General features: G+C 33.9%; 27 protein-coding genes and 3 pseudogenes. 12 read left to right on the top strand and 18 right to left on the bottom strand.

Features of this window, described 5'->3' with window-relative positions:
- Positions 1–480: 480 nt before the first annotated feature.
- Complete coding sequence (gene fghA, locus ACP6PK_RS06660; RefSeq protein ID WP_426558833.1) at positions 481–1,329, bottom strand: S-formylglutathione hydrolase; 849 nt, start codon at positions 1,327–1,329, stop codon at positions 481–483.
- 546 nt (positions 1,330–1,875) lie between these two features.
- Here fghA and ACP6PK_RS06655 point away from each other — a divergent pair.
- A complete protein-coding gene (locus ACP6PK_RS06655; protein ID WP_426558831.1) occupies positions 1,876–2,475 on the top strand; it encodes a ribonuclease III domain-containing protein in 600 nt (199 codons plus the stop codon).
- Positions 2,476–2,783: 308 nt separating this feature from the next.
- On the opposite strand, the gene ACP6PK_RS06650 is transcribed toward ACP6PK_RS06655, so the two are convergent.
- The 3 genes from ACP6PK_RS06650 to ACP6PK_RS06640 all read right to left on the bottom strand — a co-directional run bounded on the left by ACP6PK_RS06650 (position 2,784) and on the right by ACP6PK_RS06640 (position 4,994).
- Positions 2,784–3,185: a hypothetical protein gene (locus tag ACP6PK_RS06650; RefSeq protein WP_426558829.1), complete on the bottom strand. Its 402-nt coding sequence runs from the start codon at positions 3,183–3,185 to the stop codon at positions 2,784–2,786.
- A 540-nt stretch (positions 3,186–3,725) separates the two neighbouring features.
- Complete coding sequence (locus ACP6PK_RS06645; protein ID WP_426558827.1) at positions 3,726–4,091, bottom strand: hypothetical protein; 366 nt, start codon at positions 4,089–4,091, stop codon at positions 3,726–3,728.
- Positions 4,092–4,094: 3 nt separating this feature from the next.
- Positions 4,095–4,994 carry an ATP-binding protein gene (locus ACP6PK_RS06640; RefSeq protein WP_426558825.1) on the bottom strand — a complete coding sequence of 300 codons (900 nt, stop codon included), beginning with the start codon at positions 4,992–4,994 and terminating at the stop codon, positions 4,095–4,097.
- A 300-nt stretch (positions 4,995–5,294) separates the two neighbouring features.
- Here ACP6PK_RS06640 and ACP6PK_RS06635 point away from each other — a divergent pair, with 300 nt between their 5' ends.
- Positions 5,295–6,506: a helix-turn-helix domain-containing protein gene (locus ACP6PK_RS06635; protein ID WP_426558823.1), complete on the top strand. Its 1,212-nt coding sequence runs from the start codon at positions 5,295–5,297 to the stop codon at positions 6,504–6,506.
- 765 nt (positions 6,507–7,271) lie between these two features.
- On the opposite strand, the pseudogene ACP6PK_RS06630 reads toward ACP6PK_RS06635, so the two are convergent.
- Positions 7,272–8,381, bottom strand: a pseudogene (locus ACP6PK_RS06630) (S-(hydroxymethyl)glutathione dehydrogenase/class III alcohol dehydrogenase).
- Positions 8,382–9,475: 1,094 nt separating this feature from the next.
- Between ACP6PK_RS06630 and ACP6PK_RS06625 the strand changes: the two are divergent.
- Both ACP6PK_RS06625 and ACP6PK_RS06620 read left to right on the top strand, forming a co-directional pair.
- Positions 9,476–9,667: a hypothetical protein gene (locus ACP6PK_RS06625; RefSeq protein ID WP_426558821.1), complete on the top strand. Its 192-nt coding sequence runs from the start codon at positions 9,476–9,478 to the stop codon at positions 9,665–9,667.
- Positions 9,668–10,732: 1,065 nt separating this feature from the next.
- Positions 10,733–12,496 (top strand): NAD+ synthase, encoded by a 1,764-nt coding sequence (locus ACP6PK_RS06620; protein WP_426558819.1) that lies wholly within the window; start codon positions 10,733–10,735, stop codon positions 12,494–12,496.
- A 47-nt stretch (positions 12,497–12,543) separates the two neighbouring features.
- Here the strand turns inward: ACP6PK_RS06620 and ACP6PK_RS06615 are convergent, their stop codons facing one another.
- From ACP6PK_RS06615 to ACP6PK_RS06605, 3 genes are all read right to left on the bottom strand, one after another.
- On the bottom strand, positions 12,544–12,831 hold the full coding sequence (locus ACP6PK_RS06615; RefSeq protein ID WP_426558817.1) for a hypothetical protein: 288 nt from the start codon (positions 12,829–12,831) through the stop codon (positions 12,544–12,546).
- Between the two features lie 342 nt (positions 12,832–13,173).
- Positions 13,174–14,628, bottom strand: a complete 1,455-nt coding sequence (locus ACP6PK_RS06610) for a WD40 repeat domain-containing protein (RefSeq protein ID WP_426558815.1) — start codon at positions 14,626–14,628, stop codon at positions 13,174–13,176.
- 370 nt (positions 14,629–14,998) lie between these two features.
- Positions 14,999–15,535, bottom strand: a complete 537-nt coding sequence (locus ACP6PK_RS06605; RefSeq protein WP_426558813.1) for a ferric reductase-like transmembrane domain-containing protein — start codon at positions 15,533–15,535, stop codon at positions 14,999–15,001.
- Positions 15,536–17,764: 2,229 nt separating this feature from the next.
- On the opposite strand from ACP6PK_RS06605, the gene grrP reads away from it, so the two are divergent.
- From grrP to ACP6PK_RS06570, 7 genes and pseudogenes are all read left to right on the top strand, one after another.
- Positions 17,765–18,679 (top strand): extracellular substrate binding-like orphan protein GrrP, encoded by a 915-nt coding sequence (grrP, locus tag ACP6PK_RS06600; RefSeq protein ID WP_426558811.1) that lies wholly within the window; start codon positions 17,765–17,767, stop codon positions 18,677–18,679.
- A gap of 407 nt (positions 18,680–19,086) precedes the next feature.
- Positions 19,087–19,548, top strand: coding sequence for a GrrA/OscA1 family cyclophane-containing rSAM-modified RiPP (grrA, locus tag ACP6PK_RS06595; protein WP_094675815.1), 462 nt, complete (start codon positions 19,087–19,089; stop codon positions 19,546–19,548).
- A 33-nt stretch (positions 19,549–19,581) separates the two neighbouring features.
- Positions 19,582–19,974: a GrrA/OscA1 family cyclophane-containing rSAM-modified RiPP gene (gene grrA / locus ACP6PK_RS06590; RefSeq protein ID WP_426558809.1), complete on the top strand. Its 393-nt coding sequence runs from the start codon at positions 19,582–19,584 to the stop codon at positions 19,972–19,974.
- Between the two features lie 56 nt (positions 19,975–20,030).
- Positions 20,031–20,432 (top strand): GrrA/OscA1 family cyclophane-containing rSAM-modified RiPP, encoded by a 402-nt coding sequence (grrA, locus tag ACP6PK_RS06585; RefSeq protein ID WP_426558807.1) that lies wholly within the window; start codon positions 20,031–20,033, stop codon positions 20,430–20,432.
- Between the two features lie 777 nt (positions 20,433–21,209).
- Positions 21,210–22,406, top strand: coding sequence for a cyclophane-forming radical SAM/SPASM peptide maturase GrrM/OscB (gene grrM / locus ACP6PK_RS06580; protein WP_426558805.1), 1,197 nt, complete (start codon positions 21,210–21,212; stop codon positions 22,404–22,406).
- A 136-nt stretch (positions 22,407–22,542) separates the two neighbouring features.
- A pseudogene (locus tag ACP6PK_RS06575) lies at positions 22,543–22,695 on the top strand (IS630 family transposase); the annotation flags it as partial.
- A 426-nt stretch (positions 22,696–23,121) separates the two neighbouring features.
- The gene (locus tag ACP6PK_RS06570) at positions 23,122–24,048 is read left to right on the top strand and encodes a PrsW family intramembrane metalloprotease (RefSeq protein ID WP_426558803.1); all 927 of its coding nucleotides are present in this window, start codon (positions 23,122–23,124) and stop codon (positions 24,046–24,048) included.
- A gap of 208 nt (positions 24,049–24,256) precedes the next feature.
- On the opposite strand, the gene ACP6PK_RS06565 is transcribed toward ACP6PK_RS06570, so the two are convergent.
- The 10 genes and pseudogenes from ACP6PK_RS06565 to ACP6PK_RS06520 form a co-directional block, all read right to left on the bottom strand.
- Entirely contained in the window at positions 24,257–24,871 is a 615-nt protein-coding gene (locus tag ACP6PK_RS06565) for a hypothetical protein (RefSeq protein ID WP_094675823.1), read from the bottom strand.
- Positions 24,872–25,446: 575 nt separating this feature from the next.
- Entirely contained in the window at positions 25,447–26,298 is an 852-nt protein-coding gene (locus tag ACP6PK_RS06560) for an alpha/beta fold hydrolase (RefSeq protein WP_426558800.1), read from the bottom strand.
- A gap of 665 nt (positions 26,299–26,963) precedes the next feature.
- Positions 26,964–28,136, bottom strand: coding sequence for a hormogonium polysaccharide biosynthesis glycosyltransferase HpsO (gene hpsO / locus ACP6PK_RS06555; protein WP_426558798.1), 1,173 nt, complete (start codon positions 28,134–28,136; stop codon positions 26,964–26,966).
- 641 nt (positions 28,137–28,777) lie between these two features.
- The gene (hpsN, locus tag ACP6PK_RS06550) at positions 28,778–29,782 is read right to left on the bottom strand and encodes a hormogonium polysaccharide biosynthesis glycosyltransferase HpsN (RefSeq protein WP_426558796.1); all 1,005 of its coding nucleotides are present in this window, start codon (positions 29,780–29,782) and stop codon (positions 28,778–28,780) included.
- A gap of 11 nt (positions 29,783–29,793) precedes the next feature.
- Complete coding sequence (gene hpsL / locus ACP6PK_RS06545) at positions 29,794–31,455, bottom strand: hormogonium polysaccharide biosynthesis protein HpsL (RefSeq protein ID WP_426558794.1); 1,662 nt, start codon at positions 31,453–31,455, stop codon at positions 29,794–29,796.
- Between the two features lie 135 nt (positions 31,456–31,590).
- Positions 31,591–33,048, bottom strand: coding sequence for a phosphoglucosamine mutase (gene glmM, locus ACP6PK_RS06540; RefSeq protein WP_426558792.1), 1,458 nt, complete (start codon positions 33,046–33,048; stop codon positions 31,591–31,593).
- A 716-nt stretch (positions 33,049–33,764) separates the two neighbouring features.
- Positions 33,765–34,856 carry a glycosyltransferase family 4 protein gene (locus tag ACP6PK_RS06535; protein WP_426558790.1) on the bottom strand — a complete coding sequence of 364 codons (1,092 nt, stop codon included), beginning with the start codon at positions 34,854–34,856 and terminating at the stop codon, positions 33,765–33,767.
- Positions 34,857–35,230: 374 nt separating this feature from the next.
- On the bottom strand, positions 35,231–35,608 hold the full coding sequence (locus ACP6PK_RS06530) for a glycosyltransferase family 2 protein (protein WP_426558788.1): 378 nt from the start codon (positions 35,606–35,608) through the stop codon (positions 35,231–35,233).
- Positions 35,609–35,641: 33 nt separating this feature from the next.
- Positions 35,642–36,043: pseudogene (locus ACP6PK_RS06525) on the bottom strand (glycosyltransferase); the annotation flags it as partial.
- 425 nt (positions 36,044–36,468) lie between these two features.
- Positions 36,469–37,563, bottom strand: a complete 1,095-nt coding sequence (locus tag ACP6PK_RS06520) for a glucose-1-phosphate thymidylyltransferase (RefSeq protein ID WP_426558786.1) — start codon at positions 37,561–37,563, stop codon at positions 36,469–36,471.
- Positions 37,564–38,810: 1,247 nt separating this feature from the next.
- Between ACP6PK_RS06520 and ACP6PK_RS06515 the strand changes: the two genes are divergently transcribed.
- Positions 38,811–40,892: a glycosyltransferase family protein gene (locus ACP6PK_RS06515; RefSeq protein ID WP_426558784.1), complete on the top strand. Its 2,082-nt coding sequence runs from the start codon at positions 38,811–38,813 to the stop codon at positions 40,890–40,892.
- Positions 40,893–41,227: the final 335 nt, after the last annotated feature.

Genomic DNA, 41,227 nt, shown 5'->3' with positions numbered 1-41,227 from the left:
GATTGGGTATAGAGCAATAGTCAGAAAATTTGATTATCTATCTACATCTGGCGTGTGCTTCAGAAAATGAATTTGATGATTGGGTATAGAGCAATAGTCAGAAAATTTGATTATCTATCTACATCTGGCGTGAGCTTCAGAAAATGAATTTGATTATTGGGTATATAGGAATAGTCAGAAAATTTGATTATCTATCTACATCTGGCGTGTGCTTCAGAAAATGAATTTGATGATTGGGTATAGAGCAATAGTCAGAAAATTTGATTATCTATCTACATCTGGCGTGAGCTTCAGAAAATGAATTTGATTATTGGGTATAGAGCAATAGTCAGAAAATTTCATTTGCTATAGCAAGGTTTGAGAATTTTTTTCTAAATCAACCATTTAAAGTGTATTGGTCTACTGCTGGAATAACTGGGTTTGGAGACCAAACCCCTACAACAAAATATCAAACCTATTTAGGATTGCTATAGTCTTAATTCAGTTTAAAGCTTCAGCATGATAACGAATATGATCCTCGATAAAAGATGCAATGAAATAATAGCTATGATCGTAATTTTCTTGCATTCTTAAAGTCAGGGGTAAGCCAACTTTTTCACAGGAATTTTCAAACACTTCTGGGAGTAATTGTTTTTGAGCAAAAAAAGGATCGGCAGTTCCTACATCAATTAAAATCGGACGATTATAACCAGAAATTAAAACTAATTCACTAGCATCATAATCACGCCAATTTTCTTGATTTATACCTAAATAATTGGTAAAAGCTTTTTCACCCCAAGGACAACGCATAGGTGCTGCAATTGGAGCAAAAGCAGAAACAGATTGATATTTTTCAGGATTTTTCAAAGCACAAATTAATGCTCCATGACCTCCCATAGAGTGACCGAAAATACTTTGTTTATCTGGTTGTACTAGAAAATTTTTGGCAATAATTTCTGGTAATTCTTCAACTACATAACTATACATTTGATAATGTTTTTTCCAAGGTTCTGAAGTAGCATTAATATAGAATCCTGCACCTGTACCAAAATCCCAATTATCATCCTCTCCAACAATACCAGTATTACGTGGACTTGTATCTGGTACAACTAAAATTAATCCATATTTATTAGCAAATTGTTGCGCTCCTGCTTTAGCCATAAAATTATCTTCAGTACAAGTTAAACCAGAGAGAAAATACAGAATTGGCAGAGGTTTTAATTTCCCTTGCAGTGGTTGATAAATTGAGAAACGCATCTCAATATTACAGGTGTAAGATAAGTGGAAATAATAGCTAACTGTGCCACCAAAAGATTGATGTTGTTTAACCAGTTTAATTTCTGTAGACATAAGTCATTTCAGTTATCAGTTATCAGTATCTTAAATCTGAATTAGGAAGCAAGAAAATAGGGAATTTATTTTTTATATTCTTGACTAGGGAGACTTGAAATCTTATTTCTTGGTCATAAAACTGCTATAAAATGCTAACTATAGCAATCCTAAATAGGTCTTGACAAATCAAAAAATAGATAAAAAAGTTGAAACTTCCACCAGTTAAGTGTTCCCAGTTGAGTTTTCCCTAAAAAGCACTAAGATTTTTGCCACGAATATGCGGAGGATTGCTATATATTTCAATCCTGTTTTATAGTGGAAATTTTATAGTGGGAAATACTTTTGTATTATTTTTTGTTCCCTGTTCTCAGTGAAGTTGTTCTCTATCCCCCTTTTTTAGATTTACTTTAAAAACAATCTCTCATACTTTTTTGATACAAATCTTATTAAATTATTAACTATTCTGTAATTATCTGCTAAGAGATTGTAGTAATTATTAATTAAATCTCATTTTATGGAGTTAGTGATAATATTATGGGCTTAAATATTGAGGCTGTAAAAAAAGTGAGTATCTCTATCCCCGAATGTGAACATCCTGAACTATTGGAAATTGCTCTGACTCATCCAAATCACATTTATGATGGGACTAATATTATTAAGCCAGAACAAAAACAACGGGTTTTAGAGCATCAAGGTTTGGCCAACTTGGGCTATATAGTTTTTTGTCGAATTGTTAGTAACTATTTATCAGACAATTTTTCTAGTTTAGGTAAAGCAACTCTGACTATTATAGAAAGCGATCTGGTCAGTAGAAAGATGCTTTCTGAATTTGCTAGAGATTTAAAGTTGAGGCAGTTTTCTCTATTGGGAAAAAGTTATAAATGGAAGTATAAAAGTGAGCAAAATAAAATTTTAGCTCAAATTTTTGAAGCTCTAATAGGTGCAATTTATTTGGAGTTTGACCGAGATTTAGAACGGACTAATGATTGGTTAGTTGAACATTGTATTGCCAAAGCAGTTAATCAGATTTTGACTACTGCATTTCAAGATGATTCAGATTTAGAAACGGATTTTCAATTGATAGATTGGATTGAGGTTTTAAAATTACCTTTATTAAATCCCAAGAGTTTATATAGAAAAAATAATCCCTTGCTTGAATGTTAATTAAATTAAATAGGGAGTATGTTCAACAATTAATAATTAATAATTAATAATTACCTCTTCTTATAAATAAGAGGATTAGCTAAAAGGATTTTTTTTCTTTTTTCTCCATTCATGGAGAGGCTTTATCCCTTTATTTGTCAGTCAAAAGAGTATAAGATAAGGAAGTTAGCAAAACTACTTCAGTTATCAAAAAAATATATTTTTAAATGCACTTTGTGGAAGGAAGCAATCTCTATTACTTTGAGATTGCTTCCCTAATTTTGTAATGACAATTGTTTAACCGAATTTCCTATTAAATAAAAGTCAAATCAATCATCAAATTTCAAACTTATTTCAACGCGACCTTTAATCTTAATTTCCTCTAGAATATCCGCAGGAATATTTGTGACTTGTTTGACTTTAGCGCTTACAGTATTCACAAAACTTTTTTCTCCTTTTTGACTGTAAGTTTTAATTTCTATCAAGTCTTTTTCGTTATCAAGAATAAGACTGCTTCCTAAAACAGAATATTCATCTTGCTCAATTCTTGTCTGGATTTTTTCAATATCTTTCTCCAGCAAATCAAAGTTTAAAACTTCCTCTTCAATACTATTAAAGGTATCAGTATCAAGAACATTTTCTTGTACTGCTTGTGATATTTTTTCCTCTGCATTTTTGAGAGTATTCAATAATTTATAAAACTTTTCTGCCAGGTTGTCTTCTTCTGTCATTTTAATCTTATCCATAATTGTCAAGTAAGAATCTTTGATTTGTTTGAGGATAACTTCTAGTTCTTTTTGAACAATCTCCTTGTCTGAAATTTGTTTGAGTTTTAGTTCTCATTTTAAGGAAGTAGCTACCCGAAGTATTAATACTTTTCTTGTCGTTCAAGTTTCTCTCTTATCTCTTCAGGAATATCATAGGAAGAAACTTATTCTTGTTCAGCTAGTATTTTTGTCTTATTTCTCACATAAATTTCAACTCTCTTGTAATAACGTTTGCTTTCCCTAATTAAATAAACAAAAAGATTTTCTGCTTCTGTCATTTTTACCTTATTTATAATTGTAAAGTAATAATTTTTGATTGGTTTTAGGATTACTTATCGTTATTTTTGAGAAGTATCCTTGTCTGAAATTTGCTTTAGTGTCGGTATAAATAAAGCAGAGAAATCGGGTTTATATAAAATGCCCTACTATACTTATATCTGTCTCCCATAAACCAGATTTCTTATAACACTTAGAAGCAAACCGATTTGATATTCAGTTATGATTTTAAGAAGTAGTTCCCCGAAGGATTTGTATCTTTGCTTGTTCGTAAAGTGGCTCTTTCATATCTTCAGGAACATCAAACTCAGGAATTTCTTCTTGTTCATAGAGTATTCCTCTATTTTTGCCTGTACTTTTGTTAATTTTATTTCTCACATAAATTTCAACTCTCTTGTAAAAACGTTTGTTTTCTCTAACTAAATAAACCATAGCTTCAGAAAGTACATCAATAGTCTTATCAATCGAATCTAGTAGATTTTTTGTGACACGGGTTAACCAAGCTTTAATATCATCCCAAAAGTGACCAACAGCAGCACCAAGTAAAAAAGTACCACCTATAATAACTACCCAAGTTATAGGTTCTATCGGCATAATTTATTCCTCCTTTAAATCTGAATTGTTTCCGTTTTCTACCACAACTGCTTCTGCTAAATTAATTTTTTTGTGACGCAGTTTGATAGTTTTATATTTGTCAATTTCTTCATTGATAATTTCTTCATCAATAGCTTTTGCTTTACCAACTAGCAATTTTAATCCGAGTTTAATTGTGATGTTTCTAATATCTCCACCACATAATCCTTCACTAATTTCAGCCGCTCTTTTATAAGTGATATTTCTAGGAACTTTTTCAGATATATGAAATTGCCAAAGTTGAGTTCTCATTTCTATATCTGGTACGGGAAACTCAACGTTAAAAATGATTCTCCTTAAAAAAGCCTCATCATAATTTTCAAATAAGTTTGTGGCAAATATGATTACGCCATTAAACTTATCCATTAATGTTAATAAAGTGCTTTTGGCAGAGTTCACACCATAATCTGCTGCTTGAGATAAGTTGGAAATTCTCTTACTTAATACTGCATCAGCTTCATCAAAAAATAATACACTCTGATTTTCTTCAGCTACTTGGAAAACTTTTGATAAATTCTTAGATGTACCACCTACTAATTCAGATTCTAATTCTCCATAATTAACTTTGATAATCTTAGTTCCTAATTTTTGGGCAATGGCTTCAGCAGTAATACTTTTTCCCGTTCCTGGTAATCCAAAAAAGTTTATGCTTAAACCATTACCTGTTTTGAGAAAACGATTAAATTCCCATTCAAGTAACAATTTTTCCCTATTTTTTACATAAGCAATCATTTCTTGAATTTGCTCAATTGTAGTTTTTGACAAGGCTATTTCATCTAACGTCCATTTGGGTGTTTCGAGTAAACTACTTACTTCATCTTTGGCATTAGAATTTTTTTTCTCCTTGACTATTTCAAATTTCATAGTTTGATGTTCCGTTGGCTTTGTTTTGCCATTGCTGGAAATTTTTTTATGCCAGCAAATAATTCTATCCTAAGAAAAAATTACCTTTAGTTACAGTATGAAAAGTATGAACTTTACACATTCTATATAAAGTAGGAAAATTACGAAAAGCATGGTACTTTTAAAACAAATGTAGTTTTGAGGCAAGAAAAGTTCGTTCTGCTCAAACTATATCCCTAAAATTTAAAATCTTTTATCTGAAAGGGATTTAGCAATTTAGGTAAATGGTTCATTAGAACCGGATTTAATATTAATTGATTTATGAATAGTACGAAAGTCTTAGAATTAGTAGATGATTTAATCTTTGCTAAAACAGAAAAACACTTAGATGATTTACAAAAAAATGTATTAAAAGGTACTTTAGAAGGTAAAACCTATCCAGACATTGCTAAAGATAGTGGTTTTAGTGAAAGTCATGTCAAAAATGTCGGACAAGAATTATGGAATCTTCTCTCATTAGTCTTAGGTGAAAAAGTTAAGAAGGCTAATTTTAAAGGTGTATTTGAAAAGATAAAAAGCCATAATTTTTCACAGCTTGACTCAAGAGGTTGTAAAAATAATCCGACAATTAATAATGTTACTATTTTTCCAGATAGAGAGCGATATTGCTCCGCAACGCTGAGGCGATCGCCTACTTCTTCAGAAAATTATCAAGATACTAAAAATCAAGCACAACTATATTTAGCTGAAGCACCCAAAGATTTCAACTGCTACGATCGCTCTTCCGAACTAACAACTTTGTCAAACTGGATATTAAAAGATTCATCTCGCCTCATAGCACTTTTAGGAATTAGTGGAATAGGCAAAACAAGCCTAACACTCCAATTAATTAAACAAATCCAAACTAATTTTAATTACATCATTTATCGGAGTCTGCGCTTTTCTCCATCACTCAATACAACTCTTGCCAAATTGTTAGAAATATTTCCCGAAAAAACAGATATATCCCAAAATATTGAAACTCAAATTTCCCAATTGCTCGACTACCTACGTCAATATCGGTGTTTGATTATTCTTGATGACCTGCAAATGCTTTTTTGTAGTGGAAAAATTGCAGGTAAATATCAAACTGAATCTGAAAATTACCAAATATTTTTTCAGCTTATTGCCGAAATGAACCATCAAAGTTGCTTGATATTAAATAGTAGAGAAAAACCTATAGAAATAGCTCAACTAGAAACCAAAAATAATTGTGTACGAACCCTGATTTTAGGTAACTTAGGATTAGCAGGAAAACAAATTCTGGAAAACTATAAATTATCAGACGAAGAAACTTGGGAAAATTTAATTAACATCTATCAAGGCAACCCTCGCTGGATAGAATTTACTGCTACTATGATTCAAGAATTTTTTCACAGTAGTGTTGCCGAATTTTTGCAATGGGAAAAAGTAATTTTAAGTGAATCTCTAGTCGCAGAATTAGATAAAAATTTTCAACGAACAACTCAGAATGAGCAAACAATAATAATTTAACTTGCTCAAGAAAACCAACCAGTTACTTTGCATCAAATAGACAAAATTTTGGAGTTATCAACATCAGACTTATGGAATGCCATACAATCACTAAAAAGACGATTATTATTAGATATCAGACAAGAAGATCGGACTACTTATTTTAGTTTAAATCCAGTCTGGAAACAGTATCTTCTTATTAATGGATAATGGATAATGGATAATGAATAATGGATAATTACCTCTTTAACAATTGATAATGAAAAATGGATAATGGGGTGCATCTCAATTAAGCGATAAGTAATTAAGCTCAAGAAGTTTCAATAATGGATAATTGATAATGGATAATTGATAATTACCTTTCCCTAAAAAGAAGAGGATTGAATAAAAGGAAAATTTTTTCTTGTTTCTCCTTAAAAGGAGAGGCTTTATACCTTTATTTTTCGGCAAATACTCAAATCTAGCAATCCTAAATAATACCAATCACCAAAAGTAATGCTATACCTCAGCCAGACTTCAACAGTCAATAGCTATTAAGATTAAAAGTTTTTTTTGACAATTATTAGTCGGTTAATATAGATTTTTCTGCTTTTCCTATCCCTGCACCTCCCACACTTCCAACACTTACCCACCCAATCAAAGATAGCATTCTTTTTGAGAAATGGTATAAGTTGTAAAATTTTATGGTAGGGGTTTGGTCTCCAAATTGAGCCTGAAAATCGGATTAATATGACCAAACCCTTAAACTTTTTCCTTCTTCCTTCTTCCTTCTTCCTTCTTCCTTCCTTAAAAAGTTACAACACTACGAATAGACTTACCTTCGTGCATTAAATCAAAAGCTTCATTAATTCTTTCCAATGGCATAACATTAGTAATCAAATCGTCAATATTAATCTTCCCTTCCATGTACCAATCAACAATTTTCGGAACATCTGTACGACCTTTTGCTCCTCCAAAAGCTGTACCTTTCCATACTCTTCCTGTTACTAACTGAAACGGACGAGTGCTAATTTATTGCCCTGCACCTGCCACACCAATAATAACACTAACACCCCAACCTTTATGACAACATTCCAAAGCTTGACGCATGACATTAACATTACCAATACATTCAAAAGTATAGTCAGCACCTCCCTTTGTTAAATCTACTAAATAAGGAACTAAATCTCCTTCTACTTCCTTGGGATTAACAAAATATGTCATGCCAAATTTTTTCGCTAATTCTTGTTTTGCCGGATTAATATCAACTCCAACAATCATATCAGCACCTACCATTTTTGCACCTTGAATTACATTTAAACCAATACCTCCTAAACCAAATACAATTACTTTTGCTCCTACCTCTACTTTTGCCGTATTAATAACAGCTCCAATGCCAGTTGTAACGCCACAACCTATATAACAAACCTTGTCAAAAGGAGCATCTTCGCGAATTTTTGCTAAAGAAATTTCAGGCAATACAGTATAGTTAGCAAAGGTAGAAGTTCCCATATAATGATGTATCATTTCACCATTTAATGAGAATCTACTTGTACCATTTGGCATTAAACCACGACCTTGAGTAGTTCTAATTGCTTGACATAAGTTGGTTTTCATGCTGAGACAATACTCGCATTGACGGCATTCTGGAACGTAGAGAGGGATAACGTGGTCTCCTGGTTTGAGACTGGTGACACCAGGTCCAACTTCCACAACAACCCCTGCTCCTTCATGGCCTAAAATGCTAGGAAATAAGCCTTCAGGGTCAGCACCAGAAAGAGTATAAGCATCGGTATGGCAAATTCCGGTTGCTTGAATTTATACTATTACTTCTCCAGCTTTGGGACCTTCTAAATTAACAGTTTCTATAGTTAATGGTTTTCCTGCTTCAAAAGCTACTGCTGCTTTAATTTCCATTTTGGGATGCTCCTATAATTGACATTATTAAAAGAATTAGTGGTAATAGTTTATGTCAATAATGAATAATAAATAATTAACAATTAATAATTACCGAATAATTAAGGTTTAAAGCCTTGTATTTCAAGAGAAACAATGAATTTATTTTCCTTTTCTTCAATCCAATCCGTTTTAGGGAGAGGTAATTATCAATTATCAATTATTGAACTCTTTTTGTAAATAAAAAGATGGGTTGCTTTTTCCAACTTATCTAAAATTATATATAATGATAGGTTTCCCAGTTAGCAATTAATATTATTTGTAAGGTAGATGTTATATATTTTATAATATAATCAGGATTTACGCAGACAAACTCAGAAACCAGGTTGATTTCTTCCTGTTAGCCAATCCTCTTCTTTAATCAGAAGAGGTAATTATTAATTGTTAATTATCAATTATTAAACTCTTTTTGTAAATAAAAAGAGCGATCGCTTTTTCCAACTTATCTAAAATTATATATAATAATAAGTTTGCCAGTTAGTAATTAATATTATTTGTAAGGTAGATGTTATATATTTTATAATACGATCAGGAGTTACGCAGACAAACTCAGAAACCAGGTTGATTTCTTCCTGTTAGCCAATCCTCTTCTTTAATCAGAAGAGGTAGTTATTAATTATTAATTGTTAATTATTAATTATTGAAAAATGCCTTACAGTAAATTTAAATTAGATGAACTACTAACAAATTTTAATCTAAATTTAGTCGAATTCCAGGGTTAATTCAACAATTTTCCTGAAGTTTTACCTAGTAAAATATTACAATAACTTTTCCAAGACTATGTACCTTTAGCAGTTGCTATTGGTTCATAAAAAGCACGTTCTGAGTTAATTGTTGCACCAATTTTAGTAGAGGTAAAGAAACAACTAAATAATCAAATTAGCATTTTTTCAGGAATAGAATTTAACGTTAATCCTGACCAAGGTTTAAATGGTTTTTGTGATTTTATTATTAGTTATTCTACGAGAAAAGTTGTTATTGAAGCACCAGTTATTGCCTTAGTAGAGGCAAAAAACGATAATCTGAAATCTGGTTTTTCTCAATGTATTGCAGAGATGCTAGCTGCTCAAATTTTTAATCAAAGAAAAGGCAACAATATTAATAAAAATTATGGTGTTGTGACAACAGGAACAGTTTGGCAATTTTTAGAGCTAGAGTCTCAAACTATAACTGTAGATTTGGAGGAATATTCTATCAATAATTTATCGAAAATTTTCGGTATTTTAATTAGTTTACTTAAAGTATAGTAGTGTAACGCACCGAAATATTTACAGCCATTTTCAGGTTAATAAACCACATAAAAAAATGATAATCCTGTAGGGACGTTCCATGGAACGTCCCTACATTGTGGTCTACTTAAGTGAAAAGCGCTGTAAGATAGTAATATTTGTAATAGACAATGTTTTATACCATTTTCATAAAATATTCCTACAGTGACAGAACAAGTAAAAGGAGATAAGAAACGCCGGAACTAGGAAAGATAAATAGATAAAAAATGGAGGAAAAAACTTTAATTTTGACAATTAATGCAAGCCATAAAGTATTAAACTGTAGAAATAAATCACAAATTGGAATGTAACAGCCTTTTTTGAATTTAGTCTTACATTTCATTAACAACTCTACTAGACTTGATAACTAGGACTTGCTGATTAAATATAAAAGGATTGACAGATAAAATTTTTAGCCTTTTTAAGTCTGCAAAAAGTACCTGGTTTTCATTTCTTCATGGTCAAAAATTTAGCATTTCTGGTAATAATTGGGCAAAAAAATTACTTCCCTACTCCTCTACTCCCCCGCTCCCCTACTCCTTAAAAAAGACGTAAGCATTCAGCCTTCAGCTATGAGCTATAAGTTATACCAATTCCCATGCATTATTACTATACTTGGGCGATACTTCAGTTATTAACTAATCAGCAAAATCATAATCATTTTTTTGCTGATTTGAGCTAGTTTAATGTTAATTATTCTTATGTTTGCTTCTCCCCCACTCCCCTCCTCCCCTACTCCCTCACTCAACAAAATGTAGAAAATTTTTGAGAAATGGTATTATTAACTCATTATCTTGGAAGCAGAAATTAGTCCTCAAGGAGAACTAAAAGTTACTACTAAAGTATACTCATTTAACCCGAGAAGGAATTATTCATTATTTGCTGAGTGCTGACTGCTAATAGCTGTTTGCGCAGCATTCCGCAGGAAATGCTTACAAAAAGACTTTTTCAGCATACCCTAACTATGAGGCGTAGATCACCTCTAAACAGGTTTTTCTGTTACAGTTAGGATTAGTATATTTATTGTAGAAATAATCGAATATTATGAAAATAGCAATTGCTCAACTTAATCCTATTATTGGTGATATTTATGGCAATGCCAAATTAATTTTAGAAGCAGCACAAAAAGCACAAAGTTTAGATGCTAAATTGATAATAACTCCAGAATTATCATTAATAGGTTATCCGCCACGAGATTTATTAATTTATCCTAGTTTAATAGAAGCTGCTGCTGTAGAATTAGAAAGTTTAGCTAAAGTTTTACCATCAGAAATAGCTGTTTTAGTGGGAACTGTAACTTTTAATTCTCAAGCTGCTGAAAAAGGAGAAAAATCTTTATTTAATAGTGCAGCTTTATTAAGCAATGGAAAAGTCAAACAAATATTTCATAAACGACTTTTACCTACTTATGATGTCTTTGATGAAGACCGATATTTTGAACCGGGCAAAAGTAGCGATTTTTTCACATTAGAAATTTCTCCTGAAATATCAGAAACTTCGGCTAAAGTTGGTGTGACTATTTGCGAAGATTTGTGGAATGATGCAGAATTTTGGGGAAAGCGAAATTATACTTGTGACCCGATGAAAGAATTAGCCGAACAACAGGTTGATTTTGTGATTAATATGTCAGCTTCTCCTTACCGAGTTGGGAAACAAAAATTGCGAGAGGCTATGTTAGAACATAGTACGAATCGTTATCAAATACCAATTATTTATGTTAATCAAGTTGGTGGGAATGATGATTTGATTTTTGATGGTTGTAGTGTAGTTTTTAATAGTGCTGGAAAAGTGATTTATCGCGCTAAACCTTTTGAGACAAGTTTAGCAGTTGTAGAATTTAATTCGGCAAAAAAAGATTTAACTTCAGAAAATTTTGAAAGTAAAAATTTGCTAGAAAGCAAGGATGAAGAAATTTGGTCTGCTTTGGTGTTAGGGGTAAAAGATTATTTGCGGAAGTGTGGTTTTTCTAAAGTTGTTCTAGGTTTAAGTGGGGGAATAGATTCTGCTTTAGTCGCAGCGATCGCTACTGCTGCATTAGGAAAAGAAAATGTTTTTACTATTTTGATGCCTTCTCCCTACAGTTCAGAACATTCTGTGAAAGATGCTTTGGAATTAGCAGAAAATTTGGGTATTGCTAAACAAGTTATATCTATTGGGGATTTAATGAAAGGTTATGACAATAGTTTAGGAGGTTTATTTACAGGTACAAATTTTGGCATTGCTGAAGAGAATATTCAATCTCGGATTCGGGGAAATTTATTAATGGCTATTTCTAATAAGTTTGGTCATTTACTTTTATCTACTGGCAATAAGTCAGAAATGGCGGTTGGTTATTGTACTCTTTATGGTGATATGAATGGTGGATTAGCTGTAATTTCTGATGTTCCTAAAACTCGCGTTTATTCCTTGTGTCGGTGGTTGAATCAACAGGCATTTAATGGTAATCAAAAATTCTATGGAGCTGAAAATTTACTAATTCCTGAAAAGCAAAATATTATTCCCGAAAATATTCTGACTAAAGCTCCAAGTGCTGAGTTAAAAGAAGACCAAAAAGACCAAGATTCTTTACCTGATTATGAAATATTAGATGATATTTTATTCCGCTTAGTAGAAAACTGCGAATCCTTAGCAGAAATTATTGCAGCAGGACATGATTCAGAGGTAGTAAATAAGGTAGTGAAATTAGTTATGCGGGCAGAATTTAAACGTAGACAAGCACCTCCTGGTTTGAAAATTAGCGAGCGAGCTTTTGGTACAGGTTGGCGGATGCCTATTGCTAAAAAATTAGTGATGAATAATAAATCATAGCAAATTGATAAATGTTTGCTAAAAATAGTTAGGCTACTTCTGGGAAGTCAGGACTCAGAATAAAAGAAGAAAGTAGGGGCGGGTTTTATCAACAACATTGATATTAACTGATAGGTAAAATAAATCCGCCCCCAACAACCAGAGGGAAACTTGTAGGGGCGGGTTCTACCAACAACATTGATATTAACCGATAAGTTAAATAACCGCCCCCAAAACCATTGCGCAGTAGGGGCGGGTTCTACCAACAACATTGATATTAACCGATAAGTTAAATAAACCCGCCCCAACCCACCCCGAAATTGGTGCGAATGATAATGGGGCGGTTTAGTTGACATAATTACTCCTCTCAAAGCTTTCGATGAAACCCGCCCCTACAATATTTCTGACTCCTTGAATTAAACCCGCTCCTACTGTTATTCTTGCTGTGGGGGGGCGGGTTTAGTTGACATAATTACTCCTCTCAAAGCTTTCGATGAAACCCGCCGCTACAAACTTAATTCTGTGGGGGGCGGGTTTAGTTGACATAATTGCTACTTTCAAAGCTTTCGATGAAACCCGCCCCTACAAACTTAATTCTGTGGGGGGCGGGTTTAGTTGACATAATTGCTACTTTCAAAGCTTTCGATGAAACCCGCCCCTACAATATTTCTGACTCCTGACTCCTCTTACTTACAAATCTACTCCAACCAACCACCCCAAGGACTAACTTCAAGTACACCTGTTGGTGTCATTATTACCCGGAATACTCCAAAAGACTTTTTCTGACTCGTAACTTCAGAATTAGCGCTACTTAACAATTTCGGTAAAGGTGTTTGTTGAACATAATCTCTAGCTGGTTGGTTCATAGGTTCTAAACTGACAATGACACCATCAACATCAACTCTCATCTGAAAAACTAAATCCTCATACCAAGTAGGAGTTTGTTGCCAACTTTGGTCAATTTTGTCATATAACTTTTGGTTTAACTCCTCTAACCTAGCTGTATCACTAATTTCTGAGATTGCAACTATATCAGCTTCTTTCTTAACAACAGAAGTGGGAACTATCTCAGTAACCTCTGCTTCTTTCTTGACAACCGATGGAAGAGCAACATTCTCTGAAATGTGTTTCCTATTCAAACTAGATACAGGCCACAATTTAATAGTACCATCAGCACTACCACTAGCAAGACTTTGACCATTGGGGTTAAACTTTAAAGACCAAACAGCTTTAGAATGATCTGTCAATGTTTCCAGTAACTCTTCTGTCTCTACCTCCCACAGATGAATTTTTCTGTCGTAACTACTACTAGCAAGAGTTCTGCTATCAGGACTAAAAGCAACAGATAAAACTGCTTTGTCATGTCCTTCTAAAGTCGATAAAAGTTGACCTTTTTCTATTTGCCATAACCTAACTTTTTGGTCTTGACTACCACTAGCAAGCATTTTACCATCAGGACTAAAAGCGATCGCCCAAATTGTGTTTTTATGTGCTGCAAAGGAGTGGAGTTTTTTACCTGTATTCAATTGCCAGGTTTTGATTTGACCTTTTTTACAGGCGCTAGCAAGCATTTTGCCATCAGGACTAAAAGCTAGAGCAGTTATAGGTTCTGGATGTTGAATGCTCATCTTAACAGAGCCAGTTTTGAGATTCCATAGCTTAATCATGCCATTATAACTACCACTTGCCAAAGTCTGACTATCAGCACTCATTGCTATAGCTTTCACATCATCGGTATGACCTTCAAGAGTCTGGATGAGGGTTCCATTTGTAAGATCCCAAAGTTTAATGCGGTTATCCCAACTACCACTAGCAAGAATTTTGCCATCCTGACTCATAACAAGAGATTCGATCGCATCTGCATGAGCATTTATAGTACGAAGTAATTTACCGTTAGTTAAATTCCAAACTTTAATTTTACCATCATAGCTACTGCTTGCTAGAGTTTTGCCGTCAGCACTGATGGCAACTGCATATACCCATGCTTGATGTCCGGAAAGAGTCAGGGAAGGTAAAGTTTTTTGTTCTGATGTCCGAATATAGTTATTAGTTGATGTTGATAGCGATCGCCACGACCATATTCCGCTAATAGTTGCTAAAGTCGCTGCTGCTATAACTGTAGAATATTTCCAATGTTTAGGTTGAGCGAGCATAAATTTTAATCCTGTTATTAATTATTAGTTATTAGAAAAATTTCTGATGACTTTTTACTCTTAATTTAATTTGCACCCTTTAGTTTTTACTAATCAAAAAAATCAGATTACTGTTTACCAAAAAATTAAGGGATAAAGCCTCTCCATTCATGGATAGGACTTACGCAGTACAATGTATTTTCGTCATTGCGTTTAGCGACAGCTTTGCGATAGCAACCCATAGGGTTTGTGGAGCAGTCCGGAACGGATAGCAATCTCAAATCCTAGTTTTTCATACCTTATGTGTAAGTCCTGATGAAGAAAAAAGAAAATAAATTCCTTGAGTGCTAATCCTTGTATTACAGAAGAGGTAATTATTAATTATTAATTGTTAATTATTAATTATTGATGTACCCTTAATTTTTGCCAATTTCTTTCTGCGTTCTATCAATCTTCTGGCAATAAATAAAACTGTTATACCTGTGATTCCTAACATTGCTAATGGAGTAAGATAGCTCCAATGACCCCACATTTTATCTATAACGTGCCAGACTAAGAGAAACATTGCTAAATAAGTCAGTTCATGTAATTTCTTCCAATTTTTCTTCATTTTTTTGATACTCCAATCATTAGAAGTGATTGTTAGTAGTGTAAAAATAATGAAAGTTACGACTCCTTGTACATATATCCAATATGTTTGGATATCAAAAAAATCAAAGTTTCTCTTGAGAACTAGCAAAACTCCATGAAGAAGGGCAAAAACAAAGGCAATAATACCTACTTGACGACGATATTTCAGTAATAATTTAGGAAGTTCGGTCTTTTTTGTGCTGGGAAAAACAATCCTTAAAGTTGTGGGTAGTAGGGTAATTACATAGCATACTAATGCGAGTAAACCTAAGTAGTTTGCAAGTGGTGCTGTATCCAAAATTTTTTCTCCTTTAGTTACTAAATTTTATTTAACCAATGATTTTTTATCAGTCATATAACTACTTGCAGTAGTTATTTTTATCTAATGAATCTATGCTCAAGTTAACATTATTTTTTATGACTTAAATCAGTGGAATTACTATGCTCAATTATTACGTCTAATCTAGAAGATATTACTGGAAATTTTTGGGGGAGAAATCGCGATTTTTGATGCTAGTAATTGATGACTAAATTCAATCATCAAAAGCAACTACTAGCAGTGTAAATATTCTGAAACTTATTACCTTTTGTATATATATCCCAAATATGGAAGCTTTATTCCGGATAATTACTTAGAAGAAAATTAGAGAGATAAATAATCTCTAAGTTTAATTCAGGATACTTAGACATTCTGTTTATTTTGTTATTAGCTGAAGTAACACGGTTGTGTAAGTTGTAATTTCAGAGTAATTACATAGAAGTAGGGATATTTATCAGTAAATACTTTTTATTGTCTGGAAATAAACTGAAAAATTACTACTTGTTTACTACTATCAAATTGGTTTGAGGTGTACCTATAAATTTGCGCCATTAGCCTAACTCCTGATAATTTTCAGCTAAGAGTTTGTTTTGTTGTCTAAGCTGATATATTTCTGAGTTTTCAGAGGTTATGCAATTTGTCAAACTTCCAGCAAATAATTTTAATATTGGCTATGGTTACCAATGGATAATTGATAATTGCGGAAAGCGTTCCTCAAAGCTTTCCTGACGGAATGCTACGCAAACATTTCGCGTAGCGTTTTCCTTCGGAATACTCCGCTTTCCATGTCGGCGACAGCCGAAAACCAAAATGATTATCCATTATCAATTGTTAAAGAGGTAATTATCCATTATTCATTATTCATTATCAATTAATGAAACAGCAGTGTTGGTTAATTGTAGAGTTTGTTTTGTTGTCTAAACTAATATATTTCTGAGTTTTCAGAGGTTATGCAATTTGTCAAACTCGCAGCCAATAATTTTAATCAAGGCTATACTGACACAGATTAGAGTTGGTTCATCATTTTAGAGTTTATTTCGTTATCTAAACTGATATATTTCTGAGTTTTCAAAGGTTATGCAGATTTTAAAATTTGCAGCCAATAATTTTAATCAAGGCTAAGTAAGTACCTGTGCAAAATTAATTTAATATTTCACTAAGTTGGGAGTAGGGAGTAGGTATTAGAGAATAGGGAAAAAATTTACTTGTATATTTGAGCAGTAGGTCTAAAAATGATTTATCCTACCTACTTAAACTAGCTATCAAATATACTATTAATTTTGCTTGACTAATTATATTTACATAGCAGTTTTGGTTTATCTGGAAAAATAATCTAGGTTCTTTTATCTCCATAAATACCAAGCAACTATTTGACATCTTCACAGGTTAAAATACCCTGAATTCTATAGTTTATCTACCACAAATGGGATATTCTGTAAGCCTATCAACACACTCCTACACTCCTTGAGCAGATATTAATTTAGCTGGTGTAGCTCTTACCATTTTTTTAGGGTTTTCCGAGTCATTTTACTCTGTCGGTATTCGAGCAATAAATCACTGCTTTGTTTTTAACTGTCTGCTTGCTTTTCCAGCGGAATGCTACCCAAATAGCTGTCGAGCAAAAATCTCATTCCTGTTTCCTGTCTATCAGAATTTCACTGCACCAGCCGTTATGTTGTGGCGACAAACCTTATTTTTACTCCTTATTTATAGCAACAATTATAGCATACTTTTACTGCGGGTTACAACCTGCGAGTCATGATTCAACCAGGGAATTAACCCATCTTTTTTTATGGGTAGTGGTGTACAAGTAGTGATTTTTGAAAAAAACAACTAGACCAGGAAAGACTTTCTTTAAAAGGAGGAATTTTGCAGTATTTTCTGTTCCCTGTTCCCTGTTAAGTGTTCCCTGTTTCCTACTATATGTTCCCTACTCCCACAATAAATCACTACATCTACAGAACTACTTTTTTATATTTATTTATGTGGCGATCGCCCAGCTTTGATTTTATTACATAATATTTAGTTATATCACAAAATATTAAATGAGTAAAAAATGGTAGAATTGAGGATAAATTTGATAAATATTTGTTACAAATGAGTGTCTAAAAGCCTCCATTAGAAATATTTGGCCTTTGCTTTAATTTTACTAAATGGTATAATATATTTTTATTAATTATTATAGAATTATTTGAGAAAGAAAAAAATATGTTCAGGAAACAATTAATTGGAATTATCAGTCTAATACTAACAACATTTTTTACAGTTCCTGCTAGGGCTGAAACAGTTATGGAAAAAGTAGCCAGAACAGGAGTTTTGACTATCAGTACCAGAAGTGATTTAATTCCCTATTCCTACATTAACGAAGCAGGAGAATTAGTCGGATATTCAATAGATTTACTGAATCTTGTTCAAGAAGAACTAGAACAACGACTTGGTAAAGATATTATTATTCAAGTTGTAATAGAAGAAAAAATTTCAGAACGAATTCCTAAACTTAGAAGTGGAGAATTTGATATTGCCTGTGATACAGCATTTACTTGGGAAAGAGATAGATTTGTAGATTTTTCTACTAGCTATGCTGTTTCAGGTATCCGTTTATTAGTAAATTCTGAAAGTAATTTGGCATCTCCAGAATCTTTAGCTAACAAACGCATTGGTACAGCTCCAAATAATCCTGGAGCAGTAACAATAAAAACAATTCAACCCCAAGCTAATTTAGTAAGTGTTAACAGTGTTGAAGAAGGATTAAATGCTTTAGAAGAAGGGAAAGTTGATGCTCTAGCAGGAGATACTGTTATTCTTTATGCAATTAGAGAAGAACTCGGTAAAGATTCTTATAAACTTGTACCAGAACAACCTTATGCAAGATACGGAATGGGTTGTATGGTTGCTGAAAATAATTCTACTTTCCTGAATCTAGTTAATTATTCAATCATCAAAATGATGCAAGGCTACCTAGTAGGAGAAAATCGTTTTGAAGAAATGGTTAATCAGTGGTTTGGTCCGGAAGGAATCATCAATATAGACCCTACAATTATCCGTAACTTTTTCCAAAATGTTCTGATTACTAAAGAACAAGTTCCTCTTGATCAAACTGATTCTCAAGCTATTATTAAATAATTAATAATTAATAATTAACAATTAATAATTAATAATTCCCTCTTCTTATAAATGAATAGGATTGGCTCAAAAGAATTTTTTTTCTTTTTTCTACATGAATGGAGAGGCTTTATACCTTGGTTTTTCGGTAAATAATTCCGTAAGCATTTCCTGCGGAATGCTGCGCAAACAGCTATTAGCTAACAGCTAGCCTCCTAGGTCCGAACTTCGTTAACAGCTTTTTAATCAATAAAGCAAACATTTGCTGAATTTCTACTATACTACTATATTTTTCACTACTAGAATTGAAGCACAATAGCAACTAGCTTTAGTTATCAATTCTAATTGTCATGAAGCTATTAGCTGATTGCTGACCGCTGACTGCTGAATGCTTACATAATTCCATTTTAATTTCAGGAGAAAACTTAGTGCAACTTTATACAAAAAGTAGTTGGGTAGGATTTTTATTAGCTTTATCAACCCTGAATATTCCTACAGCTAATGCCACAGAAAATATTCCACTTCAGCCAACAGTTGAAAATCGCATAAATAGAATTACCACAACTCTTAAACAAAAAGAAGAACAACTGCAAAATTCATCAGATGTAGAACTAGACTCTATAGCATTAGGTTGGGGAGATAGTAGAAATCGAAATTGGGTTAATACTCCTAGAGGTCGAGGTTGGGGTGATGCTAAAAATCGAAATTGGGTTAATGGTAATCGTGTTAATTGGAAAGATGGTCACGGCGGTAGTTTTACTAATGTAAATCCTTGGCGCAATAGTTGGAGCGATCTGGGTGGTTTTTACAATTATCCTGGTGGCTTTAATAACTCTCGTCCCGGTGGAACTTGGAGTAATCGCAACAATTTTTCCAATTTTCGTAGATGACAATTAAATTTAGTTTTTACAGGAAAAAATGTAATGAAAATTTCTACAAAAAGTAGTTGGGTAGGGTTTTTACTTGCTTTATCAACACTAAATATTCCCATAGCTAATGCCACAGAAAATATCCCACTTCAACCAACAGTTGAAAATCGGCTCAATAGAATTACAGCAGCTATTAAACAAAAAGAAGAACAACTTCAAAATTCGTCCGATGTCGAACCAGATAGAATAGCAGTTGGTTGGAGCGATCGTAAAGGTGGAAGTTGGGTTAATGCTAGGGGTCGTAGAGGTTGGGGTGATGGTAAAAATAGAGGTTGGGTTAATGGTAATCGTGGTGGTTGGAAAGATGGTAAAGGAGGTAGTTTTGCTAATGTAAATCCCTGGCGTAATGGTTGGGGTGATGGAGGTGGTTTTGTTAACCGTCGATAATAATTTAGATGTAGTTTTTAGGCAAAATATTAGGCAAAATTTACAGAAAAATAAATATGATAAAATTTTCTACAAAAACTAGTTGGGTAGGTTTTTTATTAGCTTTATCAACACTTAACGTTCCTATAGTTAATGCCACAGAAAATTACCAACTTCAACCAACAGTTGAAAATCGTTTAAATAGAATTACACAAACAATTAGACAAAAAGAAGAACAACTTCAAGAAACATCAAATATTGAACCATATCGCCTTGCCATAGGTTGGCGTGATGGTAAAAAAGGTAGAGGTTGGGTTAATGTTAGAGGTCGTCGAGGTTGGGGAAATGGTCGTCGTGGTGGGTGGCTTAATGGTCGTCGTGGTGGTTGGGGTGATGGTAAAGGAGGTAGTTTTGTCAATGTAAACCCCTGGCGCAATGGTTGGGGTGATGGTGGTGGCTTTTATAATCGTCGTCGATGATTATATAGCAATTTAGCACTCAGCTATAAGCTGTCAGCTTTTTTGATTTTTATCCTAATATTTTAAGGTTATAGAATCAATGTTTTAGCCAAAAGATGACAGGAGGTAGCAGTTCAATAATGGATAATTAATAATGGATAATTGATAATTAATAATTACCTCTCCCTAAAAGGAAGAGGATTGAATAAAAGGAAAATAAATTCATTGTTTCTACTTGCTTATGAGAGGCTTTAAACCTTAATTATTAGTTCAATAATTGATAATTAATTCTCCCTAAAAGGAAAATAAATTCATTGTTTCTCCTTTAAAGTTTAAACCTTGATTTTTCGGCAAAACAAAAGTTTATCCAAAGTTTTTGCTAGAAGAAAAAATAACAATTTAGTTAATGTAGTGAATTAAATATAGAAAACCTGTAAGCATTCAGCAGTCAGCTATTTATTTTAGTTTTAGATCAAAGCTTTAGCTTTACTAATTGAAGTAAATTAAATCTTACTATAAAAGCCAACTTTAAAGGCTATATTCATCTAGAGCAAGTTCTTAAGATTTGGATATTATTGTTGATAGCTGACGGCTAATATAGCAATCCTAAATAGGTTGTAAGATTTTATCGTAGGGGTTTGGTCTCCAAACCCTAGCATAAATGGGATTTGGAAACCAAACCCCTACAGCTTTCTCTCACAAATCACTTAGGATTACTATAGCTGAATGCTTACGAAAACCTGATAATTATTTCTCCTAATTTCAATAATTCTGATTTTAATTTAGTTAGTAAAAAATATGAACACCATTCAATGTAATCCTACTAATACAGAACTTACTCCCGATATTGACTACTGCAAATTTGGTCCGATTTCTTTAGTTGTAATTCAACCTACCTCTTTCTGCAATCTTGACTGTGATTATTGTTATCTTCCCCATCGTCAACTCAAAAATAGATTACCCCTAGATTTAATCGAACCAATTTTTCAAAGAATTTACACCAGTAATTTTTTAGGTTGTGATTTTACAGTTTGTTGGCACGCTGGAGAACCTCTAGCTGTACCAATTTCCTTTTATGAATCTGCCTTTGAAATTATCAATCAAGCAGACAAAAAATATAATACTCAACCTTGCCAAACATGGCATTCTTTTCAAACTAATGCTACATTAATTAATCAGACTTGGTGTGATTTTTTTAAACAACATCCTGTTCATGTTGGAGTTAGTATAGACGGACCAGATTTCATCCATAATATTCATCGTAAAACTCGTACAGGTTTAGGTAGTCATGCCAGCACAATGCGCGGTATTTCTTATTTACAAAAAAATGAGATTGATTTGAGTGTAATTGCCGTTATTACAGAAAATTCATTAGATTATCCTGATGAAATATTTAACTTTTTTTGGGAAAATGGCATTACTGATGTTGGATTTAATATGGAAGAAACAGAAGGAGTTCATCAGTCTTCATCTTTAGATAAATTAGGCATAGAAAAACGCTACCGAGATTTTATTAAAAGATTTTGGGATTTGACAGCTAAAACAGAAGGTGAATTTAAAGTTCGTGAATTTGAGTCAATTTGTAATTTAATTTATGATGATGAGCGGCTAGAAAATACTGACATGAATAAACCTTTTGTAATTGTCAGTATTGATAATCAAGGAAATTTTTCTACCTTCGACCCAGAATTATTATCTGTAAAAACAGAACGTTATGGAGACTTTATTTTAGGTAACGTTTTGCAAGATACATTTGAGTCAGTTATCCACACAGAAAAATTTCAGAAAATTTATCAAGACATGACTGCTGGAGTAGAAAATTGTCAGAAAAATTGTCAATATTTCGGTGTTTGTGGTGGAGGAGCAGGCAGTAATAAATATTGGGAAAATGGTACATTTAATTCCACAGAAACCACCGCTTGTAAATATCGGATTAAAGTAATTACTGACCTAGTATTAGATGAGTTAGAAAATTCCTTGGGTATTGCCGGATAATACTTAAAAATACTATAGCCATAAGAAATCATTCGTGAAACAAAACTCTAGGGTTTTGCTCTCCAAATCTCTTGGATCTTGGGTTTGGAGACCAAACCCCTACGATAAAATCTTACAACTTATTTAGGATTGCTATATTTGGTTACAAACCAAAAAAATAACCAGAAAATTTTATCATCTTTGCAGTTATTTTAAAATAGTTAAGTGGCTATTTAACTTTTTTGCTTATGGTCAAATATTCGACTTTCCAGAACTTTTTCATTATGGAATTTTGCCACAACCAATTTAGGATTGCTATATGATATCGAATGTTAGTTCAATAATTAATAATTAACAATTACCTCTTCTTTTCAAGAAGAGGATTGTTTGAAAGGGAAATTCTTTTCTTTTTTCTCATTTAAAGGAGAGGCTTTAAACCTTGATTTTTTGGTAAATATTTATAGCAGTTTTCATGTTTTTAGAGTACAGAGATTTTGGTTGAAAAGAAGAAGGCTCATATTATCTAGGAGAGAAGGAAGAAGTTTTGTAGTCTACCTTTGTCAAAACCGCTATAATATCAAATCTGTTTGATTGGAGATAAAAAAATTATCCAATCGTCATAACTACTAAATCTTGATGATTCTCTCTCCTCCTGACTCCTGACTCCTGACTACTGAAGAGTTAACCAATCTATAACTGTTTAACTGGATTTGATATAACTACTAAAAAGTAATCTATGAAAAATATAATCCCTAATTCCAAACCAGGCAAAGCCGAACTTATTCCTATCACTTCAATGCAAAAATATTTAGTGAAAGAAGGTTACTTAATACCAGGCATAGTCACAGTAATTTTTGTCGTTTTGATGTTCGTTTCCGTGGGAATACCAAAATTATATGAATGGTTAATAGCAAGTTATATTTCTGGTGCAGCTTTCTATTTTGTCTACCGTTTGTGCGATAAACCTAAACCTTGGTGGGTATTATTTGGCTCCGGTTTTGCTACCTGTGTAATTTTAGCCAGCCCGATTTTACTTCTATTTATTATTGTATTTCGTGGTATTCTGCCTGGTAATGTTTCAGATAATTTGGAGCAATTAACTTTTCCTGCTTTATTCATTAAAATGTTTTTTGGGGCAGGATTAATGGAAGAATTGCTCAAAGCATTACCCGTATTTGGTTGTATGTGGCTAGGACATAGGTTGCGCAGTCCCCGCAGAGAACAAGTGGGAGTCTCGGGACCTTTAGACGGCATTTTAATTGGTACTGCTTCCGGCGTTGGCTTTACAATGTTTGAAACCTTGGGTCAATATGTACCTGGAATGGTAGAAAATGTCACAGAATTATTAGGGGAAGGGCTTTTAGGATTAGGAGTAGGCTATTTAGCAGGATTACAACTACTCATCCCTCGAATTCTAGGTTCCATCGCTGGTCACATGGCCTACAGTGGCTACTTTGGCTATTTTATTGGTTTAAGCGTAATTTATCCCCAGGAGCGATGGAAAATTTTAGGAGTAGGTTATCTAACTTCCTCTTTGTTACACGCTTTGTGGAATTCTACTGGAGATAGTTTGATAATTTTAGCCACAGTAGGTGCAGTTTCTTATGCGTTTTTTGTCTCAGCAATTTTAAAGGCAAAAGAAATATCAAAACTTCTGATATAGCGCTACGCATTAAGGTTAGGAGATTTTAAATCCTGTTTGCGCAGCATTCCGTAGGAAAACCCTTTTACTGTCTACTGTTCCCTGTTCCCTGTTCCCTGTTCCCTGTTCCCTAGCGCGTAGCGCTATAAAACTTTAGATAAGAAACAGAAAAACGATCGCCCTACTCAACGAAGTTAGAGCGATCGCTTTTCAAACTTAATATTAACTTTTAGCTTTTAGGAGTTATCTTAATCTTGAGGTCATCAAAACTCATATTTAAGAACTCACCTTTCACAGGCACATCTATTAAAAAGCCAATCTTAGACCCCAAGTTAGGATCGTTATCTGCAAAAGTATAGTTAAAAGACCATTCTTTTATTTCTGTCCATTCAGGGCGAGGCTTTGAACTAGATGTTTCGACAGCAGTGGTAAGTAATGTACCAGGATTTTCTTTATCTCCTCCCACAGTCAAACCAATATAATCAGCATGAGCAAGTTTCGCTGGTACTCCATTCTCATCTATTGGGTGATTGAAGTTACAGACATTAATAGTTACAGCGTAATCCCCAGCAACTAAGGGAAAATCGAAATTAACAAAGGCTTTTCCTCCGTATTTAGGAAAACTATTGGCCATCCCTAGAGTGTATGCACCAGCAGTAGAGCTGCAACCACTCATTCCATCAGGTTTGAAATGATCATCTGAGCCGACAGTCCAATCACCATCATCTTCTATATCATTTTCGATGACGATAACTTGTTCTTGAGCAGCAGCTATAGTTGGATTAATACCGAAGCAAGTCAATGCTAGTAGCACTGAAATTACCCATGCCAGTATTGATTTCATCTTGGAGTCTCCAGTTTTTGTGGTTTAAATGCTTAGGTAGTGTTTTCATTCTATGTTGATAGAGTTGAATAACCCAATCCTTAACCCATCTGGGGTTGCACTTAATTACTAAGTAACTTTTCCTGATACATAATTATAAAAATTTAATATTTTCTTTATAAATATAAATTACCCTAAATTTTTTAACTTCCCTTCGGGGAAGTCAAAGCTCTCCCGCAGGGGAGCGTCGTATGGGAAAGCCAGGACCAGGATTCGGATACCTTTATAAGCTAAACGTTCATAAGCCGTTGACAAGCTAGAAGGATTTTGTTATTGTAAAGCTCAACACAGGGGGAGGACATCACCTCTGTCTAAACAGCGGTCAGGGTTTCCCAGACTGAAGAATCTCGCTTTTTCCCGTAAGGGCAACGTCGGGAGTATGTCAATTATATCAGGGCTTATGCAGCCAAACAAGAAACCAGGTTTATTGCCCTGATGATTATTTTTTGCTCTCAGGAAATTTTCTCGACCGACCCAGTTGCTGCGTAAGTCCTGTCTATTAAACTCCCTACTGGTTTAGCATTACCAAAAATTTCTTAATTCAGCCAGTCGGCGATCGCCTCTATTTGGTCTGTTGATAATAAAGGTGGGTTATGACCACAAGGAAAATGCTTCACAGTTATTTGAGGATAAATAGATTGCATTTTCTCAATAGTTTCTGGCAACAACAGATAAGATTCTTCACCATGTAACAGCAATACAGGAGAACTTACTGATGACCAAATTTGCCAAAAATCAACTGGTTTTAGTTCACCTGTACTAACTCTAAACATATCTATAATAGACAAATCGTAGTGTAATTGATATTTGCCTTCGGAAGTCTTTTTAACAGTATATTTAGCTATATGTTCCCATTCTGAATCAGTCAATGCACCATAATCAGAATAAAATTCTCTAACATATTCTGTTACTTGAGTCAAATTCTCAAAATCAGGATTTCCTTGACTTAAATATTTTCCAGCCCAACGTTTTAAACTTTCAGGAACAATCTCTGGACCAATATCATTCATAACTAATCTGTTAATTAGAGAATTTTTTTGAGAGGCAATAAACATTCCAATTAAACCCCCCATTGATGTTCCTACCCAATCAATATTACTGAGATTTAATTGATTAATTAAAGTCAAAATATCTGAGATATAAAGAGGTAGACCATAATCAGATGAATTGGATAACCAATCACTTTTTCCTCTACCTACTATATCTGGGCAAATAATTCGATATTTTTCTTGCAAAGCAGTTGCTAAATAGTCAAAATCTCTCCCTGTACGACTAAAACCATGAACACAAATTAACACCCTTTCATTATGAGGATTACCCCATTGAGTATAAGCTATCCTATGCTGACCTTTCGGGTTTTTACATTCTATATATTCGTAATTTACCATTATCTTTTTCTATCCTAGTTATCTGTAAATCCTCGTTAAAATTATTGTTTTCTCTTCTTATCCTGCAAATTTGAAACTCAACCATTAAGCATTCAGATATTAGCAGTCAGCAATCAGCTTTTTTTGTGAAGGTATTAAAACAATTTACTTGAAGATTTATGGAATTAAAATGTGCTTTCAACTCTACCATAAAATCATATTTTAGTGCTTCACAAATGCCATCTGAGTGCCTGTATTTGTGAATCTAATTACCGATAAAAGAGTTACGAATTAGGAGGCTCACTGATGGTTATTGGCGTAGCATTACGCAGGAAATGCTTACCGAATAATTAATAGTTAATCATTAATAGTTGATAGTCAATTAATTATTCATTCAACAATTCAGGTTCAAAGCCTCCCATTTTAAGGGGATAAATCAAAAATTTTCCTTTGAGTTAATCCCCTTCTTTTAAGAAGTGGTAATTATTAGTTATTAATTGTTAATTGTTAATGACTGAACAATGGATAATTCATCGTTAGATAATTGATAATTAATCAATTAGGCTTAATTGCCTTTCCTAATAATTTATAATAAACAATTGATAATGAAATAGTTTTTTAAATATCTAATTTTCTCTCCCTATTTCTATCTAACTTGTTCACCTCCCCTAATTATCAATTATCCATTATTCATTATCCAACTCCTGATAAAAACTAAATAACTGCCTAGCTAAAGCTGTATTTGTATACTGACTCATTGCCTTATCATAACCTTTTTGCCCCAAACTTTCAGTTAATTCTTTTTGTTCCATTAACTGCATTAAACGGTCTTTTAATTCTTCAACATTTCCCTCTGGAAAAACCAAACCAGCATCCCCAATTACATGAGGAATTTCTCCAGAATCAGAACCTATTACAGGAACTCTACAAGCCATTGCCTCAATTAAGACATGACCAAATTGTTCTTTCCAACCAACAGAAGTTAAAGTTTTAAATTTATAAGTAGTTTCTGATGGCAAAACCAAAGTATTCATCAGATTAATATATTTTTGTACATGGTCGTGAGGCACACTTTCTACGAAAATTAGCCTATCTTTAATGCCTAATGCTGTTGCTGTTTCCACCAAAGTTGTTTGTAATTCACCCCTACCCAATAACAACAATTTCCAATTTTTTTCCTGTAAACCTGCTAGAGATTTAGTTAAAGTTAATAATCCTTTTTCCTCAACAAAACGACCCACAAAACCAACCACAAAATCATCAGCTTGAATCCCTAAACTCTCTCTTAATTCTGTTTGAGGTTCTGGTTTAAATAAAGTTTCATCTACTCCTAATTGAGGCATAACTTTTATCGGACCTTTGTAACCTCTATCTCTTAAAATATCTTCCCCATCCTTATTACCTGCAACAATTCCATCAGTATTTCTGAGGTTATAACCTTCTAACAAAGAAATAGGAAATTTCAGTTCATAAGGTAAATTCCACCAAGTGAAAAATAAATTTTTAGCCTTGAGTCCTAAAAGCTTATTAAAAGTAATAAACTGAGCATAAGTCAAAGCCTTAGAACCCTGTTCTACTTGAATAATATCTGGCTTAAATTTTCGGAGCAAACTAATTAAGTCAGGACCGAAAGTTAGTAAAGCTTGATTATTTTCACTGTAATTAGAAATAGGTACTACTTGAAAAGAACCCTCATCAATAAATTGGGTTTCAACTATTTGACTTTGTACCCCTTTTGGATTCCAACGTTGAGGTACAACAACCGTAACTTCAATACCAGGTTCAAGTTTAGCTAAAGCGCGTAACTTTTCCCGATTAAGGTCAACAATATAGGTATGGCTAGCTATTAATATTCTCATGGTTTTTATTGTATAAAATTGTATAATTTAGTATTTATCAAACAGTATATAAGTACCTGGTCATAATTGAAATAATGTGAATTGGAGGAGTCAAGAGTCGTAGGGGCGATTTCGTTTCCTGCGGAATGCTGCGCAAACCGAATGCTGTCGCTTTCCGCGTAATTAGGAGCATTCCCTAGGAAATCGCCGATACAGGATTCAGAATGGTTTTAGTAAATTTACTTGTTGTAATTATTTTAAGTTTAATTTTTCCTACCTACTAAGTAGGTAGGAAAAATTTTAAGTTAGGATTTTTAATTCAGTTTTTTCCTTTCTAAAATATCTATTTTTCCAATAAAAAAATCTTTCCTAATTCTGACTTACTTTATGTTATTTTTCATCCCTGGTTATGTCTAACCAAGCTACTAAATCAGATATATTTTTGAAATTCAACATTGCTTGAATTAATTGTTCTAATTCCCTTTTAATATCTCCAAGACTCAAAAACTGTTGTAACTCCGAAATTATTGCTATAGAATGGAATAGGTAACAGTAAGAAAAACATTTCCCCTGATTTGATTTATCATCACTTTATATCCTAAATAACCCTTTCTTTGGATTAAATTATCCATTATCCATTATCCATTATCCATTATCCATTATTAATTACTTTGTCGAGTATAAATTTGACCGTCATCCCAGATAGATTTAATCCTTGTTTGAACCGCACTCAAAAAACCAAGACTATAAAAACTGCCACGAGTAATTATTTTGATAGGAGAACCACCTTTATAACAAGGTGGGTTGCCCAAAACATGACAATCAAATAATTTGGCAAAGAAACGCAAACATTGATTAGGAGTGAGATTTTTTAACCCCATAAAAAAGTGATTGTGATAGAAAGTAACTTGATACTTTAGTGACCTTGTAGAAATATCATGGCAACCTCCACTTTCTTCACCCAAGTGAACTAAAGAAGCTTCTGGGTCAAACCAAATCTGATAACCAGTTTGTCGCAACCTCAAACAAAAATCCGACTCTTCCCGTACTGCACTACCACGAAACCGCTCATCGAAACTCAGGCCATACTTAGTAAAAATCTCTCGGCGATAGGACATATTGCAGCCTCTTGCTGAGATGACTCGTTGAGCTTTAACCGTATGTACCAGATCGATATGATACCAAGCAATACCGGGGTCTGATGCTTCTGGAGGTAAATCCTCTATTTCCAACTCTCCACCAGAATCTCCTAATTTCATCCGGTCAAATACTCGTCCTGCAACTGCCCCTATCTCTGGGCGATCGACATAGTTACGAGCATGGGCAGCCAAAAAATCTGGTTCCATACGGACATCATCATCAATAAAAAGGATTATTTCCCCACTACAATGTCTAACCGCATAATTTCTTGCCCCTGGTAAACTTGCCCAAGTCAGATGGAACAATTTAATTTTTCCAGCATTAGCTTGTTCTTCTAAATAAGCTTGAGTTTCTGGTTTATGAGTCGCAGTTTGGTCAACTACTAAAATTTCAAAATTAGGGTAGTCTTGCTTAATAAGATCTGCTATGGTATCTACTAGAGGTTCTTCCCGATTATAGGTAGGAATAACAACGGAAATGGGAATAGTTAATTGTTGATTTTCTAGGGTTAGAGATTGTGCGTTCATTTTTCTCCTTCTTATTTACTATTTTCCATTTCTTCTTCAGCTTTGATTCTTGCCTGTTCCTGTTTATCAATTTCTGGTAGCCTCATAACGACTCCAGCAAAATACCAATAATAAACCGCAACTGGGTCTACATCAAGAGGGTAATAATAAGTGTTATAACTAATAATCATAACAAAAACCCAATAGCTTGCACCCAAACTGCGTAGATTTTTATCTTTAACTGACCGATAAGCTTTAAAACCAGCAACAGTAACACTTGTTAATAGGACTAACATTGCAATTGCGCCTATAGGTCCTATTTCATACATTAACTTAGGATAATAAGTCTCAATTAACCTAGTTTTAGCAAAAACTCTAGTTGAGTTAGTAGCTCGCCCTACTCCATTACCAAAAACTCCATCTTGTCCATGACTAGATTCCTCAAATTGTTGGGCAATAAAAGCAGTGGGTGGTGAAGCTTGCCACCTACTCACAAAACTATCTATCCGCTCTTGAACAACTGCGGGATTTGATACTATTACCCCTCCCAGTACAACACCTAGTCCAATACCAATAGGAAGAAACCGTTTGAGGTTAGCTACCTGACCTGTTAAGACTAATAGTATTATTGTTACTGTGGGAACTAAAGCTAGAGCAATTCTTTGACCGCTAATAGCTGCATTAACAAAAACTACTGCCATTCCAAATAAACCTGCTATTCGCCAGACGGGAGAGGGATCGCAAAAAGCAACTGCAAAGGTAAAGGCAGCATTGGAAATCAAAAACCATCCCCACTGCCAAGGTGCAACAAAGGTACCAGGCAAACGAATTACACCCTGACTGGGGCTAAATAGTAGAGCACCTCCTATTAAACATTTAGCTTCTAGGGTTGCCTTAAATAATTGGTCTCCAGTAAAACCACGAGTACCGTTACACTTTCCAGATGCAAGGAATTGGTACTGTACCATACCAAGTAAACAGCAGATAATAGCCAGAATTACTGTAAGACGGGCAGCAAATAATAACTCTCTTTTACTTTTAAGTTTATAATAAGCCCCTGTAATTAGAGGTACATAGCCAAGCATTACTTTAAGTCCCAATATTCCCTGTGCAATGAATTGATCGGGTTTCTTGGATTGGTTAAGTACAACACCTGGTCTGGGTGGAGGTGGATTAAACTGTCTAGCACCATTAACAAATATTAGGGTGATTAGACACAACCCCAATAAAAAGTACAGGGGATTTTTCATTGCCTTGGGAATAATAAATGGATTTCCTGTCTTTTTGCACCACAGGCCAACGGCAATTATTGCAGGAATATAAAACCCATCTTTTGCTAACTGAAATATTGGACTTCCGCCACCAATCCAGTAAGTTACGGTACCAGCAAAGGGCATATAGATCATAAATCCCCAAAGCCCCAACATTGGATACTTGAAGGAAAGAGCTAAAACTGCTACACCACCACCACCAGCAAGAGCTATTTTTGGGTCTGCTACAAAAAATAATGTTATCCCAATAACAGCACCCAAGCCACCATAAGTAACCAGAGCGCCGATGACTTCCTGAATTTGTTTAGCCCTTTGACGCTTTCTGGCAGCTAGCTCTTTTTTGCTAATCTGGGGAGCAGCAGCTTTGCCTTTCTTTTTTGATTTGCTTTTTAATTTTTTTTTAGACTTTTGTTTTGTTGGCATTGTTGAGTCAGTTTTAACTAGCTATCAGCTTTTAGCATTCAGATATCAGCTTTGTAAGCTTGGGGTTAAAATCCCCTTCTAAACTTGAAAAAAATAATCTTGCTGAGTGCTGAGTGCTGAGTGCTGACCGCTTTTTCAAGCCAGATGTTGCTGGACTGCTAAAACTAAGTTCTCAGTCCAAGAGTTTGCTAGTTCAGCATTAATTGCTTCTACCATAACTCGAATTACTGGCTCTGTGCCAGAGGCTCGGACTAATACCCGCCCAAAATCTGCTAGAGCTGTTTCTGCTTCTTCAATAGCTCTGACTAATGGTTCGCAGTTTTTCCAGTTCGCTCGGCGATCGCGGTCTTCAACCCGGACATTTCGGAGCAATTGGGGATAGGTCTGAAAGCTTTGGTCTACTAATTCTGCTAGAGAAACTCCAGAATTTTTAACTAGAGTGGCCAAATGCAAGGCCGTCATTAGACCATCTCCTGTAATGGCATAGTGGGGACAGAGAATATGTCCTGATTGTTCTCCACCTAACATTGAACCTGTGCGCTCCATTTCTGCATGAACATATTGGTCTCCCACTTTAGTCCGTAACATTTGTCCACCCTGTTTCTGCCAAGCACGTTCAAAGCCTAAATTTGCCATGACAGTAGTAACAATTAAATTGTTTGGTAGTAAGCCTGCTTTACTTAAGCTTTGGCCCCAAAAATAGAGAATATAATCTCCATCAATAGAACGACCTTGAGAATCTACTGCTAATACTCGGTCAGCATCTCCATCAAAGGCAAATCCCATATCAGCTTGATTTTCTATTACTGCTTGTTGGAGAGTATGAAGATGGGTCGAACCACAGTTAACATTGATCAGATCGCCGTTTGGTTGGTCATGTAAACAAATAATTTCTGCCCCCATTCCCTGAAAAACTTCTGGGGCAGTATGAACTGCTGCCCCCCAAGCTAAGTCTAGAACTATTTTCATTCCCTGCAAATATCGTGGTGTTAAAGGAGAATGTAGAGATGCTTGGTAGTCTTTGACTAATTCTGGTCTATGGTAATGCTGTCCCCAGTTACTATGGATGGTGGGAAAATCCGCCGTTCCTCTAATTCCAGATTCTATCTGTTTCTGTAATTCTGGAGGGAGTTTTGTACCGTCGGAGCCAAAAAATTTAATTCCATTATCTTCGGGTGGATTATGACTAGCAGAAATCATTACCCCGCCTATTGCTTCTGAAACGCTAGTAAGATGGGCAACACAAGGAGTAGGGCATAAACCTAAATTCCAAACTTCTAAGCCTGCTGCTGTTAAACCTGCTGATAGAGCCATGGCTAACATATTGCCAGAGTTTCTGGTATCTTGACCCATAATTATCGGGCCGGGGTTTGGAGAATATTGGCTCAATACTTGTCCAGCCCAAAAACCTATTTGCAGGGCTAAGGGGGCGGTGAGTAGTTCTCCTGCTTTGCCTCGGATGCCATCTGTACCGAATAAGGGGGTTGTGGGCAGTGAGGTGTTGTTCCAAGGCAATGTTGTTGTTATTGCTTTGGGTGATAAGTTAAAGGTGTTTTGTCCGTAAGTTGGTTTGAATGATGGTGTTGCTACCATAATTTTCACTCCTCGTCAATATTTAGTTATTCTCACTCTCAACAAAGAGAATAGCACCTCCGGACTTAATACTAAATAATGAGGTGGGGTGGTGGGGTGATGGGGTGATGGGGTGATTGAATATAGTTATAAACATACACTGTATAACTGGATTCTATCTCAATCTTTATGGTTATTGATTAAATTTTGGTGATTTTCACTCATATATTCTTCTCACTAAAGAAGTCTTTTGTAGGTTGGTTTTCTTGATCTACAACATTCCTTATTCCTTTTGAGCTGGGAAACAATACTTTTTAGTTTAATTAGTTGAATAAAAAATCATGTATATAGGCGAAATACTCCTATTAGATTATATGGTATCACAATTTTTTTGAGGATGCAACTGAAAGTCTTTTGACGCGCGACTTTTTTAGGGAGCTTGGCAGAATGAAAATGTTTTTGGCTCTGCACTTAAGAGGGAGGGCTGGAAAGATTTGATGAGGAAAAAACAAGCATCTGTAGTCAAGTAAGTTCTACAAGATGAAAATATTTCTGGTACTGCTTCTTGGAAAAATTCCTGAATATTTTAATTGAATAAAAAGTCATGTGTATATACGAAATAGCCCAGTCAAACTTTAGGATATCACAATTTTTGTGAGGATGCAACCGAAAATCCTTTCTTTGACAGGCGATTTTTTTCAGATACCTCTTAGAATGAAAAAGATACCAAATAGCTTCTATTCTCCCACCATCCCATCACCCCATTTCTGAATTATCTCCCTAGTAGCTAAACCAGTTTTTTCCCAACTAAACTCTTTAGCTCTAGCCAAACTTAAGGTTGAGAGCCTCGATCGCTCCCCCCCATCTTTAGCAATAATATTCATCCCATCAGTTATTTCTCCCACATTTTTTGGGTTAACCAAAATAGCAGCATTTCCAGCAACTTCTGGCAGAGATGAAATATTAGAAGTAATAACAGGAGTACCACAAGCCATTGCTTCTAATACTGGAAAACCAAACCCTTCCCACAAACTAGGAAAAACCAGAGCGATCGCCTGATTAATTATTTTGGGTAATTTTGAATAAGGAACATAGTCAAGAAATTTGACTAATTTTGTTAAACCTAATTCTTTAATTTGAGTTTTTAATGTTGGCGTATAGACATTATCTGTAGGTCCGGCAAGCCATAATTCATACTCAGAAAAATTAGGCAAATTAGCAAAAGCTTCTATCAACCGATGCAGATTTTTATAATGGTCGTGGCGACCTAAATAAAGAAAATAATTTTGCTTAGGTAAGTCTAAAAATTGGAATCTTTGAGAATCATAACCTAAAGGAATAGGAGTAATTTTTTCAGGTGGTATTTGGAAAAAATCAGTAATATCTTTTGCCGTAGCTTGAGAATTACAAATAATATGTTCTGCCTGACTTAATACTTGGGGAATATAATATTTGAAATAAGCAGTTAAGCGAGAACCAGGTTTAGGAAAACGTAAAGGAATTAAATCGTGAGCCATCACAATATAACGACACTGAGAAAATAATGGCGCTTCTGGAAGAGGAGAAAAAAGTATATTTCCTTGTAATTTTTTATAGATATTTGATAATTGAAATTGAGTCCATAATAATCGTCGTAAATGACCTTTAGTTCCTTGAGCGGGAGTCATATTATTAGGGATTATATGGCAGTTAAAATTAGGAATATTATTAGGAACTAATAAAGTAGGATTAAGTTGTTGAAGTTGTGGCAGGATGTTATTAGCATAGATCGATATTCCTGTTGGTTCTGGGATTAATACTGATAAATTAATAAGAAGTTCATTAGACATTTATAATTAGAGCCAAAAAATTTAAATTGTGTAGGTTGGGTTGAAGAACGAAACCCAACATTATATTTTACTATTTGATAATTTATTGGTAGTTAAACTAAGGCTAATATAGTTGGTTTGAGGAATGTTAGCTCCGCTTATCCACAGGATAAAACCAACATTTCAGTTAAGGATTTTTTGGGCAAAGTTGTAATATCTAAAAGCCCATCTTTAGGTTGCCAATTAGAGGAATTTTTGTCTCATCTGAACCCTATTGAGATTTTGTTGGGTTTCACTTTGTTCCAGCAAACCTACGATTATCTACAGGTAAAATAATAGCTTTGATCGATATTTAACAATCTGTCGTAACCAACCATTTTAGATTATCTTGGTTTTCACTTCGTTCTACCCAGCCTACGATTATATCTGATAAATTTCCCAATGGCTTTGAGTTTAGCACCAGCTATTTTATAATTTATTGGTAGGTAAAATAAAGCTCCTATAGTAATTCTGAGTAATCTATATATTAAAACTAATTTATTTGTATGTTTTTCTAAACTCAATAGATAGCTATAGATGCTATACTCAAGTTTTAATTCTGGTTTTTTATTGGTAATAGAAGATGGTTGATGAATTACAGATATTGTTTTAGTGATGGCTATTTTATGACCTTGTTTTATATAACGTCTACAAAAGTCAAAATCTTCATAGTATAAGAAATAATCTTCATCAAACTGAGGGCATTTTTCAAAGTTTTTGAGGTTAATTAACATACTGCATCCTGTCACCCAATCTGTGATTGATGTTTCTGTGTTTGAAAGAGATTCATTTGCAATTATTTTGCCAGTTTCAGGAATAAATTTTCCGCCACCAAACCAAACTTCACCTGTGGGTTCGTAGACAGTTGTTCCTAATATAGAAATTTCTGGATGAGTTACTAAGAAATGATCTGCTTTTTCCAGAGAATCAGGTAATAAATAAGCGTCAGGATTAATTAACCAAACTATTGCTTGGGAATTTTGGGTATAAATCCAATTTAATCCTAAATTACAGGCTTTACCATATCCTAAATTATTTTCTGAGTTGATAATAATTATAGTATTTTCTTGGAGTTGATAAATAGACTTATCATCGGTCGAGTTATTAATAATTATAATTTTTTGAAATAGGTAGGAAGTTAATTGAATTGAATTGATTAATTTTTTAATTAACTCAGTTGAATAGTAGTTAACTGTGAGAAAGTAGATAGTCTTTATATTAGTTTCTCCTTCGGGGAGGGTTGAAAGTTTAGGATAAACCGGGTTTTTTCACAAACAAACATTGTCTAATTAGAAATTATCCTAATAAAAACCCGGTTTCTTAGGGGTGAAATTAGGCGTGGGAAAATTTAATTTCAGTTATTAGTTAGCTATACTAATCCTAAATGATTCGTGAAAAAAAAATGTAGGGGTTTGGTTTCAAACCCAAGGGAAAAACGGATTTGGAGAACAAACCCCTTTCGATAAAAGGAGAAGTTTGAAATGAATATAGCCTTTAAAAGTTGGCTTTTATAGTCAAATTCAATTTACCTGATTAATAAAGGTTTTCTTTCAAACTAAAATAAATAGCTGACTGCTGAATGCTTACTGCCTAATCATGTTAATTCTATTTGACTATCATCTCCGATCAGAAACCGTAATGCTTTAGGACGTTGTGGAGCATTAATTAGTTGGGCACGACGACCGAGTAAACTATCAACAATACGTTGATGAATTTCAATAATTTTTGCTCCTTGTAATATGACACTGTGTTCTAGGTCAACATCAATTAAAGTGACATTATCGGCAATACTACTATAAGGACCGATGAAACAATTTTCTAGGTGACAGTTATCACCTATAATTACAGGACCTCTAACGCTACAATTAATTAGTTTTGTATTTTCACCAATTTTTACCCGTCCAATAATTTGACTTTGGGAATCTATTTCTCCATTTACTGAATTAGTTATACGAGTATCTAAAATAATTTGATTGGCACTAAGTAAATCATCTTTTTTACCTGTGTCTAACCACCAACCTTCTAAAGTTCGTGCTTCAACAGAAATTTCTTTATCTTTTCCATAAGTTTGTTGGTCAATTAAATATTGAATAGCATCAGTAATCTCTAATTCTCCTCTAGCTGAAGGTTTGATATTAGCAATGGCATTATGTATTTTATTAGAAAAGAAATATATACCTACAAGTGCTAAATCTGATGGTGGAACTTTAGGCTTTTCCACCAATCCTAAAACTCTTCCTTTTTCATCTACTTTTGCTACACCAAAAGCTGTGGGATTGGGAACTTTTCGTAACAGAATTAAAGCATCTAACTCTTCCTGTTTAAAAGTATATAAAAATTGATCGAGCTGACTTTCAATGATATTATCTCCAAGATACATTATGAAAGGAGAATCTCCCAAAAATGGTTGAGCAATTTTAACAGCGTGAGCTAAACCCGCAGGTTGTTCTTGGAGAATATAAGTAATTTTAGCTCCGAATTTTTCGCCGTTTCCTGTTAATTCTTGTACCTCTTTTCCAGTTTCTGGACTAATAATAATTCCAATGTCAGTAATACCTGCTGCAACAATACCTTCAATCCCATACCACAAAATAGGCTTATTAGCAACTGGTACTAATTGCTTTGCTCCTGTATAGGTAAGAGGACGTAGCCTTGTTCCTTTTCCACCAGAGAGAATTAATGCTTTCATGTTAATTTACTATTAGGGGTTTTTGCGGTAGTTTGCGTTTTTGGGGCTAATTTTTTTCCAGTCTAACATAAGGTTGATTGGCAATCAATTGTCATTTTAATAAGCAAGAAGGAAGAAGGAAGAAGGAGTAAATATTGAAAAAAAAGGAAAAATGATAGATATAGCAATCCTAAATTGGTTTTGACAATTTTTATGATAGTTAGTTTGAGCTTAAAATCTTTAAAATTATGACTCCTGTACGGGCGAATTCCTGCGGAATGCGGAGCAAACGCTCCCCCCTACAACCAAAATATTACAGCTATGCAGAGGATTGCTATATAGCTATCTAATATAAATTGGAGCAGCTATTTTTAAGTATCTATTTCTAGATGTAACTTTTTGTAGCGTTGTTTTTTTTGAAGTGGTATTAAAGACCTGATAATTGTATTTCATGTTAATGAAAATAACTATAACTTATTGCTAATGGTAGAAAAGAATTTTATCTAAGCATTCAGCCATCAATTATTAGCAGTCATTTCTAAAAGTGGAAGACAAATTTTCCTATTCACCTCATACTATTACTCCTAAAAAAAGATATAGCTTGCCCATTATATATCTCCAGAAAAGAGGGAACAGGGAACAGGGAACAGGGAACAGGGAAAAGTAAATAAAGAATAGATAATTTATGGATGATAATTGATTTGATTTTTAATTTTTGGAGATGTCTATTAGATATCTCATATTTTGATAGACTATAAACATTAAGCCGTCAGCTATTAGCCATTAGCTTCAGATATGTAGGAAGTTAGATGAGAATATTGAAACACTTAAATTCTTGCTTAAATAAGGTTTAAAGCAGATATGAAAACCTTAAATATCCATAGTAAATCTGTTTAATGCTTTAACAAAAAAGCTGATTGTTGACTGCTAATAGCTGTTTGCGCAGCATTCCGCAGGAAATGCTTACGATACACTTTTGAATACTTACATTTTTTTTGCTATCTTTATGCTATCTCAATTCCGATAGCATCAGTATTGTCAAGAATAAGGAATAATAAAAAATGCTTTAAACCCCGAAAAAACTTAAATTTATTATACATATTAAGCCTTGGCTTTATACAAAATAAACCAGCGGAAATGAGCTGAACATAGTTTCCTATAACATTTTTTCAGTAATCATCATAAACATGAAAAAATCCTCTTTCTTAAAATTATTAAATACTGAATTTAATTCACAGTATAGCTTTCTAATTAATAGCATAATTTTTTTGACTGTAGTTTTGATAATTCTCTCCATAACATCAATATATGTATCTAACGAACATACAATTTATTGGTGGGATTTTGTCGGATATCAGAATGCTGCGAATAATTTAACAAATTTATTTCGAGTATCCACTCAAAGAGCTATTGATGATATTTTAGGTTCCTTATCCCAACAAAAAAATTATCTAATTACACTACCATTAATTCCATTTTTATATATTTTTGGCAACCACAGAATTATTTATATCCTCAGTCTTAATCTTATCTATTTATTACCATTTAGTTTATTGATAGGAGCAATAGCTACAAAATTAATTCCGACTAATTCTCAATGGGTATTTTGGTCAACAGTAGCGATCGCCTTACTAATACCTATGAGTTGGAGTCCGACTTTAAGAGGATATCCCGATATAGGAGCGACTTTACCCATTTTATTGGCAATTTTGTTTTACATAAAAAATATTAGATTAACCGCTTGGTGGCAAATTCCTATTATTGGATTTTGTTTAGGCATATCTATAGTTTTAAGACGACATTTTGCCTATAGCGCCATAGCTTTTCTAGCTGCTATTAGTTGTCAAACTATGATTAACTTTTTGATAACTTTCAAATCTAGCAAAACTTCCAAGAAAAGACTTTTAGAAAGCGCCATAAAAATTAGTCTGATTTCCCTAACATCATTCCTAACAATATCAATATTTGCCTGGGGTTTTATCCAAAGTTCTCTAACAGAAAATTATCGAACTCTTTATGCAGCTTGGAGCTTATCAATACCCGACATATTCTGGCGTTATAGCTGTTTCTATGGATTAATAACCTTACTATTAATTGCCATAGGATTTTCTGTAGGAGTTCTGAGAAAATTTTTAATTCCATCTACTACTATTTTTCTCTTATTATTCGGAATATTTTCCGTAGCTGAATGGTTAATTTGGCTGCGCTATGGCAACATTCATTACACCCTACATTTAACCCCAATAATAGTTTTAGGAATCACCTCATTTATCTGGATAACCATTCATACTTTTCCAGGCAAAACCAAATTAATAATTCTCAGCATTACCGGAATATATTTAATTATTAATCTCACCCTTGGTTTAACACCACTCGGCAAATTCAATAACCCCCTACGACCATTATTTGCCAGTAACTTTTCCCCATTAACTCGTTCCGACTACAACGAAGTTTTGCGTTTGACCGACTATCTAAATAAATTAGCACCAAATCGAGAATTAGTATATGTAGCTGCTTCCTCAAATCAATTTAATGCCAATATTATTAGAAACTCGAACCGGATAATTAATCCTCAAAATTGGTCGAACTTAAGAGCAATAAGTAAACCACATATTGACACCCGTGATACTTACCCATTGCCAGAATTATTAGCAGCACAATATATAGTTATTGCTCATCCATTTCAGAAAGTATTATTAACTGATGAACAAGTATTAAAACCAGGACAACAAGATTTAGTCAAATTGGTCTATGATGCTTTTACTCAAAATTTACCCATTAGTCAAGACTTCCAAAAATTGCCAGAAGAATTTGTTCTAGACGGAGGAGTAACTATTAGTTTTTATCAAAGAATTCGTCCGACTTCTATAGCAACTGCCGTACAAACTTTATCAGCAATGCAACAACAAGTTCCTCAACGTCCGGGTAGACAATTAGACTGGATGAGTTTAAGTCAATCTCCTTATATTACTTATAATTATTCGGCAGTTACTCAAGTTTCTGATGATAGTTATAATTTAATGACAGACCCTTCCGATGTTACTAAACAAACATCTAAATATTTTCTCTATTTAGGAGAGTTATCTTCTCCCGTCAAAATTACTGGTAAGCTAAATTTTCTTAATCAAGAATGTAATGGTTTATCTCTTAGCTTTTCTCTATTAGATGAGCAAGGAAATTTGCTTGATACAACTGCTAAGAATTATTTTCCAGGAGTTACCTCAGATTTGATTTTTTCTCTTGCGGGTAAAAATCCTGTTTATCTACTTCTGGAAAATTTGAGTATTGAAAGTAATAAGTTAACTGATAAATGTGGATGGATAATTAATAATCTAGTTGTTGATGAGTAAAGAATGTTTTCTGGAGATAAAGACTGATAATTATTTTCCCGAAGTTACTTCTGATTTGATTTTTTCTGCTGCGGGTAAAAATGCTGTTATCTACTTCTGGAAAATTTGAGTATTTACAGGGATAAATGTGGATGGATAATTCATCTCTGGTGGCGGGGTGCTTTAACAAATGTTATTAACTGTTGCCTATAGAGCAATAGTCAGAAAATTTCAGCATCCATCTCTGGTGGCGGGGTGCTTTAACAAATGTTATTAACTGTTGCCTATAGAGTAATAGTCAGAAAATTTCAGCATTCATCTCTGGTGGCGGGGTGCTTTAACAAATGTTATTAACT

Origin of the sequence: Dapis hubbardiae BLCC-M172, from assembly GCF_050016015.1 — a bacterium.
Classification (GTDB): Bacteria; Cyanobacteriota; Cyanobacteriia; order Cyanobacteriales; family Microcoleaceae; genus Trichodesmium.
The sequence above is the reverse complement of the archived record's forward strand: the minus strand, read 5'-3'. Positions and strand labels throughout refer to the sequence as shown.

Coding starts and splice junctions, on each gene's coding strand:
- ACP6PK_RS06650 (WP_426558829.1), bottom strand. CDS start 3,185: ATGACAGAAGAAGACAACCTGGCAGAAAAGTTTTATAAATTATTGAAT.
- ACP6PK_RS06615 (WP_426558817.1), bottom strand. CDS start 12,831: ATGTCAACTAAACCGCCCCATTATCATTCGCACCAATTTCGGGGTGGG.
- ACP6PK_RS06560 (WP_426558800.1), bottom strand. CDS start 26,298: ATGGTAAATTACGAATATATAGAATGTAAAAACCCGAAAGGTCAGCAT.
- ACP6PK_RS06640 (WP_426558825.1), bottom strand. CDS start 4,994: ATGAAATTTGAAATAGTCAAGGAGAAAAAAAATTCTAATGCCAAAGAT.
- ACP6PK_RS06645 (WP_426558827.1), bottom strand. CDS start 4,091: ATGCCGATAGAACCTATAACTTGGGTAGTTATTATAGGTGGTACTTTT.
- ACP6PK_RS06530 (WP_426558788.1), bottom strand. CDS start 35,608: ATGTTAATTAACCTCAAAAACTTTGAAAAATGCCCTCAGTTTGATGAA.
- hpsL (WP_426558794.1), bottom strand. CDS start 31,455: ATGCCAACAAAACAAAAGTCTAAAAAAAAATTAAAAAGCAAATCAAAA.
- ACP6PK_RS06625 (WP_426558821.1), top strand. CDS start 9,476: ATGCTAGCTGCTCAAATTTTTAATCAAAGAAAAGGCAACAATATTAAT.
- grrP (WP_426558811.1), top strand. CDS start 17,765: ATGTTCAGGAAACAATTAATTGGAATTATCAGTCTAATACTAACAACA.
- glmM (WP_426558792.1), bottom strand. CDS start 33,048: ATGGTAGCAACACCATCATTCAAACCAACTTACGGACAAAACACCTTT.
- fghA (WP_426558833.1), bottom strand. CDS start 1,329: ATGTCTACAGAAATTAAACTGGTTAAACAACATCAATCTTTTGGTGGC.
- ACP6PK_RS06565 (WP_094675823.1), bottom strand. CDS start 24,871: ATGAAATCAATACTGGCATGGGTAATTTCAGTGCTACTAGCATTGACT.
- ACP6PK_RS06635 (WP_426558823.1), top strand. CDS start 5,295: ATGAATAGTACGAAAGTCTTAGAATTAGTAGATGATTTAATCTTTGCT.
- grrM (WP_426558805.1), top strand. CDS start 21,210: ATGAACACCATTCAATGTAATCCTACTAATACAGAACTTACTCCCGAT.
- ACP6PK_RS06610 (WP_426558815.1), bottom strand. CDS start 14,628: ATGCTCGCTCAACCTAAACATTGGAAATATTCTACAGTTATAGCAGCA.
- ACP6PK_RS06620 (WP_426558819.1), top strand. CDS start 10,733: ATGAAAATAGCAATTGCTCAACTTAATCCTATTATTGGTGATATTTAT.
- grrA (WP_426558807.1), top strand. CDS start 20,031: ATGATAAAATTTTCTACAAAAACTAGTTGGGTAGGTTTTTTATTAGCT.
- grrA (WP_426558809.1), top strand. CDS start 19,582: ATGAAAATTTCTACAAAAAGTAGTTGGGTAGGGTTTTTACTTGCTTTA.
- ACP6PK_RS06520 (WP_426558786.1), bottom strand. CDS start 37,563: ATGAAAGCATTAATTCTCTCTGGTGGAAAAGGAACAAGGCTACGTCCT.
- hpsO (WP_426558798.1), bottom strand. CDS start 28,136: ATGAGAATATTAATAGCTAGCCATACCTATATTGTTGACCTTAATCGG.
- ACP6PK_RS06570 (WP_426558803.1), top strand. CDS start 23,122: ATGAAAAATATAATCCCTAATTCCAAACCAGGCAAAGCCGAACTTATT.
- ACP6PK_RS06535 (WP_426558790.1), bottom strand. CDS start 34,856: ATGTCTAATGAACTTCTTATTAATTTATCAGTATTAATCCCAGAACCA.
- hpsN (WP_426558796.1), bottom strand. CDS start 29,782: ATGAACGCACAATCTCTAACCCTAGAAAATCAACAATTAACTATTCCC.